General features: G+C 56.6%; 51 protein-coding genes and 1 pseudogene (2 of these 52 running past the window's edge). 24 read left to right on the plus strand and 28 right to left on the minus strand.

Annotation, left to right across the window (positions count from 1 at the left end):
• Window positions 1-481, plus strand: the 3' portion of a protein-coding gene (gene crr, locus C3451_RS03480; protein WP_022648946.1) for a PTS glucose transporter subunit IIA. It extends 23 nt beyond the left edge of the window; 481 of the gene's 504 nt are visible here — the last part of the coding sequence; its start codon lies beyond the left edge, outside the window; the stop codon is at window positions 479-481.
• Between the two features lie 44 nt (window positions 482-525).
• Here crr and pdxK read toward each other — a convergent pair whose 3' ends face one another.
• From pdxK to C3451_RS03530, 10 genes are all read right to left on the minus strand, one after another.
• Window positions 526-1,362 carry a pyridoxine/pyridoxal/pyridoxamine kinase gene (gene pdxK, locus C3451_RS03485; protein WP_045621171.1) on the minus strand — a complete coding sequence of 279 codons (837 nt, stop codon included), beginning with the start codon at window positions 1,360-1,362 and terminating at the stop codon, window positions 526-528.
• A gap of 5 nt (window positions 1,363-1,367) precedes the next feature.
• Window positions 1,368-2,279, minus strand: a complete 912-nt coding sequence (gene cysM / locus C3451_RS03490; RefSeq protein WP_022648948.1) for a cysteine synthase CysM — start codon at window positions 2,277-2,279, stop codon at window positions 1,368-1,370.
• Window positions 2,280-2,346: 67 nt separating this feature from the next.
• Window positions 2,347-3,441 (minus strand): sulfate/thiosulfate ABC transporter ATP-binding protein CysA, encoded by a 1,095-nt coding sequence (gene cysA / locus C3451_RS03495; protein ID WP_022648949.1) that lies wholly within the window; start codon window positions 3,439-3,441, stop codon window positions 2,347-2,349.
• Window positions 3,431-4,306, minus strand: a complete 876-nt coding sequence (gene cysW / locus C3451_RS03500) for a sulfate/thiosulfate ABC transporter permease CysW (RefSeq protein WP_003861305.1) — start codon at window positions 4,304-4,306, stop codon at window positions 3,431-3,433. The genes cysA and cysW overlap by 11 nt, the downstream gene beginning before the upstream one ends.
• The gene (gene cysT, locus C3451_RS03505) at window positions 4,306-5,139 is read right to left on the minus strand and encodes a sulfate/thiosulfate ABC transporter permease CysT (RefSeq protein WP_045621172.1); all 834 of its coding nucleotides are present in this window, start codon (window positions 5,137-5,139) and stop codon (window positions 4,306-4,308) included. The genes cysW and cysT overlap by 1 nt, the downstream gene beginning before the upstream one ends.
• The gene (locus tag C3451_RS03510; RefSeq protein ID WP_045621174.1) at window positions 5,139-6,152 is read right to left on the minus strand and encodes a sulfate ABC transporter substrate-binding protein; all 1,014 of its coding nucleotides are present in this window, start codon (window positions 6,150-6,152) and stop codon (window positions 5,139-5,141) included. Before C3451_RS03510 ends, cysT begins: the two co-directional genes overlap by 1 nt.
• A 176-nt stretch (window positions 6,153-6,328) precedes the next feature.
• Entirely contained in the window at window positions 6,329-7,228 is a 900-nt protein-coding gene (locus tag C3451_RS03515) for a Dyp-type peroxidase (RefSeq protein WP_022648953.1), read from the minus strand.
• Between the two features lie 92 nt (window positions 7,229-7,320).
• On the minus strand, window positions 7,321-7,896 hold the full coding sequence (locus C3451_RS03520) for an RpoE-regulated lipoprotein (RefSeq protein ID WP_022648954.1): 576 nt from the start codon (window positions 7,894-7,896) through the stop codon (window positions 7,321-7,323).
• Between the two features lie 63 nt (window positions 7,897-7,959).
• The gene (locus C3451_RS03525; RefSeq protein ID WP_023306669.1) at window positions 7,960-8,409 is read right to left on the minus strand and encodes a DUF2919 domain-containing protein; all 450 of its coding nucleotides are present in this window, start codon (window positions 8,407-8,409) and stop codon (window positions 7,960-7,962) included.
• Window positions 8,396-8,821: a GNAT family acetyltransferase gene (locus C3451_RS03530; RefSeq protein WP_003861292.1), complete on the minus strand. Its 426-nt coding sequence runs from the start codon at window positions 8,819-8,821 to the stop codon at window positions 8,396-8,398. The genes C3451_RS03525 and C3451_RS03530 overlap by 14 nt, the downstream gene beginning before the upstream one ends.
• A gap of 212 nt (window positions 8,822-9,033) precedes the next feature.
• Here C3451_RS03530 and amiA point away from each other — a divergent pair, with 212 nt between their 5' ends.
• The gene (gene amiA / locus C3451_RS03540) at window positions 9,034-9,909 is read left to right on the plus strand and encodes an N-acetylmuramoyl-L-alanine amidase AmiA (protein WP_023306670.1); all 876 of its coding nucleotides are present in this window, start codon (window positions 9,034-9,036) and stop codon (window positions 9,907-9,909) included.
• Complete coding sequence (gene hemF / locus C3451_RS03545) at window positions 9,909-10,808, plus strand: oxygen-dependent coproporphyrinogen oxidase (RefSeq protein WP_023306671.1); 900 nt, start codon at window positions 9,909-9,911, stop codon at window positions 10,806-10,808. Before amiA ends, hemF begins: the two co-directional genes overlap by 1 nt.
• Before the next feature lie 114 nt (window positions 10,809-10,922).
• Here hemF and maeB read toward each other — a convergent pair whose 3' ends face one another.
• Window positions 10,923-13,202, minus strand: a complete 2,280-nt coding sequence (maeB, locus tag C3451_RS03550; RefSeq protein ID WP_124304234.1) for an NADP-dependent oxaloacetate-decarboxylating malate dehydrogenase — start codon at window positions 13,200-13,202, stop codon at window positions 10,923-10,925.
• Window positions 13,203-13,488: 286 nt separating this feature from the next.
• Here maeB and tal point away from each other — a divergent pair, with 286 nt between their 5' ends.
• On the plus strand, window positions 13,489-14,439 hold the full coding sequence (gene tal / locus C3451_RS03555) for a transaldolase (protein ID WP_045621177.1): 951 nt from the start codon (window positions 13,489-13,491) through the stop codon (window positions 14,437-14,439).
• A gap of 19 nt (window positions 14,440-14,458) precedes the next feature.
• The gene (gene tkt / locus C3451_RS03560) at window positions 14,459-16,447 is read left to right on the plus strand and encodes a transketolase (protein ID WP_045621179.1); all 1,989 of its coding nucleotides are present in this window, start codon (window positions 14,459-14,461) and stop codon (window positions 16,445-16,447) included.
• A gap of 81 nt (window positions 16,448-16,528) precedes the next feature.
• Here tkt and C3451_RS03565 read toward each other — a convergent pair whose 3' ends face one another.
• The 3 genes from C3451_RS03565 to aegA all read right to left on the minus strand — a co-directional run bounded on the left by C3451_RS03565 (window position 16,529) and on the right by aegA (window position 20,316).
• Entirely contained in the window at window positions 16,529-17,572 is a 1,044-nt protein-coding gene (locus C3451_RS03565; RefSeq protein WP_045309154.1) for a DUF1176 domain-containing protein, read from the minus strand.
• 109 nt (window positions 17,573-17,681) lie between these two features.
• Window positions 17,682-18,272 (minus strand): GDP-mannose pyrophosphatase NudK, encoded by a 591-nt coding sequence (gene nudK / locus C3451_RS03570; RefSeq protein WP_045309153.1) that lies wholly within the window; start codon window positions 18,270-18,272, stop codon window positions 17,682-17,684.
• 67 nt (window positions 18,273-18,339) lie between these two features.
• A complete protein-coding gene (gene aegA, locus C3451_RS03575) occupies window positions 18,340-20,316 on the minus strand; it encodes a formate-dependent uric acid utilization protein AegA (protein ID WP_072050123.1) in 1,977 nt (658 codons plus the stop codon).
• Between the two features lie 152 nt (window positions 20,317-20,468).
• On the opposite strand from aegA, the gene narQ reads away from it, so the two are divergent.
• Both narQ and acrD read left to right on the plus strand, forming a co-directional pair.
• Complete coding sequence (gene narQ, locus C3451_RS03585) at window positions 20,469-22,163, plus strand: nitrate/nitrite two-component system sensor histidine kinase NarQ (protein ID WP_045621183.1); 1,695 nt, start codon at window positions 20,469-20,471, stop codon at window positions 22,161-22,163.
• Between the two features lie 141 nt (window positions 22,164-22,304).
• On the plus strand, window positions 22,305-25,418 hold the full coding sequence (gene acrD / locus C3451_RS03590) for a multidrug efflux RND transporter permease AcrD (RefSeq protein ID WP_045621185.1): 3,114 nt from the start codon (window positions 22,305-22,307) through the stop codon (window positions 25,416-25,418).
• Window positions 25,419-25,528: 110 nt separating this feature from the next.
• Here the strand turns inward: acrD and ypfM are convergent, their stop codons facing one another.
• Complete coding sequence (gene ypfM, locus C3451_RS03595; RefSeq protein WP_100181659.1) at window positions 25,529-25,588, minus strand: protein YpfM; 60 nt, start codon at window positions 25,586-25,588, stop codon at window positions 25,529-25,531.
• 387 nt (window positions 25,589-25,975) lie between these two features.
• Between ypfM and C3451_RS03600 the strand changes: the two genes are divergently transcribed.
• The 3 genes from C3451_RS03600 to C3451_RS03610 are packed head-to-tail and all read left to right on the plus strand — an operon-like array spanning window position 25,976 to window position 27,685.
• On the plus strand, window positions 25,976-26,332 hold the full coding sequence (locus tag C3451_RS03600; RefSeq protein ID WP_045309148.1) for an ArsC family reductase: 357 nt from the start codon (window positions 25,976-25,978) through the stop codon (window positions 26,330-26,332).
• 3 nt (window positions 26,333-26,335) lie between these two features.
• Complete coding sequence (gene dapE / locus C3451_RS03605; RefSeq protein WP_017383496.1) at window positions 26,336-27,463, plus strand: succinyl-diaminopimelate desuccinylase; 1,128 nt, start codon at window positions 26,336-26,338, stop codon at window positions 27,461-27,463.
• Window positions 27,464-27,487: 24 nt separating this feature from the next.
• Complete coding sequence (locus C3451_RS03610) at window positions 27,488-27,685, plus strand: YpfN family protein (RefSeq protein ID WP_000383991.1); 198 nt, start codon at window positions 27,488-27,490, stop codon at window positions 27,683-27,685.
• Window positions 27,686-27,723: 38 nt separating this feature from the next.
• Here C3451_RS03610 and ypfH read toward each other — a convergent pair whose 3' ends face one another.
• The 6 genes from ypfH to dapA form a co-directional block, all read right to left on the minus strand.
• A complete protein-coding gene (gene ypfH / locus C3451_RS03615) occupies window positions 27,724-28,419 on the minus strand; it encodes an esterase (protein WP_045309147.1) in 696 nt (231 codons plus the stop codon).
• Window positions 28,420-28,492: 73 nt separating this feature from the next.
• Window positions 28,493-30,439 carry a GNAT family N-acetyltransferase gene (locus C3451_RS03620; RefSeq protein WP_045621187.1) on the minus strand — a complete coding sequence of 649 codons (1,947 nt, stop codon included), beginning with the start codon at window positions 30,437-30,439 and terminating at the stop codon, window positions 28,493-28,495.
• Window positions 30,439-31,308: a neutral zinc metallopeptidase gene (locus C3451_RS03625; protein WP_045621188.1), complete on the minus strand. Its 870-nt coding sequence runs from the start codon at window positions 31,306-31,308 to the stop codon at window positions 30,439-30,441. Before C3451_RS03625 ends, C3451_RS03620 begins: the two co-directional genes overlap by 1 nt.
• 120 nt (window positions 31,309-31,428) lie before the next feature.
• Window positions 31,429-32,142 (minus strand): phosphoribosylaminoimidazolesuccinocarboxamide synthase, encoded by a 714-nt coding sequence (purC, locus tag C3451_RS03630; RefSeq protein ID WP_001171626.1) that lies wholly within the window; start codon window positions 32,140-32,142, stop codon window positions 31,429-31,431.
• 109 nt (window positions 32,143-32,251) lie between these two features.
• Window positions 32,252-33,286, minus strand: a complete 1,035-nt coding sequence (gene bamC / locus C3451_RS03635) for an outer membrane protein assembly factor BamC (protein ID WP_045621189.1) — start codon at window positions 33,284-33,286, stop codon at window positions 32,252-32,254.
• A 16-nt stretch (window positions 33,287-33,302) separates the two neighbouring features.
• Window positions 33,303-34,181, minus strand: a complete 879-nt coding sequence (dapA, locus tag C3451_RS03640) for a 4-hydroxy-tetrahydrodipicolinate synthase (protein WP_003860542.1) — start codon at window positions 34,179-34,181, stop codon at window positions 33,303-33,305.
• Window positions 34,182-34,326: 145 nt separating this feature from the next.
• Here dapA and C3451_RS03645 point away from each other — a divergent pair, with 145 nt between their 5' ends.
• Both C3451_RS03645 and bcp read left to right on the plus strand, forming a co-directional pair.
• On the plus strand, window positions 34,327-34,896 hold the full coding sequence (locus C3451_RS03645) for a glycine cleavage system transcriptional repressor (RefSeq protein ID WP_063139227.1): 570 nt from the start codon (window positions 34,327-34,329) through the stop codon (window positions 34,894-34,896).
• Window positions 34,896-35,366 carry a thioredoxin-dependent thiol peroxidase gene (gene bcp / locus C3451_RS03650; protein ID WP_022648972.1) on the plus strand — a complete coding sequence of 157 codons (471 nt, stop codon included), beginning with the start codon at window positions 34,896-34,898 and terminating at the stop codon, window positions 35,364-35,366. Before C3451_RS03645 ends, bcp begins: the two co-directional genes overlap by 1 nt.
• Before the next feature lie 532 nt (window positions 35,367-35,898).
• Here bcp and C3451_RS03655 read toward each other — a convergent pair.
• On the minus strand, window positions 35,899-36,963 hold the full coding sequence (locus C3451_RS03655) for an AI-2E family transporter (protein WP_003860546.1): 1,065 nt from the start codon (window positions 36,961-36,963) through the stop codon (window positions 35,899-35,901).
• 220 nt (window positions 36,964-37,183) lie between these two features.
• On the opposite strand from C3451_RS03655, the gene bepA reads away from it, so the two are divergent.
• Window positions 37,184-38,647: a beta-barrel assembly-enhancing protease gene (bepA, locus tag C3451_RS03660; protein ID WP_003860547.1), complete on the plus strand. Its 1,464-nt coding sequence runs from the start codon at window positions 37,184-37,186 to the stop codon at window positions 38,645-38,647.
• Between the two features lie 13 nt (window positions 38,648-38,660).
• Entirely contained in the window at window positions 38,661-39,017 is a 357-nt protein-coding gene (gene arsC / locus C3451_RS03665; protein WP_022648973.1) for an arsenate reductase (glutaredoxin), read from the plus strand.
• On the opposite strand, the gene C3451_RS03670 is transcribed toward arsC, so the two are convergent.
• Window positions 39,014-39,838: a homeodomain-like domain protein gene (locus tag C3451_RS03670; RefSeq protein WP_045621467.1), complete on the minus strand. Its 825-nt coding sequence runs from the start codon at window positions 39,836-39,838 to the stop codon at window positions 39,014-39,016. The genes arsC and C3451_RS03670 overlap by 4 nt on opposite strands.
• 147 nt (window positions 39,839-39,985) lie before the next feature.
• Here C3451_RS03670 and celB point away from each other — a divergent pair, with 147 nt between their 5' ends.
• Genes celB through C3451_RS03685 form a run of 3 tightly spaced genes read left to right on the plus strand, consistent with a single transcriptional unit; the run spans window position 39,986 to window position 43,683 of the window.
• A complete protein-coding gene (gene celB / locus C3451_RS03675; protein WP_045621469.1) occupies window positions 39,986-41,305 on the plus strand; it encodes a PTS cellobiose transporter subunit IIC in 1,320 nt (439 codons plus the stop codon).
• 3 nt (window positions 41,306-41,308) lie between these two features.
• Window positions 41,309-42,265, plus strand: coding sequence for a N(4)-(beta-N-acetylglucosaminyl)-L-asparaginase (locus C3451_RS03680; RefSeq protein ID WP_022648976.1), 957 nt, complete (start codon window positions 41,309-41,311; stop codon window positions 42,263-42,265).
• On the plus strand, window positions 42,265-43,683 hold the full coding sequence (locus C3451_RS03685; protein WP_045621471.1) for a leucyl aminopeptidase family protein: 1,419 nt from the start codon (window positions 42,265-42,267) through the stop codon (window positions 43,681-43,683). Before C3451_RS03680 ends, C3451_RS03685 begins: the two co-directional genes overlap by 1 nt.
• A gap of 76 nt (window positions 43,684-43,759) precedes the next feature.
• Here C3451_RS03685 and C3451_RS03690 read toward each other — a convergent pair whose 3' ends face one another.
• From C3451_RS03690 to C3451_RS03705, 4 genes are all read right to left on the minus strand, one after another.
• Window positions 43,760-44,461, minus strand: coding sequence for a DnaA inactivator Hda (locus C3451_RS03690; protein ID WP_211482948.1), 702 nt, complete (start codon window positions 44,459-44,461; stop codon window positions 43,760-43,762).
• A 97-nt stretch (window positions 44,462-44,558) separates the two neighbouring features.
• Window positions 44,559-45,848 carry a uracil permease gene (gene uraA, locus C3451_RS03695; RefSeq protein WP_022648978.1) on the minus strand — a complete coding sequence of 430 codons (1,290 nt, stop codon included), beginning with the start codon at window positions 45,846-45,848 and terminating at the stop codon, window positions 44,559-44,561.
• A gap of 82 nt (window positions 45,849-45,930) precedes the next feature.
• Window positions 45,931-46,557, minus strand: coding sequence for a uracil phosphoribosyltransferase (gene upp, locus C3451_RS03700; protein WP_022648979.1), 627 nt, complete (start codon window positions 46,555-46,557; stop codon window positions 45,931-45,933).
• Between the two features lie 217 nt (window positions 46,558-46,774).
• Window positions 46,775-48,205, minus strand: coding sequence for a 6-phospho-beta-glucosidase (locus C3451_RS03705; protein ID WP_045621473.1), 1,431 nt, complete (start codon window positions 48,203-48,205; stop codon window positions 46,775-46,777).
• 266 nt (window positions 48,206-48,471) lie between these two features.
• On the opposite strand from C3451_RS03705, the gene purM reads away from it, so the two are divergent.
• The 4 genes from purM to ppx all read left to right on the plus strand — a co-directional run bounded on the left by purM (window position 48,472) and on the right by ppx (window position 53,954).
• Window positions 48,472-49,509, plus strand: a complete 1,038-nt coding sequence (gene purM / locus C3451_RS03710; protein ID WP_032623797.1) for a phosphoribosylformylglycinamidine cyclo-ligase — start codon at window positions 48,472-48,474, stop codon at window positions 49,507-49,509.
• Window positions 49,506-50,147, plus strand: coding sequence for a phosphoribosylglycinamide formyltransferase (gene purN, locus C3451_RS03715; RefSeq protein WP_023300681.1), 642 nt, complete (start codon window positions 49,506-49,508; stop codon window positions 50,145-50,147). Before purM ends, purN begins: the two co-directional genes overlap by 4 nt.
• A 204-nt stretch (window positions 50,148-50,351) precedes the next feature.
• Entirely contained in the window at window positions 50,352-52,412 is a 2,061-nt protein-coding gene (gene ppk1, locus C3451_RS03720) for a polyphosphate kinase 1 (RefSeq protein ID WP_006811494.1), read from the plus strand.
• 3 nt (window positions 52,413-52,415) lie between these two features.
• Window positions 52,416-53,954: an exopolyphosphatase gene (gene ppx / locus C3451_RS03725; protein ID WP_003860570.1), complete on the plus strand. Its 1,539-nt coding sequence runs from the start codon at window positions 52,416-52,418 to the stop codon at window positions 53,952-53,954.
• On the opposite strand, the gene C3451_RS03730 is transcribed toward ppx, so the two are convergent.
• A complete protein-coding gene (locus C3451_RS03730) occupies window positions 53,902-56,199 on the minus strand; it encodes an EAL domain-containing protein (protein WP_045621475.1) in 2,298 nt (765 codons plus the stop codon). The two genes, ppx and C3451_RS03730, sit on opposite strands and share 53 nt — an antisense overlap.
• 368 nt (window positions 56,200-56,567) lie before the next feature.
• Between C3451_RS03730 and C3451_RS03735 the strand changes: the two genes are divergently transcribed.
• From C3451_RS03735 to C3451_RS03745, 3 genes and pseudogenes are all read left to right on the plus strand, one after another.
• A complete protein-coding gene (locus C3451_RS03735; RefSeq protein ID WP_017383512.1) occupies window positions 56,568-56,738 on the plus strand; it encodes a YfgG family protein in 171 nt (56 codons plus the stop codon).
• Window positions 56,739-56,894: 156 nt separating this feature from the next.
• Entirely contained in the window at window positions 56,895-57,362 is a 468-nt protein-coding gene (locus C3451_RS03740; RefSeq protein ID WP_003860582.1) for a DUF6130 family protein, read from the plus strand.
• 10 nt (window positions 57,363-57,372) lie between these two features.
• Window positions 57,373-57,671, plus strand: a pseudogene (locus C3451_RS03745) (alpha/beta hydrolase) (it continues 447 nt past the right edge of the window).

Genomic DNA, 57,671 nt, shown 5'->3' on the forward strand with positions numbered 1-57,671 from the left:
CGGTGACAAAAGCAATAGCGACTCCGGAACTATTGAGATTGTTGCTCCGCTCTCCGGCGAGATCGTCAATATCGAAGACGTGCCGGATGTAGTGTTTGCTGAGAAAATCGTTGGTGATGGCATTGCTATCAAACCAACTGGCAACAAAATGGTTGCTCCAGTTGACGGTACCATTGGTAAGATTTTTGAAACCAACCATGCGTTCTCTATCGAATCCGATAGCGGTATCGAACTGTTCGTTCACTTCGGTATCGACACCGTTGAACTGAAAGGCGAAGGCTTCAAACGTATCGCGGAAGAAGGCCAGCGTGTTAAAGTTGGCGACCCTGTAATTGAATTCGATCTGCCACTGCTGGAAGAAAAAGCGAAGTCTACCCTGACTCCGGTTGTTATCTCCAACATGGACGAAATCAAAGAGCTGATCAAACTGTCTGGCAGCGTTACCGTGGGTGAAACCCCGGTTATCCGCATCAAGAAGTAATTCTTGCCGCACGGTAAAATGGCGCCTTCGGGCGCCATTTTTGTTTATGCAGGCAGAATAAGCTCGTCGTAGCCTTTCGACTGCGTATAGATCATCACGTCAGTCACCCTGTCGCCCGCCATGCGAATGGCGTCGGCCACGGTTTTACCGCCGACGATACCGCTCACCAGCTCCGAACAGAACAGATCCCCCGTCCCTTTCAGGTCCGTCTCAACGCGCGGGTGTGCGCTTACGGTAACGCCCTCCCCGCTCACCAGCACGACGTGGATATTTTGCGGATCGTCAGCCACTGGCGCGCTGGTGATCGCCACCCATTTAAGCGTGTCAGACAGCAGCCCCTGCGCGGCGGCAATGGCGCTCTCCGGCGTACGGCACGGTTTGCCGCTCAGCACTTCCAGCTCAAACACGTTGGGCGTAATGCCCTGGGCCAGCGGGAGCAGGTGCTCACGGTAGGCTTCAGGAATATCCGGCTTCACGTACATCCCGCTGTCGATGTCTCCGATTACCGGGTCGACCAGCACCAGCAGATCGGGATGTTGAACTTTGATCGCCTTCAGCCACTGCGCCAGCAGCACGATCTGGCTGGCGTTGCCCATATAGCCGGTAGTGACTGCTTTAAGCTCGCGCAGGATCTCGCGCTCTTCCAGCGCCTTCAGGTAGCTGCTGAACCACTCGTCCGGGATCACCCCGCCGTAGAAGGTGTCGTAGTGAGGCGTATTGCTGAACAGCACCGTCGGCACGGCGGTAACGTTCAGTCGATGGGTGCGAATATTTGGCACCGCGATGCTGTTTCCCACACTGCCGTACACCACCTGCGACTGAACGGCGACAATATCGGTTTGCTGCGCCCGGGTGTTATCCCGGAATAAAATCATCTCCATGACGCTTAAATCCCCGCCCCCTGCGAATAACTCTCTTCACCAAAGACGCCGGTCGACAGGTAGCGATCGCCGCGATCGCAAATAATCGCTACCACTACTGCACCCGGGTTTGCCTTAGCCACCCGAATCGCCCCCGCTACCGCGCCACCCGAACTGACGCCGCAGAAGATGCCTTCACGCACGGCCAGCTCACGCATGGTATTTTCCGCCTCGCGCTGATGAATATCCAGCACCTGGTCCACAAGCTGAGCATTAAAGATGCCCGGCATATACTCCGCGGGCCAGCGGCGAATGCCCGGAATACTGCTTCCCTCTTCCGGCTGGAGGCCGACAATCGTCACCGGCTGCTCCTGCTCGCGCAGAAAACGTGACACACCGGTGATCGTGCCCGTGGTCCCCATGCTGGAGACAAAGTGGGTGATGCGCCCGCCGGTTTGCTGCCAGATTTCCGGGCCGGTGGTGGTGTAGTGCGCGTACGGGTTGTCCGGGTTATTAAACTGGTCGAGCAGCTTGCCTTCCCCGCGCTCCGCCATCGCTAACGCTAAATCTCGCGCCCCTTCCATACCCTGCTCTTTGCTCACCAGAATCAGCTCGGCCCCGTAGGCACGCATGGCGGCACGGCGCTCCTGGCTCATGTTATCCGGCATCAGCAGCTTCATACGATAGCCTTTCAGGGCGGCAATCATCGCCAGTGCGATACCGGTGTTACCGCTGGTGGCTTCGATCAGCACATCGCCGGGCTTTATCTCGCCGCGCTTTTCGGCCTGAACAATCATCGACAGCGCCGCCCGGTCTTTCACCGACCCCGCCGGGTTATTGCCTTCAAGTTTGACCCAGATTTCGCTGCCGTTGTCACACCCCATGCGCTGAAGTTTGACCAGAGGGGTGTTGCCGATGGTGTGTTCGAGTGTATTCACGATTTTTACTCAATAAAAAGCCCGGTAAGCATCACGCCACCGGGCGAAAAACATACTCAATAACCTATCAGGCTGACTCCGCCAGAGCAATATCCTCGCGCGTCTCGATGCGCTCGTTGCCGTGATAAATGCGCGCGTGTTGCAGCCCCACAAACAGGCGTTCCCCCCGGTGCGGCGGCTCGTCGTCACGCATAACCACGGTCAGCGGCTCGGTGTACCAGCCCAGGGGCTGTACCACTAATTGGGTGTAGTGACCTTTAGGGCTAGCTTCCAGCACCTGCACCGGAAGCGGTGAGTCCAGGCTGGTACGGCGGCTGACGTCCACTTCCCACGGGCGCAGGAACAGATCCACCGGTCCCTGGTGCGCGGAGGTATACCCCAGCGGCCAGCGGTGCGCGCCAACGTGGAACTGACCGCCGCGAATAGTACCCTGAAGGCGGTTTACTTCCCCCATAAACTCCAGCACAAAGCGGGTCGCCGGTTCACGCCAGAGTTGCTCTGGCTCGTCAACCTGCTCAATGTTGCCCTGACTCATCACCACCACGCGGTCGGCTACTTCCATCGCCTCTTCCTGATCGTGGGTCACGAAAACGCTGGTGAACTGGAGTTCCTCATGAAGCTGACGCAGCCAGCGGCGGAGCTCTTTACGCACCTGCGCATCCAGCGCGCCAAACGGTTCGTCCAGCAGCAGGATTTGCGGTTCCACGGCTAACGCACGCGCCAGCGCCACGCGCTGTTTCTGCCCGCCAGAAAGCTGTGCCGGGAAGCGGTCCGCCAGATGAGCCAGCTGCACCATCTCCAGCAGTTTGGTCACTTTCGCTTTGATGGCGGCCGCATTCGGACGCTCACGACGCGGCAGTACGGTCAGACCAAACGCGATGTTGTCGAATACCGTCATGTGGCGGAACAGGGCGTAGTGCTGGAATACAAAACCCACTTTACGGTCGCGGGCATGCAAACGGCTTACGTCCGTACCGTGGAAGCGGATATGTCCGCTGGTCTGGTGCTCAAGCCCGGCGATAATACGCAGCAGCGTGGTTTTACCGGAGCCAGACGGCCCCAGCAGCGCCACCATTTGTCCGGAAGGGATATCCAGCGAGATATCATTCAGCACCTGGGTGCGACCAAAAGACTTCTTAATATTGGCAATCTCAATGCTCATGATTTCCCTCCTGATGCTGACGTTTTTCCTGATTCTCTAAACGCCACTGCACCACACTCTTCAAAAACAGGGTCAAAATCGCCATCAGCGTCAGCAACGCTGCGGCAGTAAAGGAACCGACGGTGTTGTAGTCCTGTTCCAGTAATTCAATCTGTAACGGCAGCGACAGGGTTTCGCCGCGAATCGAGCCGGATACCACCGACACCGCGCCAAACTCACCGATCGCACGGGCGTTGGTCAGTACCACGCCGTAAAGCAGTGCCCAGCGGATATTCGGCAGCGTGACGCGGCGGAACATCTGCCAGCCGGAAGCGCCGAGCAGCACCGCGGCTTCATCTTCATGGCTGCCCTGGCTGAGCATCACCGGCACCAGCTCGCGTACCACGAACGGACAGGTGACAAAGACGGTCACCAGCACCATCCCGGGCCAGGCGAACATGATCTGCAGGTCGTGTTCATCCAGCCAGCCGCCCAGCGGGCCATTGGAACCGTAGAAGAGCAGATAAACCAGACCCGCCACCACCGGTGACACCGCAAACGGGATATCCAGCAGGGTCAGCAGCAGCTGACGCCCCGGGAAGTTAAAGCGCGTTACCAGCCAGGCCAGCAATACGCCAAACACCAGATTCACCGGGACGGTGATCAGGGCAATCATGACCGTCAGCCAGATGGCGTGGAGCATGTCCGGATCGGCCAGGTTTTGCAGCGCGGGCATAATCCCTTTGCTGAAGGCCTGAACGAAGATGTACACCATCGGCACGACGAGAATGAATGCGGAGACCAGCACGCCGGTACCAATCAGAAACCATTTGCCCCAGTTGATGCGGGGCGCGTCATAGCGCTTCAATTGCGTAACTTCCGCCATCAGTGACCTACCACACGTCGACCAAAGCGACTTTGCAGAGTGTTAATCGAGAACAGCAGTAGCAGCGACGCGGCAAGGATCACCGAGGCAATCGCACTCGCGGCCGGATAATCAAACTCCTGCAAACGGACAAAAATCATCAGCGAGGTTACTTCGGTTTTCCACGCGATGTTCCCGGCGATAAAAATGACCGCGCCAAATTCACCGAGGCTGCGGGTAAAGGAGAGCGCGATACCCGCCAGCAACGCCGGAGAGAGTTCCGGCAGCACGACCTTGCGAAAACTCTGCCAGCGCGTGGCGCCGAGCGTTTCTGCGGCCTCTTCGTATTCGGGTCCTAACTCTTCCAGCACCGGCTGCACGGTACGTACCACAAACGGGATGCTGGTAAAGGCCATGGCCACCGCGATACCGAGCCAGGTATAGGTCACTTTGATATCAAACTTCGCCAGCCACTCACCGTAAAAGCCGTTCACGGAAAACAGCGACGCCAGCGTCAAACCGGCAACCGCCGTCGGCAGGGCAAACGGCAGATCCATCAGCGCGTCGAGCAGGGTGCGGCCCGGGAAGCGATAGCGAGTTAAGATCCACGCCATCAGCAGGCCAAACACGCCGTTAAAAATCGAGGCCACGAACGCAGACAGCAGGGTGACCTGGTAGGCCGCCACCACCTGCGGGTTAGTAATCACTTCCCAGTACTGGGACCAGCTCATCTCAGCGAGCTGCATCACCAGCGCGCTGAGCGGTAATAACAAAATCAGACAGACGAACAGCAGGCTGGTCCCGAGGCTTAAGGTAAAGCCCGGCAGCACACGTCTGGAGGACACTGCAAACATTACTTACGCCCCGCTGCCAGCAGTTTGTCCAACTCACCGCCGCTGACAAAATGCGTTTTCATGACCTCAGGCCAGGCGCCAAAATGATCTTCCACGCGGAACAGCTCGGTCTGCGGGAATTTGTCTTTCAGCTTGCTCATCACGTCCGGGTTGTTGACACGGTAGTAGTAGTCGGTGATAACGGTCTGCGCCTGCGGGCTGTACAGATAGTTCAGGTAGGCTTTCGCCGCCTTTTCTGTGCCGTTAGCCTTAACGTTTTTATCCACCCACGCCACCGGGAACTCGGCCAGAATGTTCGTTTTCGGGATAACCACTTCGAAGCCCTGCGCTTCGTACTGTTTACGAATATTGTTCACTTCGGATTCAAAGCTGATCAGTACGTCGCCCAGCCCGCGCTCGGCGAAGGTGGTGGTTGCGCCACGACCTCCGGTATCAAACACCTCGACGTTTTTCAGGAACTGGGTCATAAACTGTTCGGTTTTCGCTTTATCGTTACCGTCAGCTTTGTCCGCCGCGCCCCACGCCGCCAGATAGGTGTAACGTGCGTTGCCGGAGGTTTTCGGATTCGGGAAGATCAGCTTTACGTCTGAACGCACCAGGTCGTTCCAGTCGTGGATGTTCTTCGGGTTGCCCTTGCGTACCAGGAAGCCCATGGTGGAGTAAAATGGCGAACTGTTGTTCGGCAGGCGGCTTTGCCAGTTCGCCGGGATCAGTTTGCCTTTGTCGTGCAGGATCTGCACGTCCGTGACCTGGTTGTAGGTCACCACGTCCGCTTTCAGCCCCTGCAAAATGGCCAGCGCCTGCTTAGATGAGCCAGCGTGCGACTGCTTGATGGTCAGCTTGTCGCCGCTGTTCTCTTTCGCCCACTGCTGTTCAAATGCGGGATTAAGGGCGGCAAACAGCTCGCGCGAAACATCATAAGAACTGTTCAGCAACTCGGTTGCCTGCGCCTGCGCCACCAGCAGTAAACCTGCCAGTGCCAGCGATCCTTTTTTCAGTACAGTAACGGCCATTGCGCACCCTTATAAATGTGATGACTATCTTATAGTCATAATATTTATAACGGAGTCTAAAGGAGTAACGGTTTTATATACCGTTTGGTGATTTAGAAGCAGAAAAGGGAATAAGAGGTGCGGGAGAAATTGCCGGGTGGCGCTCACGCTTACCCGGCCTACGAATGGAGAGCGATTTACAACGCCAGCAGGCGCTCAACGGACGGCGCAAAGTAGTAGCCGCCGGTCACCGGGCGGGTGAAGCGCAGCATGGCGTCACGCTTACCGTCGGTATCGCCAAACATGCTCAGCAGCTGCTGTTCGATGTTGTAGAGGCGTGCGCAGTAAGCGCAGAAGTACAGGCCGTGCGTACCGCTCGCGGTGCCGTACGGCAGGCTCTGGCGAACAATCTTCAGCCCCTTACCGTCTTCTTTAAGGTCAACGCGGGACAGGTGGGAAGTGACCGGACGCGCATCGCCGTCAATCTCTTCATTGGCATCTTTGGTACGGCCAATCATCATCTCCTGGTCATGCACGCTCATGCGGTTAAGCTGCCTGAGGTTATGCTCCCAGCGCTGGACGAACACATAGCTGCCGCCCGCGTCCACGCCATCCTTGATTACAGCCACCTCGCGACGCGTCTCTTCCCCGGCCGGGTTTTCGGTGCCGTCGACGAAGCCGCTCAAATCGCGCTCTTCCACCCAGCGGAAACCGTGGATCTCTTCCTGCACGTCGATACTGTCACCAAAGGCCTCAATCGCAGCCTGAGCGACAGAAAAGTTCACGTCGTGACGCAGGGAGAGGATATGGATCAGAACGTCATACTGGGTGGCGGGCGCAAGACCTTTGCCATAAGGAATAAAGTCTTTCAGCTCTTCTGCGCCTTCGCCGCCGCTCAGATGACGCCAGACGGTGCTGCCAAAGGCGACCACCGCGCCCAGATGGGCTTCGGGGAATTTGGCCTGGAAGGTGGCCAGTTTATCAACGAATACTTTGCTGGCCGCGCGCAGGGCATCCACGTCCCCTTTGACGTTGGCTTCAATCCAAATCGCCGCCCGGCAATGTTCTGGCAAAATGCCACTCTGAACCTGAGACATCGCTCCTCCTGAAATAAAGATGCCACGACAGCGTGGCATTGATGGCGGCTATTATACCCGGATTTCAGCGAGGCGGCTTGCTCAGGCGCAAATTACTGCTGCCAGATAATTTTGCTCACTTTCCACTTTTTCAGGGTGTCGTCAGACGGCATTAACCCTTCCGGACCGTTCCAGGTGCCGCTGAACACATAGCTAATATGCTGGCTGCCGTCGGCCTTACACTCGACCGCCACGCTCTCCTCCGATGGCACACTGGCGCAGTGGCCAAACGCTTTCTGATAGAGTTCGCCAAACGGCGTTCCCACCTTCACGCCACCTGAGGTCGGGATCTCTTCATCCATCACCGCAATGCGGTTGACCGTACCTTTATCGCCGTTGATGACCATTGCCACCTTGTCATCTTTCAACGCTTCGAAATAGCGCACGATGTTGCCGTTCTCGGTTTTCATGCCGCTGCGCAGGCGATAATCACTGCCGATGGCATCCTGAATGGCATCCTGATCCAGCGCCGTCGAGGCGGTGATTTTGCCCACGCCCTGCTCGGTCACTTCCATTGAGGAGCCAAACCAGTTCCACGGATAGGCCGCAGACCAGTTGATGGATGAGAGCGTGGAACAGCCGGTTAACGCCAGCGGGAGAGCGCATAAAAGTAAACGCAGCGATTTCATTGAGACGTCCTTACGTAGTAAATCAACGCTTGTTGGAGTGCAGTATCGGCAAAAAGTGCCGTTTTAATCTGGCTCTTGCGTAAAACAGGCGCGTAAACGGGGATTCGTGACCAGCCACAGCAGCGCGACAATATCCGCCACCACCAGTGCAATCCCGATACCCGAAAGCGGCTCGCCGTACAGCCAGAGCAAGGGTTGCCAGACCAGAAGCACAAACTGCGCCAGGATCAACAGCCAGCGAAGCGCGCGCCAGAAGCGCGGAATGGCTTGCCGCCGTCCGCTGCACAGAAACGCCAGGACCGCCGGTACGCCCGGCAGTAACCCCAGCCAGAACGCATCGTGATCGGGATAAAAGAGATTCAGTAACGTATCGCCCTGCCCGCGCGACGCGCCAGCCATCACGAACAGCACCCAGGTGCGGGCCTGCAACAGCAGAACGCACCAGAACAAAAAAGGCAGACGAAGACGACCGTGAACGTCGTAGTCGCCAGGGTGGAACTCAGTACTCTTCATCTTCGATCAGGCGCTTACCCAGCGTCAGTACATCCGCGTGCTCGTAGCCCAGACGTTCATACATGCCCAGCACCACGTCGTTATCTTCCCGGACCATAATCTGGATTTTCGGGCAGCCACGGGCGATCAGTTTCTTTTCCAGACGGTTAAGCAGCGCGTTGGCGATGCCGCGCGCGCGGTATTCCGGGTGCACGCCCAGATAGTAGGCCGAGCCGCGGTGGCCGTCGTACCCGCCCATCACCGTCCCGACCACTTCGCCGTTGACCTCAGCGACCAGAAACAGACTGACGTCGTGATTCACCTTCCGTTCGATGTCCATTTCCGGATCGTTCCACGGACGCAGCAGATCGCAGCGCTCCCAAAGGGTGATCACCTCTTCGAAATCTTCCTGGCGAAAAACGCGTATCTCCATGGTATTAACCGCCTTTTCGGGTTTAAAAACAGTGATTATGGCGTGAACAGGGCGTTTAGCCAATAACCGGGGAAAAACTCGCCAAAATTTGGCATAATGTCACTTTGTCACGTATTGAAATGAAAAGTAAAACAATTCTCAATAAGGACTGTCGTAACGGGAAACACGATACGATATAACACCAGGACCCCAATTTTTACAATTCAGGCCGCATGAGCACATTCAAACCATTAAAAGCACTCACATCGCGTCGTCAGGTTCTCAAAGCGGGGCTGGCGGCCTTAACGTTATCGGGTATCGCAAAGCAGGCTCAGGCAAAAGAAGAGAGCACGCTTAAAACCAGTAACGGACACAGCAAGCCGAAAACCAAAAAAGCTGGCGCAAAGCGTCTGGTCATGCTCGATCCGGGCCACGGCGGGATCGACACCGGCGCCATTGGCCGAAACGGGTCGAAAGAAAAACACGTCGTGCTGGCAATTGCAAAAAATGTACGCGCAATTTTACGCAGCAACGGTATTGACGCCCGCCTGACGCGCACGGGCGACACGTTTATCCCGCTGTACGATCGCGTGGAGATTGCCCACAAGCACGGCGCAGACCTGTTTATGTCCATTCATGCGGATGGCTTCACAAACCCTTCCGCCGCAGGCGCCTCGGTATTTGCGCTCTCCAACCGTGGCGCCAGTAGCGCCATGGCGAAATACCTCTCCGATCGCGAAAACCGGGCGGATGAAGTGGCCGGGAAAAAAGCCACCGACAAAGACCATCTGTTGCAGCAGGTTCTGTTCGATCTCGTGCAGACCGATACCATCAAAAACAGCCTGACGCTCGGCTCGCATATCCTCAAACGGATTAAGCCCGTGCACCGTCTGCACAGTAAAAGCACCGAGCAGGCCGCGTTTGTGGTGCTGAAGTCACCGTCTATTCCGTCCGTGCTGGTGGAAACCTCGTTCATTACCAACCCGGAAGAAGAGCGTTTACTCGGCACTAAGGCGTTTCGTCAGAAGATCGCGAACGCCATCGCCTCCGGGGTCATCAGTTATTTCAACTGGTTCGATAATCAAAAAGCGCACTCCAGGAAACGTTGATGAAACCGAATGCACAGCTGGTCAAAACTTTCCTGATGCAGCTCCAGGACGCGATTTGCCAGAAACTGACCGCCGCAGACGGCGGTGAATTCCAGGAAGACACCTGGCAGCGCGAAGCGGGCGGCGGCGGGCGCAGCCGCGTGCTGCGTAACGGCGGTATTTTTGAACAGGCCGGGGTCAACTTCTCCCACGTCCACGGTGATGCAATGCCAGCGTCCGCCACGGCGCATCGGCCTGAACTGGCGGGCCGCAGCTTCGAGGCGATGGGCGTATCGCTGGTGGTGCATCCGCATAACCCGTTTGTGCCAACCAGCCACGCCAACGTGCGCTTTTTCATCGCGGAAAAACCGGGAGCCGATCCGGTCTGGTGGTTTGGCGGCGGTTTCGACTTAACTCCTTACTATGGCTTCGAAGAGGATGCCGTGCACTGGCACACCACCGCGCGCGACCTCTGCCTGCCGTTTGGCGAAGACGTTTACCCTAAATATAAAAAGTGGTGCGATGACTATTTCTATCTGAAGCATCGCGACGAGCAGCGCGGCATCGGCGGGCTGTTCTTTGACGATCTCAACACGCCGGATTTTGATACCGCGTTCAGCTTTATGCGCGCGGTGGGTGAAGGCTTTACCGACGCCTATCTTCCGATTGTCGAACGCCGCAAAGACACCGACTACGGCGTGCGCGAGCGTGAGTTCCAGCTCTACCGTCGCGGGCGCTACGTGGAGTTTAATCTGGTGTGGGATCGCGGGACGCTGTTTGGCCTGCAAACCGGCGGGCGCACGGAGTCCATTCTGATGTCGATGCCGCCGCTGGTGCGCTGGGAATACAGCTACGCGCCAAAAGAAGGCAGCCCGGAGGCTGCCTTGAGTGAGTTTATTAAGGTTCGGGACTGGGTTTAACCCTTACCCCTCACCCCGGCCCTCTCCCCAAAGGGGCGAGGGTGAAAAGACGGCTCAGAGCAGTCCCCTCTCCCCTATGGGGAGAGGGTTAGGGTGAGGGGCGAGGGCAATAAATTACAGCGGCTGCGTCTGCGCCTCAACCACCGCCAGCGCCACCATGTTGACGATACGACGCACGGAGGCAATCGGCGTTAACACATGTACCGGTTTTGACACCCCCATCAGCACTGGCCCTACGGTCACCCCTTCAGAACTCGACACGCGCAGCAGGTTATAGCTAATACGCGCCGCTTCCACGTTCGGCATAATCAGCACGTTCGCCGAGCCTTTCAGCGGGCTGTCCGGCATACGTTCATTACGAATACTCTCCACCAGCGCGGCGTCGCCGTGCATCTCGCCGTCGATCATCAGCTCCGGCGCACGCTCGCGCACCAGGTCCAGCGTCTGGCGCATTTTGCACGCCGCCGCGGATTTGGATGACCCGAAGTTTGAGTGCGACAGCAGCGCCACTTTCGGCTCGATACCAAAGCGGCGCACGGTTTCCGCCGCCATCACGGTGATTTCCGCCAGTTCGTCCGGGGAGGGATCGTCGTTGACGTAGGTATCGGCGATAAAGGTGTTACCGCTTGGCAGCAGCAGCGCGTTCATTGCGCCGGCAGTATGGACGCCCTCGCGATAGCCGAAGATCTCCTGTACCACGCTGAAATGCTCATGGTACTCGCCGATGGTGCCGCAGATCAGCGCATCCGCCTCACCGCGATGAACCATGATCGCGCCGATCACCGTGGTGTTGCTGATCACCGCCCGCTGCGCCTGCTCCTGGGTGATCCCGCGACGCTTCATGATCGAATAGTATTCGTTCCAGTACTCTTTGAAGCGCGGATCGGATTCGTTGTTAACGATCTCAAAGTCCACGCCCGGCTTAATTTGCAGGCCGAGCTTCTGAATACGCATCTCGATCACGCTCGGACGACCAATCAGGATCGGTTTCGCCAGCCCTAAGGTGATCAGCTCCTGCGTGGCATGCAGCACGCGCGCCTCTTCCCCTTCCGCCAGCACCACGCGCTTCGCGTCGGCGCGCGCCTGGGAGAAGATCGGCTTCATAAACAGGTTGGTTTTGTAAACGAACTCGGTGAGTTTATCGACGTAGGCATCGAAATCTTCAATCGGCCGCGTCGCCACGCCGGAGTCCATCGCCGCTTTGGCCACCGCTGGCGCGATCTTCACGATCAGACGCGGGTCAAATGGTTTAGGGATGATGTAGTCGGGGCCGAAGCTCAGATCCTGATCGCCGTAGGCGGAGGCCACCACTTCGCTCTGCTCGGCGTGCGCCAGCTCTGCGATAGCATGAACGGCAGCCAGCTTCATCTCTTCGTTGATCGCCGTGGCGCCGACGTCCAGCGCCCCGCGGAAGATGAACGGGAAGCAGAGCACGTTGTTCACCTGGTTCGGGTAGTCCGAACGTCCGGTGCAGATGATAGCGTCTTCACGCACCGCCTTCGCCAGCGGCGGCAGAATTTCCGGCTCCGGGTTCGCCAGAGCCAGGATCATTGGCGCGCGCGCCATCTTCTGCACCATCTCCTGGGTCAGCACTTTCGGGCCTGAACAGCCGAGGAAAATGTCAGCACCGTCAATCACGTCTTCAAGCGTGCGCTTGCCGTCGTCTTCCACCGCATAGGCCGCCTTGGTTTCCGCCATGTTTGGCTCGCGGTCTTTGCAGATCACGCCCTTGGAGTCGCAGACCACAATATTGTGCTTCTGCATGCCCAGCGCCACCAGCAGGTTCATACAGGCGATGGCCGCGGCGCCTGCGCCGGAGACCACCATGCGCACGTCGGAGAGATTTTTCTCCACCACGCGCAGGCCGTTCAGAATGGCGGCGGTACTGATAATCGCCGTGCCGTGCTGGTCGTCATGGAACACGGGAATGTTCATACGCTCGCGCAGCTTCTGCTCGATATAGAAACATTCCGGCGCTTTGATGTCTTCCAGGTTGATGCCGCCGAAGGTCGGCTCCAGCGCCGCCACCACGTTGATGAATTTATCCGGATCCAGTTCGTCCACTTCGATATCGAAGACGTCGATACCGGCAAATTTCTTAAACAGAACGCCTTTCCCTTCCATCACCGGCTTACCAGCCAGCGCACCGATGTTCCCTAACCCCAGCACCGCCGTACCGTTAGAGATAACGGCCACCAGGTTACCGCGCGCAGTGTATTTGTACGCTGCCAGCGGATCTTTTTCGATTTCCAGACACGGAGCAGCCACGCCCGGCGAGTAGGCCAGCGCCAGATCGCGCTGAGTCGCCAGCGGTTTGGTCGGGGATACCTGGATTTTACCCGGAACAGGAAACTCGTGAAAATCGAGAGCGCTTTGTTTTAACTGATCATCCATCTTGTTATTCCTTTCACGTTTCGGTCAAAAAGGGTGATGTCGACGTTCCTATGCACACCCTGGTGTGCCGCATAGTATCGCCGCAGGCAGGCTCCTAAACTTTGAAGGCTGCCAAACTCTCACCATTGCAGAATAAAAATTGTTATCAATTTATAACAGCCATGTTACCCGTCTCAGAAAGCAATGCCTCCCCCGTCTGCTATGCTTTTTTGTTAAGTCCATCATGATTTTCTCAGAAGTGTGAACTAACGCACTCGACTAACTCTTTTATTTCCAAGGAGTAATTATGAACCAGCTAGACGGCATCAAACAATTTACCACCGTGGTTGCAGACAGCGGCGACATCGAGTCGATTCGTCACTACCAGCCGGAAGACGCGACCACCAATCCCTCTCTGCTGCTCAAGGCGGCCGGTCTTGCGCACTTTAGTCATCTGATTGATGACGCCCTTGCCTACGGCAAACAGCGCGGGAAAACGCAGGAACATCAGGTCGCCGAAGCCAGCGACAAGCTGGCGGTCAATATCGGTGCGGAAATTCTTAAAAGCATACCGGGACGCGTCTCTACCGAAGTGGACGCCCGCCTCTCGTTCGACCAGGAAAAGAGCATCAACAAGGCCCGCCGCATAGTGGAACTCTACCAGGAGCAGGGAATCGATAAGTCACGCATTCTGATCAAGCTTGCGTCTACCTGGGAAGGCATCCGCGCGGCGGAAGTGCTGGAGAAAGAGGGGATCCACTGCAACCTGACGCTACTGTTCTCCTTCGCCCAGGCGCGTGCCTGCGCCGAAGCGGGCGTGTTCCTGATTTCACCGTTTGTCGGGCGTATCTACGACTGGTATCAGGCGAAACAGCCAATGGATCCGTACGTGGTGGAAGAAGATCCTGGCGTAAAATCGGTGCGTAATATCTACGATTATTACAAGCAGCATCGCTACGAGACCATCGTGATGGGGGCCAGCTTCCGCCGCACCGAGCAGATCCTGGCGCTCGCGGGCTGTGACCGTCTGACCATCTCTCCTGACCTGCTGAAAAAGCTTCAGGAGAGTGAAGAGACGGTGATCCGCAAGCTGGTACCGACCTCTACCGTTCTGCCAAAACCGAAACCCATGACCGAAGCGGAATTCCGCTGGGAGCACAATCAGGATCCGATGGCCGTGGAAAAACTGGCAGATGGCATCCGCCAGTTCGCCGTCGACCAGCGCAAACTCGAAGATCTTCTCGCCGCCAAACTTTAACCTTGCCACGGAGTGAACTATGTCCCGTAAAGAGCTCGCCAACGCCATTCGCGCCCTCAGCATGGATGCCGTACAAAAAGCCAATTCCGGCCACCCTGGCGCCCCCATGGGTATGGCTGATATTGCCGAAGTGCTGTGGAACGACTTCCTGAAGCACAACCCGACCGATCCGACCTGGTACGATCGCGACCGTTTTATTCTCTCCAACGGTCATGCCTCGATGCTGCTCTACAGCCTGCTGCACCTCTCCGGCTACGACCTGCCGCTTGAGGAGTTAAAAAACTTCCGCCAGCTGCACTCCAAAACGCCGGGCCACCCGGAGATCGGCTATACGCCGGGTGTTGAAACCACTACCGGCCCGCTGGGCCAGGGGCTGGCGAATGCCGTCGGCCTGGCGATTGCAGAGCGTACGCTGGCCGCGCAGTTCAACCAGCCCGACCACGAGATTGTCGATCACTACACCTATGTCTTTATGGGTGATGGCTGCCTGATGGAGGGGATCTCCCACGAGGTCTGCTCGCTGGCGGGCACCCTGGGGCTGGGCAAGCTGATTGGCTTCTACGATCACAACGGTATCTCCATTGACGGGGAAACCGAGGGCTGGTTTACCGACGACACGGCAAAACGCTTTGAAGCCTATCACTGGCACGTAGTGCACGAAATCGACGGTCACGATCCTGAGGCGGTGAAAAAAGCGATTCAGGAAGCGCAGAGCGTAAAGGACAAACCGTCCCTGATCGTCTGCCGCACCACCATCGGCTTCGGCTCGCCGAACAAAGCGGGTAAAGAAGAGGCGCACGGCGCGGCGCTGGGTGAAGAGGAAGTGGCGCTGACCCGCCAGAAACTGGGCTGGAAACACCCGGCCTTTGAGATCCCAAAAGAGATCTACAGGGCCTGGGATGCTCGCGAAACAGGTGAAAAAGCGCAGCAGGCCTGGAACGAGAAGTTTGCTGCCTACAAAAAAGCGTATCCGGAGCTGGCGGCCGAATTTAACCGCCGCATGAGCGGTAGCCTGCCGGAAGACTGGGAAGAGAAAACTCAGGCGCTGATTGAAAACCTGCAATCTAACCCGGCGAAAATTGCCACCCGTAAGGCGTCACAAAACACCCTGAACGCGATTGGCCCTGTCCTGCCCGAACTGCTGGGCGGCTCGGCGGATCTGGCGCCAAGTAACCTCACCATCTGGTCTGGCTCTAAATCCCTGAAGGAAGACATTGCCGGAAACTATATCCACTACGGCGTGCGCGAGTTCGGGATGACCGCCATTGCCAACGGTATCGCCCACCATGGCGGCTTCGTGCCGTACACCGCCACCTTCCTGATGTTTGTCGAATATGCCCGTAACGCGGCGCGTATGGCGGCCCTGATGAAGGCGCGGCAAATCATGGTGTATACCCACGACTCCATCGGTCTGGGTGAAGATGGGCCGACGCACCAGGCGGTAGAGCAGCTGGCGAGCCTGCGCCTGACGCCAAACTTCAGTACCTGGCGTCCGTGCGATCAGGTTGAAGCGGCTGTGGGCTGGAAGCTGGCCGTAGAGCGCCATAACGGACCCACAGCGCTGATCCTGTCGCGCCAGAACCTGGCGCAGATCGAGCGCACGCCGGAGCAGGTGAAAAATATCGCCCGCGGCGGGTACATCCTGAAAGACAGCGGCGGTAAGCCGGACGTGATCCTGATTGCCACCGGTTCAGAGGTGGAAATCACGGTAAAAGCGGCCGAGAAACTGACCGCCGAGGGTCACGCGGTGCGCGTGGTTTCCCTGCCTTCAACGGATATCTTTGATGCCCAGGATGAGGCGTACCGCGAATCGGTGCTGCCTTCAAACGTCGCGGCGCGCGTGGCGGTTGAAGCTGGCATTGCCGACTACTGGTACAAATATGTGGGTCTGAAAGGGGCGATTGTCGGCATGAAGGGTTACGGTGAATCCGCCCCGGCCGATAAGCTGTTCCCGTACTTCGGCTTTACCGTTGAGAATGTGGTGGAGAAAGCGCTGAGCGTGCTGTAGTGCAGTCTTCGTGCCCGGTGGCGGCTAAGCCTTACCGGGCCTACAAATCGCTAAAACGTAGGCCCGGTAAGCGACAGAGCCCTACCTTGTGATCCACAGCGTGGGCCAGGCATCTGGCCCATTCCAGTTATCGCAGCTTGGCTCTTCCGCGTAGCGCACCAGGCGGAAGCGCTGGCCGTTAAAACGCCAGCGGGTCTGGATCCCACAGTCGCCAATCCCGCGTCCCAGTGCCAGCGTGGTCAGCTCGCGCGTTTTTTCATCGAAGCTGGCATTCATCAGCTCCATGTCGCTACTCTGGCTGGAAGGGGTAAACGGCAGGCGCAATCTCACGCTTCTGGCAGCAAACGGTTTTTTACGCGACACCAGCCACGCCAGATCGACGGTGTTGTACGCCCCCGCCTCACAGCTGATGATCATCAGCGCTTTGTCATCGGTCAACGCGGTCACGCGCACTTCACGCCGGTTCGGATCGAGGGAGCACTGGCTGTGGTTCATGCGCCAGGTACCGTAATCCAGCAGATCGTTAAGTTCGTTATGCGTCAGCGGCGTTGGCGTGGGGTTCACCACTGCCACCTTTTTTAATGCCGGCGCAGGCGGCACGCTCAGCGGTGGACTATCTCCTTTTTTAATCCATGCCGTTTCACTTCCGACGCGTTTTTGCTGGGCATCAATAAACAGCAGCGCCGCTTTCAGACCGGCCAGGGAGATTGTCTGCTTCCCCCCGCGCAGGGTCAGCGCCTGCCCCTCCTGAATGGTTTTCAGAAACGTGGTGATGGTGCCCGTATCGTCTGTTTTAAGATGCCAGGGGGTTAACTGCCAGTGTTGCGACGTGAGCTGAAACGGCACATTGTCGAGCAGCAGGCGCGGGGCAATGTCAGGCTCTTTCACCGGAGGCGTCGAAAGACCGCCGAGATCGATGCGCAGGCTGGCGTCTGTTTTTGCCCCCGCACTGCGGCTCAGCGTCATGACCAGACCGCGATGCTCGCCGGTGTTGCGCGCTACGCAGAAATTCTGGTTATTGCAGGTCACCTGCCAGTCTGAAAAAGACTGCTGCGCAGGCGCAGCCCACACCAAAGGCGCGGGAAGCACGCAAATGAAGAAGAGAAGAAAAACGCAGTAGCGCATGAACGGCACAGCCCCGGAAACGAATAGGTCAATCTGGGGCGTATCTTCGTGCCCTGGGCGGGCTGGCTCAATCGGATTTATCGGATAGATTTATCTGAAATACAACTTATCACGCTACCGCCGCAGCATTCATCAAACCGCTGGTTTGCAGATACTGCAACAGGATCACCGCTTTACCGTCGCGGATCTCGCCGCTTTTCACCATGTCGACAGCCTGAGCGAAAGACATTTCCAGCACTTCAATGTCTTCATCGTCCACGCCACCGCCCCGGTGCGTGCGCTGGGCATCGGTGTACTCCGCAATGAAGAAGTGAACCAGCTCGGTAACCCCGCCAGGGGACATAAACAGCTCAAAGACTTTCTGCACCGCCCCCACCTCAAAGCCCGTCTCTTCAATGGCTTCTTTGCGGATACACACTTCCGGCTCATCGTCGTCCAGCAGACCTGCACAGGTTTCAATCAGACGTCCGTCCGCGTTGCCATTGACCCATGTCGCGATGCGAAACTGGCGGATCAGCACCACGCTTTGCTTTTCACGGTTATACAGCAAAATGGTTGCACCATTGCCCCGGTCGTAGACTTCGCGTTTATGGCGAATGACGTCCCCGCTCTTACGGGTGAGATCGTAAGTGATGTTACGCAGGACAAAGTAATTTTCAGAAAGGATTTTGTCTTTAATAACGGTAATGTTCAGGGACATACGGGCTCCACGGCAAAATGAGTCTGTTTATACTACGCCGTGATGCCCGCTTTGTCGCCCGTCTGCGTTAATGCATGTTGCGCGGCGGCACGCCAAGCCAGTCCATGATCCCCTGCGCGGCATGGCGCCCTTCCGCCATCGCGGTGACCACCAGATCCGCACCACGTACCGCATCACCGCCAGCAAAAATCTGCGGATTCGAGGTCTGGTAGCGGTAACGGCTCTCCACGGAGGCCCTGATGCGCCCCCAGTCGTCGGTGTCGACGCCCTGCGCCTGAAGCCACGGCATGGCGTGCGGATTAAACCCAAACGCCATGATCACCGCATCCGCTGGCATGACAAACTCACTGCCCGCCACCGGGACAGGACGACGCCGCCCCTGCGCATCCGGCTCGCCCAGACGGGTGCGCAGCATCCGGATACCCTTGACCTTCCCGTCGGTATCCAGCGTGAGCTCAACCGGCTGGACATTAAATTCAAAGGCCGCGCCCTCTTCTTTCGCGTTTTTAACCTCTTTCTTTGAGCCCGGCATGTTGGCCTCGTCCCGCCGATAGGCGCAGGTTACTTTCGCCGCGCCATGTCGCAGCGCGGTGCGCACGCAGTCCATCGCCGTATCGCCCCCGCCCAGCACCACCACGTTTAACCCCTGCGTGTCAATAAACGGCTCGTCTGCGGCAGAATCAAGGCCCATCACGTTCCGCGTATTTGCCACTAAAAACGGCAGCGCGTCGTACACGCCCGGCGCGTCTTCATGAGGGATACCTGCTTTCATGGAACGATAGGTCCCTACGCCGATGAAAAGGGCATCGTAGTCGTTTTGCAGTTGGGCCATCGACACGTCTTTTCCCACCTCGCAGTTCAGCTCGAAGCGGATACCCATCGCGCTGAATATCTCTCTGCGCCGCGCTAACAGGGATTTATCCAGCTTGAAGGCCGGAATACCAAAGGTCAGCAATCCGCCGATTTCCGGATGGCGATCGTAGACCGTCACACCGATGCCGCTGCGCACCAGTACGTCGGCACAGGCCAGCCCTGCCGGACCGGCACCAATGATGGCGACGCGCTTACCGACCGGTGTAACGTGGCTGACGTCCGGCGTCCAGCCCATCGCCAGCGCCCGATCCGAGATATATCGTTCGATATTACCGATGGTTACCGCCCCTGACGCATCCCGCAGGGTGCAGGCGCCTTCACATAATCGATCCTGTGGACAGACGCGGCCGGTAATTTCCGGTAAACAGTTAGTCTGGTGAGAAAGCTCAGCCGCACCGATGATATCCCCCGCCCTGATCCGCTCAATCCACTGCGGAATATGGTTATGCAGCGGGCAGGTCCACTCGCAAATGCTGTGGTCGCCACATTTCAGGCACCGGGATGCTTCGCGCTGCGCCTGTTCCGGGCGAAACGGCAAGTAGATCTCGTTAAAATGGCCGGCGCGCGCGTCGGGGCTGAGCTTATCCGGCTCACCGCACGCCGGGGTGTTTTGCATCTGTTGCCGTTTGGTTTGCGGAGGGACTGACTGAACCGCCTCGCTGTGCCACGGCAGCGCGTCCAGCCTTGCGCTGCGCTGTCGGCGCTGTTTAACCAGCTTATCCAGCACGGCTGGGGTGGCGAGCGTAAGCACCTCTGCCGGGCAGTTTTCAACGCAGGCCGGGCCTTGCGGCCTTTCCAGGCAGAGGTCGCATTTGTGCGCCGAGGCCTTTACGCTGTCGTTTTCAAGCGGGGTGATCAGCATGTCCATCGTGCCAAACGGGCAGGCCACCACGCAGGCTTTACAGCCAATGCATTTTTGTTGATTGACCTGTACGCTGTCGCTGTGTTGCGTGATGGCTCCGTTCGGGCAGCTTTGCGCGCAGGGCGCATTTTCACAGTGGTGGCAGGTCACTGGGCTTTTTCGCAAGCCAGAGGTAAGGACCGTAATGCGGGGATGAAAATGGCGCTCGCTCAGCGCGTGCTGCTCCCCGTTGTGCGCCATCACACAGGCAACTTCGCAGGCGCGACAACCGATACACTGTTGAGCGTTGGCCATAATAAAACGATTCATAACAACACCTGTTTTTGGTTCAATAACCTTATTCTTTATATTGTTATCGTATTTACCCACAGTGGCATGGCGACGCAATGTTCAAATGCCCAGGAAGGCGAACTATTTCCAGTGAACCTGTGGCAGATCAATTTAATTCAGGAAGCTGATGAGTGACCGTTAAACGCCCCGTATCGGGAAGCCTGGCTCGGGCTTTCTTTTCGATGATTGTCTTGTCCGTTCTGATCAGCGCCATTGCGCTGGTTACACTCGCCAGCAGCCAGCGCGACGCCGAGGCGATTAACATCGCCGGATCGCTGCGCATGCAGAGCTACCGCCTGGGCTACGAAATGCAGCGCGCCAGCCCGTCACTGGCAGAGCACCGCGCGGTCTGGCAGAAAACGCTGAGCGCGCCTGCGTTGCAGAAGCTAAACCGCTGGTATGTGCCAGAGGACGTCAAACAGCGTTACCAGCAGTTGCAGCTTGGCTGGCAGGAGATGGACACGCGTATCGCCAGCGGCGATACCGGGTGGTATCAGAGCCACATAGAGGATTTCGTGGGCCGGATAGATGCCTTTGTGCTGGCGCTACAGCACTACACCGAACATAAGATACAGCTGGTGATTTTCATGTCGCTGACGGGCGGCCTGGGCATCCTGCTGCTGGCGGTGATGACCCTGCGGCGCATCCGCCGTCAGGTTGTGCTGCCGCTGAATAATCTGGTGGCAGCGAGCGAGCGTATCGAACAGGGGCAGTTCGATACCCCCGCGCCGGATATTATGCTTCCCAACGAGCTGGGCCAGCTTTCCCGCGCCTTCAACCATATGTCGGCGGAATTACACACCCTGTACCGTTCCCTGGAGCACTCCGTTGCCGAAAAAACCCGCCACCTGAATGAAGCGCATCAGCAGCTTGAAATGCTGTTCAAATGCTCACAGGCGTTGAATACCGGGCAGATAGACAGCCACTGCTTCCGGCATATTTTGCAAATTGTGCATGACTATACGCAGATGAATTACCTGCAATTGCGCACCAGTGACGACTGGCAGCTTTACGAAGGACAGGAGTCCCCGGGCGAGAAAATGCACAATTTACCGGTATTAATGCAGGACACCCTGTACGGCGAACTGCGCTGGCAAAGCGCGACCGGGGATGTTCCGCTGCCGCTTATGGAAAGCGTGGCGACGATGCTGGGCCGGGGGCTCTATTTCAATCAGGCGCAGAAACATTATCAGCAGTTGCTGCTGATGGAAGAGCGCGCCACCATCGCGCGTGAGCTACATGATTCTTTGGCGCAGGTGCTCTCCTATTTGCGTATTCAGCTTACGCTGCTGAAGCATGCCGTGCCGGGCGACAATGCCCCGGCGCAGACCATCATTACGGACTTCTCCCGCGAGCTGAATAACGCCTGGCATCAGCTACGCGAGCTGCTCACCACCTTCCGCCTGACGCTCAACCACGCCAATCTTCCTGCCGCGCTACAGGAGTCTCTCGACGGTTTGCAAAGCCAGACCAGCGCGAAGCTGGTGCTTGACTGCCGTCTCTCATCGCTTGCGCTGGACGCGCAAAAACAGGTGCACCTCTTACAGATTGTGCGTGAGGCAGTGCTGAATGCGATTAAACATGCCGACGCCAGCGAGATTGTGGTCAGCTGCGTCACCACCGCGGACGGTACTCACACGGTCACGATCTGTGACAACGGTATTGGTATCGGCGACGCCAGTGAACCGCCGGGGCATTACGGGCTGAATATCATGCGCGAACGCGCGGGACGGCTCGGCGGAACATTACACTTTTCTCAGCCCCCACAGGGCGGTACACAGGTCAGCGTGACGTTCCGGACACCTGCGGCGCAGGCTGAAAAATAGCGGGAAAGAAGGCGCGCTGAAAAAAGCGCATGATAATTTACATTATCTCCTTTATTTCTCCACGTTTGACCTAGGCCTTACCGCTAAAGTTAGGCGGGCAATAAACAATAATGACGTGCAGCAAAACGAGGTCACATTTTAATGGCGAATTTTTTCATCGATCGCCCCATTTTTGCCTGGGTGCTTGCAATCCTGTTGTGTCTGACGGGTGTCCTGGCGATTACTTCCCTTCCTGTTGAGCAATACCCCGACCTCGCCCCCCCTAACGTGCGTATCACGGCGAACTACCCTGGCGCCTCGGCACAGACGCTGGAAAATACCGTCACGCAGGTTATCGAGCAGAACATGACGGGTCTTGATAACCTGATGTACATGTCCTCGCAGAGCAGCGCCACGGGCCAGGCGACGGTAACCCTGAGCTTTACGGCGGGCACGGATCCGGACGAAGCGGTGCAGCAGGTGCAAAACCAGCTGCAATCGGCCCTGCGTAAACTGCCTCAGGCGGTGCAGAACCAGGGGGTGACCGTGCGTAAGACCGGTGACACCAATATTTTGACCATCGCGTTTGTTTCAACCGATGGCTCGATGGATAAGCAGGACATCGCGGACTACGTCGCCAGTAATATTCAGGACCCGCTCAGCCGTATCAACGGCGTGGGTGATATCGACGCCTACGGCTCGCAGTATTCCATGCGTATCTGGCTGGATCCCAACAAGCTGAACAGCGTGCAGATGACCGCCAAAGATGTCACCGACGCCATCGAATCGCAGAACGCTCAGATTGCCGTGGGGCAGCTCGGTGGTACGCCGTCCGTGGATAACCAGGCGCTTAACGCCACCATCAACTCCCAGTCGCTGCTCCAGACGCCTGAACAGTTCCGCAATATCACTCTGCGCGTGAATCAGGACGGTTCGGAAGTGCGTCTGGGGGATGTCGCCACCGTGGAAATGGGGGCGGAAAAATATGACTACCTGAGTCGCTTTAACGGCAATGCCGCGTCCGGCCTGGGGGTGAAACTGGCCTCCGGCGCTAACGAAATGGCGACCGCGCAGCGGGTGTTAGAGCGTCTGGATGAGCTGTCGCATTACTTCCCGCACGGACTGGAGTACAAAGTCGCCTACGAAACCACCTCATTCGTAAAAGCCTCCATCGAAGATGTGGTGAAAACCCTGCTCGAAGCTATCGCGCTGGTGTTCCTCGTGATGTACCTGTTCCTGCAAAACTTCCGCGCCACGCTGATCCCCACCATTGCGGTGCCGGTGGTGTTGCTGGGAACCTTTGCGGTGCTGTATGCCTTCGGTTACAGCATCAACACCCTGACCATGTTCGCCATGGTGCTGGCCATCGGCCTGCTGGTGGATGATGCCATCGTGGTGGTGGAAAACGTCGAGCGCATCATGAGCGAGGAAGGGCTTTCGCCCCGCGAGGCCACGCGTAAATCGATGGGGCAAATTCAGGGTGCGCTGGTCGGTATCGCCATGGTGCTGTCGGCGGTATTTATCCCGATGGCGTTTTTTGGCGGCACTACGGGCGCGATTTATCGCCAGTTCTCGATCACCATCGTCTCTGCGATGGTGCTCTCCGTACTGGTGGCGATGATCCTTACCCCTGCTCTGTGCTCGACGCTGCTCAAACCGCTGCATAAGGGCGAACACCACGGTCAAAAAGGCTTCTTCGGCTGGTTTAACCGCATGTTTAACCGAAATGCGGCGCGCTATGAAGCGGGCGTGGGTAAAGTACTGCACCGCAGCGTGCGCTGGATGGTGGTCTATGTCCTGCTGCTCGGCGGCATGGTCTTCTTATTCCTGCGGCTGCCAACCTCGTTCCTGCCGCTGGAAGATCGCGGCATGTTTATCACCTCCGTACAGTTACCGAGCGGCTCGACCCAGCAGCAGACCCTGAAAGTGGTGCAGAAGGTTGAGAACTACTTCCATACTCAGGAGAAGGATAACGTGGTCTCCGTCTTCTCCACCGTCGGCTCTGGCCCTGGCGGTAACGGGCAGAACGTGGCGCGTATGTTTGTGCGCCTGAAAGACTGGGACCAGCGCGACAGCGATAGCGGCTCCTCCTTTGCCATCATTGAACGTGCAACTAAAGCGTTCAACAAAATCAAGGAAGCGCGCGTTTTCGCCAGCAGCCCGCCCGCTATCAGTGGCCTGGGCAGCTCAGCCGGATTTGATATGGAGCTTCAGGATCACGCGGGTGCCGGGCATGACGCGTTGATGGCAGCTCGCGATAAACTGCTCGAGCTGGCCGGGAAAGAGCCGCAGCTTACCCGCGTTCGTCATAACGGTCTGGATGACAGCCCTCAGCTACAGGTGGATATCGACCAGCGTAAAGCGCAGGCGCTGGGCGTCTCCATCGACGACATTAACGACACCCTGCAAACGGCATGGGGCTCAAGCTACGTGAATGACTTTATGGATCGCGGTCGCGTGAAAAAGGTCTACGTTCAGTCTGCTGCCAAATACCGCATGCTGCCGGACGATATCAACCGCTGGTATGTGCGCAATAACACCGGCGGCATGGTGCCGTTCTCGGCGTTTGCGACGTCACGCTGGGAGACCGGTTCGCCGCGTCTGGAGCGTTACAACGGCTATTCGGCGCTGGAGATTGTCGGTGAAGCCGCGCCTGGCGTCAGTACCGGTACTGCAATGGACATTATGGAAAAACTGGTTCAGCAGTTACCGACCGGCTTTGGCCTGGAGTGGACGGCGATGTCCTACCAGGAACGGCTTTCCGGCGCGCAGGCGCCTGCCCTGTATGCCCTGTCGCTGCTGGTGGTGTTCCTCTGCCTGGCGGCGCTGTATGAAAGCTGGTCAGTGCCGTTCTCGGTAATGCTGGTGGTGCCTCTCGGGGTCATCGGCGCGCTGCTGGCAACCTGGATGCGTGGCCTGGAAAACGATGTCTATTTCCAGGTCGGACTCCTCACCGTAATCGGATTGTCGGCGAAAAACGCCATTCTGATCGTCGAATTTGCCAATGAGATGAATGCCAAAGGTCACGAACTGATGGCCGCCACGCTGCACGCCTGTCGTCAGCGCCTGCGCCCGATCCTGATGACTTCTCTGGCGTTTGTGTTTGGCGTCCTGCCGATGGCCACCAGCTCCGGCGCAGGCTCCAGCAGCCAGCACGCGGTGGGAACGGGCGTTATGGGGGGAATGATTTCCGCGACGATTCTGGCTATCTATTTCGTACCGCTGTTCTTTGTGCTGATACGCCGTCGTTTCCCGCTGAAGGATAAGCCGGAATAACCCGTTGAAATAAAAAAAGGCGGCTTTACAGGCCGCCTTTTTATTGTGTGATTCTTTCACACTATGGTTATTTTAGTTAATTAAGTGCTCTTGCATTTCTTACCGGAAATTCATTTACGAAGCATGCCTTCGATAAAATCTTTCCAGTTCCCCAGTTCATGTTCAATCATAACAACCTCTCTTATTATTATGTGCATTCTACGAAAACGTATCATCATTGTGAAGCCACTTTAACCGATTGCTGTGATTGAGCCCCGCTGTGCTGGTAGGTTTAGGATCACTATGAGCGTTGCCGGGTAAATTTTATGTGACCTACAGCAATATTTTGAAATAGTCAGAAAAATGACAGCATTTTTAATTTCCCCCTGAGTTTATTGGCAATTTATACAGAGTGGACAACTATGCTTAAAAGATGGAACACTATTCAGCGTACAGCTGTTCGTTGAATTATGGAGAATTGTAAATCACGAAAAATTCCGAATGTGTTATATTCCACTTAAGGATATATCTTCGAAAATATTGAACATTTAATCCACACAAGAACAAAAGGATTCACTATGGTTGTGATGTACGGCATTAAGAATTGCGATACGATTAAAAAAGCCCGCCGCTGGCTGGAAGCACACAACATCGACTATCGCTTCCATGATTACCGTGCCGACGGGCTTGACCCCGCGTTTCTCCATTCCGCCATCAACGAACTGGGCTGGGAAGCGCTGCTGAACACCCGCGGGACCACCTGGCGAAAACTGGATGAATCTCTCCGGGCCACGATCAACAACGCCGACAGCGCAGCCAAACTGATGCTTGAAATGCCGGCAATCATCAAACGCCCATTGCTCTGCAAGCCAGGTCAGCCTATGCTGCTGGGTTTCAGTGAAACCCTTTATTCAGATTTATTCGTTGAGGTGTAGTCTATGTCATGCCCGGTCATTGAGCTGACTCAGCAGCTTATTCGCCGTCCTTCCCTTAGCCCGGACGACGCAGGTTGTCAGGCATTAATGATTGAGCGCCTGCGTGCCATCGGTTTTACCGTCGAGCACATGGATTTTGGCGATACGCAGAACTTCTGGGCATGGCGCGGTCAGGGGGAGACGCTGGCGTTTGCCGGACATACCGACGTAGTTCCCGCAGGCGACGCAGACCGCTGGATCAACCCGCCTTTTGAGCCAACCATCCGCGACGGCATGCTTTTCGGACGCGGCGCTGCGGATATGAAAGGTTCCCTGGCTGCGATGGTCGTGGCGGCAGAGCGTTTCGTCGCCCAGCATCCGAACCATAAAAACCGTCTTGCGTTTTTGATTACCTCCGATGAAGAAGCCAGCGCCCACAACGGCACCGTGAAGGTCGTTGAGGCGCTGATGGCGCGCAATGAACGTCTGGACTACTGTCTGGTGGGCGAACCGTCCAGTACCGAAGTGGTGGGCGATGTGGTGAAAAATGGCCGCCGTGGATCCCTGACCTGCAATTTGACCATTCATGGCGTGCAGGGCCACGTTGCCTATCCGCACCTGGCGGATAACCCGGTACACCGCGCCGCGCCGATGCTGAACGAACTGGTGGGCATTGAATGGGATAAAGGCAACGAATTTTTCCCGCCAACCAGCATGCAGATAGCCAACATCAAGGCCGGCACTGGCAGCAACAACGTCATTCCCGGCGATCTCTTCGTCCAGTTTAACTTCCGCTTCAGCACCGAACTGACCGACGAGATGATAAAAGCGCGCGTGATTGCGCTGCTAGAGAAATACCAGCTGCGCTATACCCTCGACTGGTGGCTGTCTGGACAGCCGTTCCTGACGCAGCGCGGTAAACTGGTGGATGCGGTAGTGAACGCCATCGCGCACTATAATGAGATTAAGCCACAGCTGCTGACAACGGGCGGCACGTCTGACGGACGCTTTATCGCCCGCATGGGCGCACAGGTTGTCGAACTGGGTCCGGTTAACGCGACGATTCACAAAATCAATGAATGCGTGAACGCTGCCGATTTACAACTGCTGGCCCGCATGTATCAACGTATTATGGAGCAGCTCGTCGCCTGACGGGTGCTTAAAGAGGATTAGCGAATGGACTGGCTTTCAAAGTACTGGTGGATTCTGGTGTTGGTATTTCTGGTAGGCGTGCTGCTTAACGTGATTAAAGATCTCAAGCGCGTTGACCACAAAAAGTTCCTTGCCAACAAACCGGATCTTCCGCCGCACCGTGATTTTAACGACAAGTGGGACGATGAAGACGACTGGCCGAAGAAGGACCAGAAGAAGTAATCGCTCTGTTTCCCCTCTCCCTAAGGAGAGGGGAAACCTCACATAAACTCGACGATATCATCGTCATTCGGCTTACCGCCGCTGAGCGCTTCATCAAAGTAGTGCTTCGGTACGGTATAACGCAGATGATCGAGCGCGAACTGCATGCTGCGATCGTCAATGGCATGCCCCAGATCGTCCACGATATCCAGCGTCACATCCCCGCCTTCACGCATCAGCGCGTCCTGGGCCGCAACCGCATGCGAAAGCTCAATTACCCGGTCTTCACCCCCATGAATGAGATGGATCGTGGTCTGCGTGGTCGCGCTTTGCGGTAACGTCGCAAAACGCCCATTGAAGGCAATCACGCGGGACACCAGTCCGGGCTGCGCTTTTACGCTTTCCAGCGACATGATTGAGCCCTGAGAGAAGCCAATCAGCGCTGTTGCATTGGCACCTACGCCGCTCTGCTGCTGCCAGTAACGCACGATATCGATAAAGGCTGGCATAACGGCATCAATACGTGCCTGACGATTTTCCTCCGTCACGCCCTCGACGGAAAACCACTGCCGCCCGTCCGGACCGCAGGGCTCCACGCCGCCGATACTGACGATCAGCGCGTGTGGGAAAACGGGTGCAAACCAGCTGCCAATCTGTCCCATATTGACGGCATTGTCGCCCACGCCATGAAACAGAAGCAGTAGCTGTTTAGCAGGTGTATCCGGGCTTTGCACAACAAAATGGTCATGTTTCATGGCGATCTCCTTAATTGTTAAGCAGGATTTTACGCCTCTGCGGGGTAATGACCATGCCACTTTACTGAAGAAGTCATTGAAAAAATTGCCATTGCAAAATGTCGGCTTTCAGCCGCTGGCTACGGGAGTAATCAAGCCTTTCAAGCGCGTGAGCGATTTCCTCGCGTAGCTTCGCCAGCAACGCTTTGCGCCCGAAATCGTGCGTATTCCCTTCCATTTTCCCACGCAGCGCCGGGAGCGGCATATCCACGGCAAACAACAATCGCGTTAGCGCCGCAACCGAGGTTGAAAACGCCCGGTGCGCAAAGGCAAACCCCGCCAGCTCCAGCCAGTCGTCACTATTAAGGGTAGCTTCCCATGCATCCATCACCGGGATCTTTTCGCCATTCCAGGCCGACAGGACGCGCATATCACGACATAAACGCTGATGCGCCTCTTCGCAGAGCTGATGCCCCGCCTCGCTCAGCGGCAGCAACGCCATCGCCGTATAGCACCCGCTGCTGGCCTCCCGGTGGCTGCCCATTCGCACCAGCACAAACCCGCACTGCCGCCAGAAACGCCACAGCTCGTCGGTATAGCCAAAGCTGACCGAGAGATAATCTTCTCCGCTGGCACTGCGGATCAGCCCCTGGCCGATGCCTTCCCGCTGGCGATGAGGATGAACCGCAATACGGCTGACGCGTCGGCCTTTCAGCGTCGCCGCGAGAGGCGATCCGCCGTGGGCAGCCAGCGACTGTGCCACCAGATTTCCACGCGGCCGACGAAATCCCGCCCACACCGCGCGACTAAGCTCTGGGGATAAGCCGCCCTCCTCCACCAGCCAGAGAGCACCGGCGAGGGTTGAGTCGGTTTCAGCAACGGTAAAATGCTGTCCCGGCGCGTCCATCATCCGGCGTAAATCGAGGGGGGACGTCCGGTAGTGCGCGGCACACAGCAGTTCATACACGCCTGCCCCGCGCGCCGGATCGCTCTCCCACACCCCGGGCTCCAGCGACGTTAAACTTACCTCCCCTGCCGGTTTGCGATCGATAAGCGCATCGTCGAACAGCAGCGCGTTCGCCACGATTCGCTCAAGAGGACATCCGGCAGCCCAGCGTACAGGGGTTGATAAGGTATATCGCCGCAGACCGCTGAACCGGGCGCAGAACTTCAGCAGGAATCCCCTGCCCGTGCCTTCATAACCCTGCACCGTAGTGGTCAACAACACGCGGGAAAAGCGCATCGTCAGTTTCTCGAGCAGCGGGCCGGGGATGGCGGCCGCCTCATCGACAATCAGCCAGTCAGCTTCTGTTGTGGAGGCCAGCAGCGCATCCGGGGCCATAAAGTGAAAATGTTCCCCGGCGAAACGCGCGATGACATCCGTCGCCCCTTTTGCCGGTGCGGTCACTACAGCACTACCCTGAATGCCGTTGAGCAACATGCCCGCCAGGGCGGACTTTCCTCGTCCGCGCGGGGCCGTCACGGCAGCCACGCCAGCAGGCATGGTCAGAAGCGCGTCGAGGATCGCAGCCTGCTCGCGCTGCGGTTCACCGCTGGCGGGCTGCCAGGCGGGTAAATCTGGCGCAACGGGAAGGCACAGAGGACGATGTTGATGCCAGACGATAGCATCTGAATCGGCGGCCAGCGTCCGGCAAAAATGGTAAACAAAGTGCGGGGTGGCGATCGGCTCGGCGCTGTCGCTCCAGCGTAGAGAATCCGCGTCGGGCTTGTTAGCCCAGACGGAGAACGGCGGCACCAGCAGCACCAGAAGGCTTCCGGCGCGCAGGGTCCCGCTGAGGGCGGCGAAGGCCGAGACGTCAAACCCACGACGCGCGTCAAAAACGGCGTGCAGATATTCACGTCCCAGCAGGCCGCTGATGGCCTTAGAGGGGTTTTCCTCCAGCCACAGCCAGTCTCCTGGTAACGTATCGCGCAGGATGGTCGCCTGGCTCAACGTCCACGCTTCATCGCCGCTAAGCACCACCAGCCGGCGGTGCCCGGTACGCTGAAGCTGGTTAACCAGCTGTTCAACCCCCAACATCACATAGCTTTGCCGAAGGTATTACACTGCGACGGGTTGCCGCTGTCAAAGCCACGCTTAAACCAGCTGTAGCGCTGCTCTGAGGTGCCATGGGTAAAGCTGTCCGGCACAACGCGCCCCTGGCTTTGCTGCTGCAAGCGATCGTCACCAATCGCCTGTGCGGCATTCAGGGCCTCTTCCAGATCGCCTGTTTCCAGCACGCCCTGCTGCTGCATGCTGTGTCCCCAGACGCCAGCGAAGCAGTCGGCCTGAAGCTCCATGCGTACGGAGAGATGATTCACCTCCGCCTGAGGCGCATTCTGCTGCATCTGACGCACTTTAGGTTCAATGCCGAGGAGCTTCTGCACATGGTGGCCGACTTCATGCGCGATCACGTAGCCCTGGGCAAAATCGCCGTCGGCGCCCAGCTTGCTTTTCATGTCGTCATAGAAGGAGAGATCGATATAGACGGTGCTGTCCGCCGGGCAGTAGAACGGCCCCATAACGGACTGCCCGGTGCCGCAGCCGGTGCGGGTTGCTCCCCGGTACATCACCAGTTTTGGCGGCTGATAAGTCCGCCCCATTTTCTCGAACTGCTGACCCCAGGTATCTTCAGTCGTCGCGAGAATAACGGAAGTAAATTTCGCCGCTTCATCTTCATTCGGGCTGATGGAGCGCTGAGAATACTGCTGCTGTTGCCCGGTTTCACCGGTCATCAAACCGGTCAGGTCGACACCGTAGTAGCCCGCTACCAGCACGACGACCAGCAGAATAATACCGCCCTTGCCGCTGGGTAACCGGAAACCTGGCCCGCCCATAGACGGCCCACCGCCACCACTGCTGCGTCTGTCTTCTACGTTGTCACTTTCACGACGCCCTTGCCAGCGCATAAACACCTCGAACTATTCCATTTATAATAGCTATGATCGTAGGCGGTTAATGAAAGGATTACCATAGTAAACAAGGATAAGACGCCAAAGGATGCCAACATCCTTTGGCAAATGCGCAGTTTAGTCGAGCTTAACGCCTAAACGGTGAGCAACCGCTTCGTACGCTTCGACCACGCCACCCAGACTCTGGCGGAAACGGTCTTTGTCCATTTTATCCAGCGTCTCTTTGTCCCACAGGCGGCTGCCGTCAGGAGAGAACTCGTCGCCCAGCACCACTTCGCCTTTGTACAGACCGAACTCCAGCTTGAAGTCGACCAGGATCAGGCCCGCGTCATCAAACAGCTTTTTCAGCACGTCGTTGGCTTTGTAGGTCAGTTCCTGCATGCGCGCCAGGTTCTCTTTGCTGACCCAGCCGAAGGTTTCGCAGTAGGATTCGTTGACCATCGGGTCATGCATGGCGTCGTTTTTCAGGAACAGATCGAACAGCGGTGGATTCAGTTCGATACCCTCTTCAATGCCCAGACGCTTCACCAGGGAGCCTGCGGCACGGTTACGGATCACGCACTCAACCGGCACCATATCCAGTTTTTTTACCAGACATTCCGTATCGGACAACAACGCTTCCATCTGAGTCGGGATACCGGCTTCGGCCAGTTTGGTCATAATGAAGTGGTTGAACTTGTTGTTCACCATGCCCTTACGATCGAACTGCTCAATGCGTGCGCCGTCTCCTGCTGACGTATCATTGCGGAATTCGAGCACCAACAGATCCGGGTTTTCCGTGCTGTATACGGTTTTCGCTTTGCCACGATACAACTCAGCTTGCTTCTGCATCTTCATTACTCCTGGTGTGATGATTTGTATTCAAAACTGGCCATATTATGCCACGCACACGTTTGCGTGGCACGAAAATAAAAAGGGCTGGATTAACCAGCCCTCACTATTATTTGCTGAATGCGGCCTGGAAGGCAGCGACAAGCGCATCGTTCTGCGCCTGGGTCAGCGTGTGTCCTTTCGGATCGATAAACTGCAGGCTGCTGCGGTTATCGAGGTCGCCGACCTGGATTTTGTAGTCACCGGAAGGCAGCTGTGGATCGCTTGCCCCCAGCTCCTGCCAGGCACTTTCAGACAGCGGCTTATAGGTCGCTGTGATGCTGCCCGTTGAACGGGTGCTGTCGGTCACCTTCATGCCCACTTTTTCCAGCGTGGCTGGCAGACGCTGCCAGGTCTGGTTAAACGGCGCACGCACCACCAGCATTGGCAGGCCGGTATCGTCTGCACCGCTCTGCACGTCAAACGTTGAACCGTTACGGTTCTGCGCGGCGTTTGCGGCATCAGCAGCGTTCTTATCCAGACCCGCTGCAATCACGTTCAGCATTTCGGTACTGTAGCGCTGCATGGCGGACGGATCGGCAACCGGTTTACCTGCCTGCTCAAGATTCAACAGCTTAACGGTAACCGCCTGCTGATAACCCTGCGGCTTAACGGAGACTTGATAACGACCACGATACTGCTGGTCTTCATCGAGACGGTTCCACTCAATCCAGTCGGTGGTTAAGGTCTGGCTGGCGTCGTCGCGTTTATCAATCGTATAGTTTTTCGACTGAATGACGCTCACAACCTGCGGCCACAGCGTGGTACCGCGTGCGCTTTCCACCAGCAGAGAAGCTGTATCACCGGCGAACTGCGTGCGCGCGCCACTCACCAGCGCCAGAGGCTGAGCTGGTGGACGAATATCGAGCGCTTTACCCACCAGGCCGCTGCCGTTGGTAACCGGAATATTATAATCACCGTTCTGGATCGGCAGGATCATGCCGGCAGGCGCGTGAAGTTCAGCAAGCGGCGGCGCATCCAGATAGGATTCATCACCGCTCACCTGGCGCTTGTAGCGCGAGTCTGAACTACAGGCAGCGAGGAGCATAACAAGCGAAACACCCGCAACCTTGGCCAGGCGCGACTTCTGTACTGAATAAGCCATCAAATCTCCCTAAACTTTACAGCAAACCGGCATGCTTCAGCGCGCCAGCGACAATTTCACGACCATGGTCGGTAATCGGTGTCATTGGCAGACGCAGCGTGTCGGTTGCTACAAGCCCCAACTCCTTACATGCCCATTTCACTGGGATCGGATTGGGTTCGACAAATAATTTATTATGCAACGGCATCAGACGCTGATTAATCACGCGAGCTTCATCAAAGTGACCGGCTGCGGCCAGTTTGCACATGTCAGCCATATCACGCGCCGCCACGTTCGCCGTCACGGAAATAACGCCGTTACCACCGAGCTGCATAAAGTCCAGTGCGGTCGCATCATCACCGCTCAACAGGATAAAGTCGTCTGAAACCAGCTCTTTGATCTGATGAACGCGGCTTAAGTTCCCTGTCGCCTCTTTAATCCCGATAATATTTTTTACTTTCGAGAGACGGCCAACGGTTTCCGGCAGCATATCGCAACCGGTACGGGACGGCACATTATACAGAATTTGTGGCAAGTCAGTATGTTCAGCGATGGCTTTGAAATGCTGGAACAAACCTTCCTGAGTTGGGCGGTTGTAGTAAGGGGTCACCGTCAGACAGCCAACAATGCCGCTGTCGTTAAAACGCTGAGTCAGGCTAATGGCCTCTGCCGTTGCGTTTGCGCCCGTACCCGCGATGACCGGAATACGCCCGTCCGCCAGTTCCAGGGTCAGCATCACAACATCGCCGTGCTCTTCGTGGCTCAGCGTGGCGGATTCACCGGTAGTCCCTACCGAAACGATCGCCGAGGTTCCATTGGCGACATGGTAATCAATGAGCTTCTTCATGCTTGACCGGCAGACATTACCTTTTTCATCCATCGGTGTAACAAGCGCGACAATACTTCCCGTGAACATGAGCCATCCTCTGTGCGAACAAGAGCCTCAATGTTACGTTTGGAACTGTAATAAAAGCAAGCGACCTGAGGCTCTCAGGCGGTTGTATGCATGTTTTTTTTATGCTTTCCTTAGGAAGACTTAACCACGCAAAGGAAGAACAGGTTTGACAACCTCATCACAACATTACCTGGTTATCACTGCGCTGGGTGCTGACAGGCCGGGTATCGTGAATACCATCACTCGCCACGTGAGCAGCTGCGGCTGCAATATCGAAGACAGCCGGCTGGCTATGCTTGGCGAAGAGTTCACGTTCATCATGCTGCTTTCCGGAACATGGAATGCCATTACCCTCATCGAATCTACCCTGCCGCTGAAAGGCGCAGAGCTGGATTTACTGATTGTGATGAAGCGCACCACCGCGCGCCCGCGTCCGGCTCTGCCTGCCACAGTCTGGGTACAGGTTGAAGTGCCTGATTCACATCATCTGATTGAACGTTTTACGGCACTGTTTGACAGCCATCAGATGAACATTGCCGAACTGGTTTCCCGCACGCAGCCTGGCGATGAAAACGCCATCCCGACGCTATTTATTCAAATTACCGCCCACAGCCCTGCCTCGCAGGATGCGTCAAATATCGAGCAAGCGTTCAAAGCCCTCTGTACAGAATTACACGCGCAAGGCAGTATAAGCGTCGTCGATTATTCGCAGCACGAACAGGATGGAGTTGAGTAATGAACCCACTGAAAGCCGGTGATATCGCACCGAAATTTAGCTTACCGGATCAAGACGGCGAGCAAGTAAATTTGACCGACTTCCAGGGACAGCGTGTTCTGGTCTATTTCTACCCGAAAGCCATGACCCCGGGCTGTACCGTACAGGCCTGCGGTTTACGCGACAACATGGATGAGTTGAAAAAGGTCGGTGTGGAAGTGCTGGGCATCAGCACCGATAAACCAGAGAAGCTGTCACGTTTTGCGGAAAAAGAGCTGCTGAACTTCACGCTGCTTTCCGATGAAGACCACCAGGTTTGCGAGCAGTTTGGCGTCTGGGGTGAGAAGTCCTTTATGGGCAAAACGTACGACGGTATTCACCGCATCAGCTTCCTGATTGACGCTGACGGTAAAGTTGAGCACGTGTTTGATGATTTCAAAACCAGCAACCACCACGACGTGGTGTTGAACTGGCTGAAACAAAGCGCCTGATAAACAGCAAAACGGCAACCCAGGTTGCCGTTTTTGGTGTTTGCCCCCTCTCCCCGTGGGCTGAGGGTTCCCCACAAATTAATGCGAGCACTGAGCAATCCCCTCGCCCCTCCGGGGAGAGGGTTAGGGTGAGGGGAACATACGGCGGTGGTGGTCATTCCGTTCACTTTATGTTCCTTGCTACTCTGTAACGACATGACCGGTGAACGTGCCAGGGTGGCTCAGTCGCCACCACCCTGGCGACCCGGGCTCCCGGCGGTAAATCGCCGCTTCGCGGTGCCCTCGGCTTATTCCTTCCGGCTTATCGGGTACGGGCGGAGGCAACGTCCCTGTAAAGCCGCCCTCTCGGCGCATCCCTGCGCCTCGCCCCGGCCTGCAGGAAACGCCTCAGCGATTTACAGCCGGACCAGAGCATCGCTGACAGCCCTCAGCCATTTAGAAAGCAACTTTATTGCTTCTGCATAAAAAAATTACTGGGGATCCCTCAGCCCCGTGGGAGAGGGTTGGGTGAGGGCATCAGCCCGCACTAAATCTACTTCTCTTCCACCGCCGGCACATCCGGCCACGCGTGGACCACGGCTTTAATCAGCGTCGCCAGCGGAATGGCGAAGAACACGCCCCAGAATCCCCACAGCCCGCCGAAAATCACCACTGACAGGATAATCACCAGCGGATGCAGGTTAACTGCTTCTGAGAACAGCACCGGTACCAGCAGGTTCCCGTCCAGTCCCTGAATAATCAGGTATACGGCGAAACAGCTCCAGAACTCCGTACCCAGACCAAACTGGAACAGCGCCACACCGACTACCGGAATGGTCACCACAAACGCGCCGATATACGGGATCAGAACCGAGAATCCGACCAACACCGCCAGCAGCAGCGAGTAGTTCAGCCCGAAAATCACGAAGCCAATCCAGGTCGCCACGCCCACCACAATCATCTCAAGCACTTTGCCGCGAATGTAGTTGGTGATCTGCTGGTTCATCTCCTGCCAGACCTGTCCTGCGAGACCGCGATTGCGCGGCAGCACGCGGCGCACCGCATTCAGCATCTGCTCTTTATCTTTGACCAGGAAAAACACCATTAGCGGCACGAGAACAAGGTAAACCGCCAGCGTCAGCAACCCCACCAGCGAGGCCAGAGAGTATTTCACCACCGAGTCACCCATGGTCATGATGCGGGCGCGCATGTTTTCGGCCATCGCATCGATGATCCCGGCGTCCATCAGCGCAGGATAGCGGCGCGGCAGCGTGGCGGCAAAATCAGACAGTTTATTCAGCATGCCGGGCATGTCGCGGATCAGGTAGATCCCCTGTTGCCAGGCGATGGGCATCACCACGAAGGACATCAGCAGCAGAATGCCGACAAACAGCACCAGGACAATGCTGGTCGCCCAGCGTCGGGAACAGCCGATATGTTCCAGACGCGCGGTGGGCCACTCCAGCAGATACGCCAGCACAATCGCCACCAGAAGCGGTGCCAACAGGCCACTAAAGAAGAACAGGATACCGAATCCGGCAACCAGAATGACCAGCAAAGCAATGGCTTCCGGATCGCTAAACCGACGCCGATACCACTGCATTAACATTTCGAGCATACAACCCTTCCCTGAATCGAATGGCGGGAGTGAGACGGTGAATTGTATCTAACTGTCACAAAAAAGACTTTCCTTTTTGTTTCACTGTCAGGTTTCGCAAAACCCTGATGAATGGGATTTTCTTCATCTCTTAACACGGCTACACTCGCAGAGCAGCGGAGATGAACGTTATGCGGGTTCATCGGTCAAATTAGCACATCCAACATACAGGACAGTGGTTATGTTCAGGCAGTTGAGAAAAACACTGGTTGCGACACTGATTGCCGCCGTGACGGTGGGTCAGGTGTTGCCCGCTTTCGCTGACTCGTCCGATTCATTGCCGGACATGGGCACCACGGCAGGAAGCACGCTCTCCATCGGGCAGGAGATGCAGATGGGTGATTATTACGTACGCCAGCTGCGCGGCAGTGCTCCGCTGATTAACGACCCTTTGCTGGTGCAGTACATCAACGGTCTGGGGATGCGACTGGTGGCGCACGCAGACTCGGTAAAAACGCCCTTCCACTTCTATTTAATCAATAACGACGAAATCAACGCCTTCGCCTTCTTTGGCGGGAACGTGGTGCTGCATTCGGCGTTGTTCCGTTATTCCGATAACGAAAGCCAGCTGGCGTCCGTCATGGCGCACGAAATTTCGCACGTCACCCAGCGCCATCTGGCGCGTGCGATGGAAGATCAGAAGCGTAACGCCCCCCTGACCTGGGTGGGCGCGCTGGGCTCTATTCTGCTGGCGATGGCCAGCCCGCAGGCCGGGATGGCGGCGCTTACCGGGACACTGGCGGGAACGCGTCAGGGGATGATCAGCTTTACCCAGCAGAATGAGCAGGAAGCAGACCGCATCGGCATTCAGGTTTTACAGCGTTCCGGCTTTGACCCGCAGGCTATGCCGAGCTTCCTGGAAAAACTGCTCGACCAGGCACGCTACTCGTCGCGCCCGCCTGAAATTCTATTGACCCACCCGTTGCCGGAAAGCCGTCTCTCGGATGCGCGTAACCGTGCTAACCAGATGCGTCCGGTCGTCGTGCAGTCCTCGCAGGATTTCTACATGGCCAAAGTGAGAACGCTTGGCATGTACAACTCCGGACGTAATCAGCTCACCAGCGATCTGCTGGACGCGCTGGCGAAAGGCAACGTGCGCGAGAAGAACGCCGCGCAGTATGGTCAGGCACTCCAGGCGATGGAGGCCAGCAAGTACGATGAAGCGCGTAAAGCCCTACAGCCGCTGCTGGCGTCGGCGCCTGACAATCCGTGGTATCTCGACCTCGCAACCGATATCGATTTAGGACAGAAAAAAGCGACCGATGCGATCAACCGTCTGAAAGGGGCGAAAGACATTCGCAACAATCCGGTATTGCAGCTAAACCTGGCGAACGCCTACTTACAGGGCGGCCAGCCCGGCGAGGCGGTGACCATTCTGAACCGCTATACCTTTAACAATAAAGATGACCAGAACGGCTGGGAGCTGCTCGCCCAGGCCCAGGGGCAACTGGGTAATCGCGATCAGGAGCTGGCCGCGCGTGCGGAAGGTCTGGCGCTTGCGGGGCGCCTCGATCAGGCCATTTCCCTGCTAAGCAGCGCCAGCTCACAGGTGAAGCTCGGCAGCCTGCAACAGGCCCGCTACGATGCGCGAATCGACCAGCTGCGTGGCCTGCAACAACGCTTTAAGCCGTACGAGAAGATGTAATAAAGGAGAAGTCATGACAGACGCGGTAAAAATTTACCATAACCCTCGCTGCTCCAAGAGCCGCGAGACTCTGAATCTGCTGAAGTCTAACGACATCGATCCGGAAGTGGTGTTGTATCTGGAGACGCCCCCGGACGCGCAGACGATCCGCCAGTTGCTGAAGATGCTGAACATGGGCAGCGCACGCGAGCTGATGCGTCAGAAAGAAGATCTGTATAAATCGCTCAATCTGAACGATACCAGTCTCACTGAAGATCGGCTGATTCAGGCGATGGTCGACAATCCTAAGCTGATTGAGCGCCCGATTGTCGTGGCGAACGGCAAGGCGCGTATCGGCCGTCCGCCGGAAGACGTACTCGGGATCGTCTAATCGTTACGCCGCAGCGCTTCCAGAAACGCCTGCGGCGTACTCTCCCCCAGCTTTTTCTGCGCTTTTCCCCGGTTGAAAAATTCACACAGCTGGATCAACAGTTCTCCCGCCGGTTCACTATTCACGCGCGGAATGATCTCACGTAACGGCACGGCGACCTGAAGGGCAAGATAATACTGTGCATGCACTTTTACGATGACGTTATGCTCCGGCAAGTTCACTTCTAGCCCAAAAGTCTCAATAGATTGAATATCAGCCGGACAGGCAGCCAGCACCTCGTTCGTCCAGCGGGTCAGCAACTGCGGCGAGACACCGGCATAAAGCCGGGCGTAGCACCAGCCGCTGACGGGTTCACGCGCCCAGAGCAGGTGTTGCTCCCCACCGTCGTCCATATGCAGCGATAGCGGCTGATGATGCAGAAGTAGCTTCTGCGGCATGATACCGGCCTTCAGCGCCTTTTTGCCCTGCAACGACGCCCCCTTTTGTCTTACCGAAGCCGGTTTGAGGTAGCGGTTCAGGGTCGCGCGGGAAACGGCGATCCCGAGTCCGTCATTCACCAGCAGCAGCAGTTCATCCAGCGGTGCCCCAGTGATATCCCGCAGGGCATTTATCAGTGCCGCCTGCTCTTGTCTCAATGCTTTGTGTATCACTTTTGGCGTTGTGTGGTTATCCGAAACCTGGTCGCGGTTGCGCCAGCGCCTGACGGTGGTGACCGAGATCCCCAGTTCAACAGCTAGCTCTCTGTCGCTTTTATCTGACTGCTGAAGATAGCGACGGATACGCGGTGTGGTGGTGGCGTTAGCATGCAGTTTGATTTCCATCGCGTCTCTCTCCGCAACTAATCTTATGAGATTTATAGTAGAACAGCGAATGCTTTGTGACCGATTTCACCTTTCGCTCGCCGCGCTTCACTGATAATCCACAGACATAACATAAACAACACCTCTCAATCTTGTACGGAGTTCACAATGAACAATGTTCTGGGATTTCTTGAAGCAAAACTGATGCCGCTGGCGGCGAAAACGGCCCAGCAGCGTCATCTTGGGGCCATTCGTGGGGCCTACGTTTCATTCATGCCGTTTATCATCGTCGGCTCCATCCTGCTGGTGATCTCCTCCTTCCCGAATCAGGCCTATCAGCAGTTTATGTCTCAGGTCTTTGGTGAGAGCTGGAGTGCGATTATAGAGATTCCATTCAACGCGGTATTCTCAACCATGTCGCTGTTTATCAGCTTCCTGGTGGCCTACCGCCTGGCTGAGCACTATGGCGAGGACCGCATCTCCTGCGGCATCCTGGCGCTGGTCGCCTTCCTGATCCTGACGCCCTTTATCAAAGTGGCGGAAAACGGCGGCATTACCGTGATGCCGGTGGAGTGGATTGGCAGCAAAGGGTTGTTTGTGGCGATGATCGGTTCCCTGCTGTGGACGGAACTGTTCTGCTGGCTGAAGCGCAAAAAGCTGGTCATCAAAATGCCGGACGGGGTACCTCCGGCGGTGCAGGAGTCGTTCGCGGCGCTGATCCCGGCCCTGCTGGTGATGATTCTGGTGCTTATTATCCGCATCATATTTGAAAACACCCACTACCACACCATCCACCAGTTTATTTATGAAGTGGTTGCCACCCCGGTGCGCCACTACGGCACCTCTTATTTCGGTGCGCTGATGACCGTATTCAGTATCACCATTCTGTGGTCAGTGGGCATTAACTCCGGTTCGATGATCAACGGCATTATTCGCCCGCTGTGGATGGAAAACCAGACCGACAACATCGCCGCGATCCAGGCGGGAACGACGCCGCCGCACATCATCACCGAACAGTTTTTTGACATGATCTGGATGGGCGGCGCGGGCGCCACGCTGTCGCTGGTGATAGCGATGCTGATTTTCGCCCGCAGCAAAAACATGCGAGAGGTGGCGCGCCTCGGCGCAGGAGCCTCAGTGTTTAACATCAACGAACCGATCCTGTTTGGCCTGCCGGTGATCATGAACCCGATCATGCTCATCCCGTTTAATCTGGTGCCGCTGGTGCTGGTCACCGTGCAGTATGCGGCGATGAAAATTGGCGCGGTCGCCGTCACCACCGGGGTGTTTATTCCCTGGACCCTGCCGCCGGTTATCAGCGGCTTTATCGTCACCGGGCACCTGAGCGGCAGCGTGATGCAGCTGATCAACCTGCTGATTGGCGCCATGCTGTACCTGCCTTTCATGCGTATCGTGGATAAACAGTACCGCGCCGCGGAGCTGACTATTGCTACGCAACCCGACACCACCCTTGCAAAACAGGAGTAAAGCATGTGGGGAATTATCGCAACCTGGCGAATGGCACTTGAAGGGGTAACGGAATCCGCGTCTGCCCTGGCGGCGGGAAAACCGGTCGCTTCGGCGGTGGTCGATGCCGTCGCTGCCGTGGAAGACTTTCCGCTGTATAAATCCGTCGGCTACGGTGGCCTGCCGACCGAAAACGGCGAGGTGGAGCTGGACGCGGCCTATATGGACGGCGACACGCTGGCGTTCGGCGCCGTGGGGAATCTGGTGGATATCGCCAACCCGGTGCGCGTGGCGCACGCGCTCAGCCGTCAACGCTATAACAGCCTGCTGGTCGGCCAGGGCGCGCGCGAATGGGCGCTGAGCCAGGGCTTTGCCGACAAAACTATGCTCACGGATCGCGCCATGCAGCACTACCGCAAGCGCTGCCGCGAAACGCTGGATAAGGGGTTAAGCCCCTACGACGGACATGACACCGTCGGCATCATTGGCCTTGATAAACAGGGTTCGATGAGCGTCGCCACCTCCACCAGTGGCCTGTTTATGAAAAAACGTGGTCGCCTCGGTGACTCACCCATCATCGGCTCCGGCTTTTACTGCGACAGCGAAACCGGCGCGGCCACCGCCACAGGCGTCGGTGAAGACCTGATGAAGGGCTGTACCAGCTACGAAATCGTTCGCCGGATGGCGCAAGGGATGACGCCGCAGCAGGCGGCGGATTCAGTCGTATTCGAACTGGAAGACAAGCTGATGTCGCGCTTCGGTCGAGCGGGCGATCTCTCCGTGGTGTGCATGAACAACCAGGGCGAATTTGGCGCCGCGACTAACATAAAAACCTTCTCGTTCGTGGTGGCGACGGCTCGCCAGCCCCTCACCGTTTTTCGTACTGAACGCCTGCGGGAGAAAACGCACTATCACGCGGTAGATGAGGAGTGGATGCAGGCCTATGCCGCACGGATCCGCGCGCCGATTGAGGAATCATGATGATCACTTACCAGTTTATCAACGCGCTTTCAGACGCGAAGCCGAACAGCCATTTGATTGCGCGCGCTGACAGTTCCCTGTTACCGGAAAGCGCTCTTGTCGCTGAAATGCGCCAGCAGAGCACCGTCGCGGACGCGCGCTTTGGCTGCGCGCCGTTTGCGCGCATTACTCTGTTGCCGGACACGATCTGGCATGACGCCCTGACCGAAGGGTTGCTCACCGCCCTGCGACCGTTGCTTACCGCCCCCGCCAGCGCCGAACTCGTGCTGGACGTGACGGATATCGACGATGTGGTGCTGGCGCAGGTGCTGCGTTTTCTCTTTAATCAGGCGCACAGGCTCAGTGACCTGAAGCTGAAGAAGACGGACGAAGCGGTGCGTCTTACCTGCATCACTGCCCTCTGCCTGCCGGAACAGCAGGCGAAGCTGGAGACGACCTTCCGCCAGCAGCAGGCCATTGCGCTCGGCATGATCGCGGCGCGACGTCTGGCGGATATGCCATCCGACCGCTGCACGCCGCAGTTTGTGGTGGAAGAGGCGCAAAAACTGTGTGCCGCCAGCCCTGCCCTGCGCTGCGAGGTGCTGAACGAAAAAGATATTGCTGAGCAGGGTCTTGGACTGCTGCACGCCGTTGGCAAAGGGGCGACCTGCCCGCCGCGTCTGCTGGCTATTCATTATGATGGTGCCAACGACGGCCCGATGCGCTGCTACGTGGGAAAAGGCATTACCTTTGACACCGGCGGCCTGTGGCTGAAGGAAGGCGCGGGCATGTACACCATGAAATATGACATGTGCGGCGCGGCCAACGTACTGGGGCTGATGCTGACCGTTGCGGAGCTGAAATTACCCGTGCGCATCATGGGCGTGCTGGCGCTGGCGGAAAACGCCATCGGCCCCGACGCCATGCAGCCCGGCACGGTGGCAACAGCCTGTAACGGAACCACCGTTGAAATCAATAATACCGATGCCGAGGGCCGGCTGGTGCTGGCTGACGCCATTGCCTGGGCCAGCCAGCGGTACCCGCAGGCCCGCTACATCATTGATATGGCGACTTTGACGGGCGCAGTGGTGAAAGCGCTGGGGTATGAGCTGAGCGGGCTGATGACCCAGGATGAACCGCTGCGCGCCGCGTTGACGCAGGCAGGAAAACGGAGCGGTGACGAGGTGTGGTCTCTGCCGCTGGACGCACGGCTGAAAAAGCAGACCGACAGCGCGATTGCCGATCTGTGCAACACACCGACTAACAATGCGGCGATAAGCGCCTCGGCGGCGTGGCTGCTGCATCACTTCTGTCCGCCGGCGATCCCATGGGCACATCTGGATATCAGCGGGACGGCGCTGTGGCGTGAGAACGGCAGAAGCATGGCGTCGGGAAGACCGATTCCGCTGCTGGTTGAGCACCTGATGGGGGATCTTTAGCCCGGTGGCGCTGCGCTTACCGGGCCTACGGGTGCCATATGTAGGCCGGGTAAGGCGCAGCCGCCACCCGGCATAACTACAGCTTAAGAATATCTTTCACAAACGGAATGGTCAGCTTGCGCTGGGCGGTGATGGAGGCGCGATCGAGCTGATCGAGCGTATCAAAGAGCGTGCGCATCTCCCGATCCAGACGCTTGAGCAGGAAGCGGCCTACGTCTTCCGGCAGTTCAAATCCGCGCAGTCTGGCGCGCAACTGAAGTGCCTGGAGTTTGTCTTCATCCGACAGCGGTTGCAGCTTGTAGATTTGCCCCCAGTCCAGACGAGACGCCAGATCCGGCAGCCCCAGATTGAGCTGACGCGGCGGACGATCGCCGGTGATCAGCAGCCGGGTTTTGCCCGACTCCAGAATGCGGTTGTAGAGGTTAAAGATCGCCATTTCCCACGGCTCGTCTCCCGCCACGCATTCAATATTATCGATGCAGACCAGGGAGAGATGTTCCATGCCCTCCAGCACTTCAGGCACAAACCAGGTGCGTTTATCCAGCGGCACATAGCCTACCGCGTCACCGCGCGCCGAAAGTTCCGCACAGGCGGCATGCAGCAGGTGGCTGCGTCCCGCGCCTTCGCGTGACCAGATATAGATATATCCGCTGTGTTCCTGGCGCAGCACGTTTTGCAGTGCAGCCAGTAAAGAGGGGTTATCACCCGGCCAGAAACTCGCGAAAGTTTCGTCGTCAGGGAGATAAAGTGGCAGAGAGAGCTGTGCCGGTCCGTTCAGAAATACCTCAACCAGAGATCTTACATAAAATCGGAATGGAGTTTAACACGGAACCAGCAAGGAGAGAACCGGGCGGATCGTCCGCCCGGTTAAAGGATCAATGTGGTGCTTTTTCGCTATCGTCAGCGTCCAGGATTTCTTCTTCCGGACGAATGACCGAGATCAGCTTGAAAATCAGGCTCAGGCCCACGCCGACGATGGTCGCCAGCGCCATACCCTTCAGCTCTGCCGCGCCGATGTGCACCTTCGCGCCGCTTACGCCGATGATCAGGATAACGGAGGTCAGGATCAGGTTCTGCGCCTTGCTGTAATCCACTTTGGATTCAATCAGCACGCGAATACCGGACGCACCGATCACCCCGTAAAGCAGCAGGGAAACGCCGCCCATCACCGGAACCGGGATAATCTGGATCGCCGCCGCCAGTTTGCCGACGCAGGAGAGCAGAATAGCGATGATCGCCGCGCCGCCGATAACCCAGGTGCTGTAGACGCGGGTGATCGCCATTACGCCGATGTTCTCCCCGTAAGTGGTGTTAGGCGTGGAGCCGAAGAAACCGGAGATGATGGTGGAGAAACCGTTGGCAAACATGGAGCGATGCAGGCCCGGGTCGCGGATCAGGTCACGCTTCACGATGTTCGCCGTCACCACCAGGTGGCCAACGTGCTCAGCAATCACCACCAGTGCAGCAGGCAGAATGGTGAAGATAGCAAACCATTCGAAGCGTGGGGTGTAGAAGGTCGGCAGCGCGAACCAGTGTGCCTCGGCAATCGGTGTGGTATCCACAACGCCCATCACGAAGGAGAGCGCGTAACCCGCCAGCACGCCGATCAGGATCGGGATAATCGCCATAAAGCCGCGGAACAGGACGGAACCGAAAACCGTCACGCCCAGCGTCACCAGCGAAATAATAATGGTTTTAGAATCCGGTGACTGACCGTCCGCAGGCAGCAGGCCAGCCATGTTAGCCGCCACACCCGCCAGTTCCAGGCCGATGACAGCAACGATTGCCCCCATTGCCGCAGGCGGGAACATCACGTCCAGCCAGCCGGTACCCGCTTTCTTCACGATGAAGGAGACCAGGCAGAACAGCACGCCGCACATGATAAAGCCGCCCAGCGCGACCTCGTAACCCAGCGGCAGCAACAGCAGTACCGGGGAGATAAACGCGAAGCTCGACCCGAGATAGGCCGGGATTTTGCCTTTACAGATGAAGAGGTAAAGCAGCGTACCGATGCCGTTAAACAGCAGCACGGTAGCCGGGTTAATGTGAAACAGGATTGGCACCAGCACGGTTGCGCCAAACATGGCGAACAGGTGCTGCAAACTAAGCGGGATTGTCTGTAAAAGCGGCGGTCTTTCACTCACCCCGATAGCACGGCGCGTCATAGTGTTTTCCTCTGAGTGTCATTGTTGGTTTTTATTCAAAAAAAAGCCGACTATCAAAGTCGGCTTCTTTATCGTTATTCGATTATTTAGTCCCAAAAATCTTATCGCCGGCATCGCCGAGCCCCGGGATGATGTACCCGTGCTCGTTCAGTCCCTGGTCGACAGACGCGGTATAGAGTTCAACGTCCGGGTGCGCTTTTTCCAGCGCCGCGATACCTTCCGGCGCCGCGACCAGCACCAGCACTTTGATGCTGCTGCAGCCTGCTTGTTTCAGCAGGTCAATGGTGGCGATCATCGAACCACCGGTCGCCAGCATCGGGTCAACTACCAGCGCCATACGCTCATCAATGTTAGAGACCAGCTTCTGGAAGTATGGGACCGGCTCAAGCGTCTCTTCGTTACGGTAGATACCCACCACGCTGATACGCGCGCTTGGGACGTGCTCCAGCACGCCTTCCATCATGCCCAGACCCGCACGCAGGATTGGCACAACGGTAATTTTTTTACCTTTGATCTGTTCAACCTGCACCGGGCCGTTCCAGCCTTCGATGGTCACTTTTTCCGTTTCCAGATCAGAGGTCGCTTCGTAGGTCAGCAGGCTACCCACTTCAGAAGCCAGTTCGCGAAAACGCTTCGTGCTGATGTCATGCTCACGCATCAGGCCCAACTTGTGTTTAACGAGTGGGTGTTTCACTTCCACAATCTTCATTCTCTTTCTCCTCTGAGGTGGCATCCGCAAAAAAATCGCGGGATTATACCGCTTTTTTCGGATTGCGCCATACCCATGTTGCTTGATGTACATCAATCAAAAACAAAAAAGCCGGAGGCTGGGCTCCGGTTTGGGTGCGGGGTCTTGCCCGGTGGCGCTGCGCTTACGCGGGCCTACGTGTAGTGTAGGTCGGGTAAGCGTTAGCGCCACCCGACAATTACAAGTTATCGCCGTTGCTCGCAATCACCTGCTTATACCAGTCGAACGATTTCTTCTTGCTGCGGTTCAGCGTGCCGTTACCTTCGTTATCTTTATCGACAAAGATAAAACCGTAGCGTTTCTTCATCTCGCCAGTGCCGGCAGAGACCAGGTCGATACAGCCCCACGGGGTATAGCCCATCAGATCCACGCCGTCTTCCACCACCGCTTTTTTCATCTCGCGGATGTGGGCGGAAAGGTAGTCGATGCGGTACTGGTCGTTCACCGTGCCGTCGCTCTCCAGCACGTCGATCGCGCCAAAGCCGTTTTCCACAATAAACAGCGGCAGCTGATAGTGATCCCAAAACCAATTCAGAGAGTAGCGCAGCCCGACAGGATCGATCTGCCAGCCCCAGTCCGATTTCTGCACGTACGGGTTAGAAACCAGGCTCTTGCTCTCGTCATAATCCAGCGTCGGATTATCCGCCGTCGCTTTGGTGGCGAACGACATATAGTAGCTGAACCCGATGTAATCCACGCAGCCCTGCGTCAGCGCCACTTTATCTTCTTCGGTGATATCCAGCGCGAAGCCGCGACGTTCAAAGTAGTTGAGCAGATGCTGCGGATACTTGCCGCGCACGTGAACGTCGGTGAACCAGTAGCGGCGATGCATGGCGTTCATCGCCATCATCATGTCGTCCGGGGCACAGGTCAGCGGATAGATGGGGCACATGGCAATCATGCAGCCGATGTGCAGTGATGGGTTGATCTTGCGCCCCGCTTTCACCGCCAGGGCGCTGGCCACCAGCTCATAGTGCGCCGCCTGGAACATCACCGGCTCGCGATTTTCTCCCGGCGCATATTTCAGCCCGGAGTTGGTAAACGGCGCAAAGTCTTCATGAAAGTTGGCCTGGTTATTGATCTCGTTAAAGGTCATCCAGTACTTCACTTTATGCTGATAGCGCTCAAAAACGACCTTCGCGAAGCGGACAAAGAAGTCGATCAGCTTACGGTTACGCCAGCCGCCGTATTCCGTTACGAGGTGGAAAGGCATCTCGAAGTGGGAAAGCGTGATCACCGGCTCGATGCCGTGCTTCAGGCACTCGTCGAAAAGATCGTCATAGAATTTGAGTCCCGCTTCGTTCGGCTCCAGCTCGTCGCCTTTCGGGAAGATACGCGTCCAGGCAATGGAGGTGCGGAAGCATTTGAACCCCATCTCGGCAAAGAGTTTGATGTCTTCTTTATAGCGGTGGTAAAAGTCGATGGCTTCGTGGTTTGGGTAATTTTTCCCCTCCAGCACGCCGTTGGTGATTTCACGCGGTACCCCGTGGGCGCCTGCCGTCATGACATCGGCAACGCTCACGCCCTTGCCGCCCTCTTTCCAGCCGCCTTCAAGCTGGTGCGCCGCAACGGCCCCACCCCACAGAAAACCTGCTTTAAATCCTGACATTCGCTTTCCCTCATTCTGCGTTATTGTCTGCAAAAACAGTTACAGAAACCGGTTTCATTTTGATGATGTGCAAAGGGGATAGCCGTTGCAAGCAGATCGCCGAAACCGGTTTCATTTTCGTGAACGGAGTCAAGTTTGTTGCCCTGGACAGTCCGCACAGAAAAAAAGATCCCCGCGCCGAGAATAGGCTCGCAAACGTTTGCCTGGACTGTTAGAATTGCGCCGATTTTTCTTACTAGCTATGCAATCGCGTGGGGATTTAAGCCGTGACCAACAAAACTTCTCTCAGCTACAAAGATGCCGGTGTTGATATTGACGCAGGTAATGCGCTGGTTGACCGAATCAAAGGTGTGGTGAAAAAAACCCGCCGCCCGGAAGTGATGGGTGGCCTGGGTGGATTCGGCGCACTGTGCGCGCTGCCGCAAAAATATCGTGAACCTGTGCTGGTCTCGGGTACGGATGGTGTCGGTACAAAACTGCGCCTGGCGATGGATCTTAAGCGTCACGATACGATTGGTATTGATCTGGTGGCGATGTGCGTCAACGACCTGGTGGTACAGGGCGCTGAGCCGCTGTTCTTCCTGGATTACTACGCGACCGGCAAGCTGGATGTGGATACCGCAGCCAGCGTCATTAACGGTATCGCCGAAGGCTGTCTGCAATCCGGCTGTGCGCTGGTCGGCGGTGAAACCGCTGAAATGCCAGGCATGTATCACGGTGAAGATTATGACGTCGCAGGCTTCTGCGTCGGTGTGGTAGAAAAATCAGAAATTATCGACGGCAGCAAAGTGGCTGACGGCGATGTGCTGGTTGCGCTGGCCTCCAGCGGTCCGCACTCCAACGGCTACTCTCTGGTGCGTAAGATCCTCGAAGTGAGCGGTTGCGACCCGCTGACCACCGAGCTGGACGGCAAACCGCTGGCCGATCACCTGCTGGCCCCGACCCGTATCTACGTCAAAAACGTGCTGGAGCTGATTGAGAACGTTGACGTGCACGCCATCGCTCACCTTACCGGCGGCGGCTTCTGGGAAAACATTCCGCGCGTGCTGCCGGACAATACCCAGGCGGTGATCGACGCCTCCTCATGGCAGTGGCCGCCCGTCTTCAACTGGCTGCAATCCGCAGGCAACGTGAGCGAGCATGAAATGTACCGCACCTTTAACTGCGGCGTGGGCATGGTTATCGCCCTGCCCGCCAGCGAAGCGGATAAAGCGGTTAAGCTGCTGACAGAAAAAGGTGAAAACGCGTGGAAAATCGGTACGATTAAAGCTTCCGATTCCGAACAGCGTGTGGTCATTGAATGAAAAACATCGTGGTGCTCATTTCCGGCAACGGAAGCAATTTGCAGGCAATTATAGACGCCTGCAAACAGAAGAAAATCAATGGCACCATTCGGGCAGTATTCAGCAACAAGGCCGATGCGTTCGGCCTTGAGCGCGCGCGGGAAGCGAACATTCCTGCGCACGCGCTGGAAGCCAGCCAGTTCGCCGGGCGTGAAGCCTTTGACCGTGAGCTGGTGCAGGAGATTGACGCCTACGCGCCTGACGTGGTGGTGCTGGCGGGCTACATGCGTATCCTGAGCCCGGCCTTCGTCGCGCATTACAACGGACGTTTGCTGAATATCCACCCTTCTCTTCTGCCGAAATATCCTGGCCTGCATACCCATCGTCAGGTGCTGGAGAACGGCGATGAGGAGCATGGTACCTCCGTGCATTTCGTTACCGACGAGCTGGACGGCGGTCCGGTCATTTTGCAGGCAAAAGTACCGGTCTTTGACGGTGACAACGAAGACGACGTGACGGAACGTGTACAGGCTCAGGAACACGCCATTTATCCGCTGGTGGTAAGCTGGTTTGTTGACGGCCGTCTTGAGATGCGCGACGGTGCCGCCTGGCTGGACGGCGTGAAGTTGCCCCCGCAGGGTCATGCGGCTGAAGAGTAGTTTGTTCTGTCGGGTGGCGCTGCGCTTACCCGACCTACATATTGCATTACCCGATATTCCCTTCTCCAACCCCCTAAAATCCCCAACAAAAAAAATAACTGTCATACTTTTCTGGCACTGTTGGACATATCGTGGAAATGCTCGCCATAATAAGGACGAGACGGATTTACCACGTCCTGTGATTGAACTGGAGTGTGAGCTGTAATGGGTCAGGAAAAGTTATATATCGAGAAAGAGCTAAGCTGGTTAGCATTCAACGAACGTGTACTTCAGGAAGCGGCCGATAAAAGTAACCCGCTGATTGAGCGTATGCGTTTTTTAGGCATCTATTCCAACAATCTGGATGAGTTCTACAAGGTTCGCTTCGCCGAACTGAAACGCCGAATCATCATCAGCGAAGAACAGGGCTTAAACTCCCACTCGCGGCATCTGCTTGGAAAAATCCAGTCTCGCGTCATGAAAGCCGATCAGGAATTTGATGGCCTCTATAACGAGCTGCTGCTGGAAATGGCACGCAACCAAATCTTCCTGATCAACGAACGCCAGCTCTCCGCGAATCAGCAAAACTGGCTGCGCCACTATTTCAAACACTATCTGCGCCAGCATATCACCCCGATTCTGATCAACCGTGAAACCGATCTGGTGCAGTTCCTGAAAGATGATTACACCTATCTGGCGGTAGAAATCATTCGTGGTGAGACCATTAACTACGCGCTGCTGGAAATACCGTCTGATAAAGTCCCGCGCTTTGTAAATCTGCCGCCGGAAACCCCGCGCCGACGTAAGCCGATGATCCTGCTGGATAACATTCTGCGCTACTGTCTGGACGATATCTTCAAAGGTTTCTTCGATTACGACGCGCTCAACGCCTACTCGATGAAGATGACCCGTGACGCCGAGTACGATCTGGTGCATGAGATGGAGGCCAGCCTGATGGAGCTGATGTCTTCCAGCCTCAAGCAGCGCCTGACGGCAGAGCCGGTGCGTTTTGTCTATCAGCGCGATATGCCGGACGCGATGGTGGAGATGCTGCGCGATAAACTGACCATCTCCCGCTACGACTCCATAATCCCAGGTGGGCGTTACCACAACTTTAAAGATTTCATTGGCTTCCCGAACGTCGGCAAAGCCAATCTGGTAAACAAACCGCTGCCGCGCCTGCGCCATATCTGGTTCGATAAATTCCGCAACGGGTTCGATGCCATCCGCGAGCGGGATGTGCTGCTCTACTATCCGTATCACACCTTTGAACACGTGCTGGAATTGCTGCGTCAGGCCTCGTTCGATCCGAACGTGCTGGCGATTAAAATCAACATTTATCGCGTGGCGAAAGATTCCCGCATCATCGATGCGATGATCCACGCAGCGCACAACGGCAAGAAAGTGACCGTGGTGGTTGAGCTCCAGGCTCGCTTCGACGAAGAGGCCAACATCCACTGGGCGCGCCGACTGACGGAAGCGGGCGTGCACGTCATCTTCTCCGCGCCGGGGCTGAAAATTCACGCCAAGTTGTTCCTGATCTCCCGTAAAGAGGGCGACGATGTGGTGCGCTACGCCCATATCGGTACCGGGAACTTTAACGAGAAAACCGCGCGTATTTACACCGACTATTCGCTGCTGACTGCCGATGCCCGCATCACCAACGAAGTGCGTCGGGTGTTCAACTTCATTGAGAACCCGTACCGCCCGGTGAGCTTCGATTATCTGCTGGTGTCACCGCAGAACTCACGGCGCCTGCTGTACGATATGATCGACAAAGAGATTGCCAATGCGCAGAACGGCTTGTCGTCCGGCATCACGCTGAAGCTCAACAATCTGGTGGACAAAGGCCTGGTGGATCGCCTGTATGCGGCCTCCAGCTCCGGCGTTCCGGTAAATCTGCTCATTCGCGGCATGTGCTCGCTCATTCCGGAACTGGAAGGCATCAGCGACAACATCCGCGTGATCAGCATTGTGGATCGCTATCTTGAACACGATCGCGTCTATATTTTCGATAACGCCGGTGATAAGCGCGTATACCTCTCGTCCGCCGACTGGATGACGCGTAACATTGATTACCGTATTGAAGTGGCGGCACCGCTGCTGGATCCTCGCCTGAAGCAGCGTATCCTGGACATTATCGAGATCCTGTTCAGCGATACGGTGAAAGCACGTTATATCGACAAAGAACTCAGTAATCGCTATGTACCGCGCGGCAATCGCCGTAAAGTGCGGTCGCAGCTGGCGATTTACGATTACATCAAATCACTTGAGCAACCCGATTAACCTATGCCAATAAACGATAATACCCCACGCCCGCAGGAGTTCGCTGCGGTCGATCTTGGCTCAAACAGTTTCCATATGGTCATCGCCCGCGAGGTGGATGGCGCGATGCAGATCATCGGTCGTCTGAAGCAGCGCGTGCATCTGGCCGATGGGCTCGACGCGCGTAACATGCTGAGCGAAGAGGCAATGGAGCGCGGGCTTAACTGCCTGTCGCTGTTCGCAGAACGTCTGCAAGGCTTTTCGCCGTCCAGCGTCTGCATCGTCGGGACGCATACGCTACGCCAGGCGCTGAACGCGCCGGAATTTCTTAAGCGCGCGGAAAAGGTTATCCCCTACCCGATTGAGATCATCTCTGGTAACGAAGAAGCGCGCCTGATTTTTATGGGCGTGGAGCATACGCAGCCGGAAAAAGGCCGCAAGCTGGTGATTGATATCGGCGGAGGCTCAACCGAACTGGTGATTGGCGAAGATTTCGAGCCGCGTCTGGTTGAAAGCCGCCGTATGGGCTGCGTCAGCTTCGCGCAAATGTATTTTCCGGGCGGCGTCATAACCCGCGAAAACTTCCAGCGCGCGCGCATGGCCGCCGTGCAAAAACTGGAAAATCTGGCCTGGCAGTATCGTATTCAGGGCTGGAACGTGGCGCTGGGCGCATCGGGGTCGATTAAAGCGGCCCATGAAGTGCTGCTGGCGATGGGTGAAAAGGACGGGTTTATTACGCCTGAGCGCCTGGTGAAACTCACCGAAGAGGTGCTTAAGCACAAGAGCTTCGACGCCCTGAGTCTGCCGGGCTTGTCCGACGAGCGTAAAGCGGTGTTCGTACCGGGGCTGGCGATCCTCTGCGGCGTGTTTGACGCGCTGGCGATCAAAGAGCTGCGCCTCTCTGACGGCGCCCTGCGCGAAGGTGTGCTGTATGAGATGGAAGGCCGTTTCCGTCATCAGGATATTCGCAGCCGCACCGCGCAGAGCCTTGCCAACCAGTACAACATCGACCGCGAACAGGCGAAACGGGTGCTGGAAACCACGGTTCAGATGTACGAGCAGTGGGAGGAGCAGAATCCAAAGCTGGCGCATCCGCAGCTGGCCGCGCTGTTAAAATGGGCCGCGATGCTGCATGAGGTGGGGCTGAACATTAACCACAGCGGAATGCATCGCCATTCAGCCTATATTCTGCAAAATAGCGATCTGCCTGGCTTCAACCAGGAGCAGCAAACCATGATGGCGACGCTGGTGCGCTATCACCGCAAAGCCATCAAGCTCGACGATCTGCCGCGCTTTACGCTATTTAAGAAAAAGCAGTTCCTGCCACTCATTCAGCTTCTGCGCCTGGGCGTGCTGCTCAATAATCAGCGACAGGCGACCACCACGCCGCCGACGTTGAAGCTTAAAACGGATGACTATCACTGGACGCTGAGCTTCCCGCACGACTGGTTTAGCCAGAACGCGCTGGTGCTGCTGGATCTGGAAAAAGAGCAGCAGTACTGGGAAGCGGTCACCGGCTGGCTGTTGAAGATTGAAGAAGAGAGTTCTGAGGCGGCAGCGTAACGGCTAAGGCGCTCTCCTGAGAAGGCTGTGTTTCGAGCAACGTATCAAGCTCAACTGGCAATCCAATCAAGTAGCCCTGCACATAATCGATACCTAGCGCGTGCACCGCGCTACGTATCTCTTCTGTTTCCACACATTCTGCCACCACCAGCATTTTCTTCATCCGGGCCAGATGGCAAATGGATGCCACGATCTGGTAATCCAGGCTGTTGCTGACAATATTGCGAATAAAGCCGCCGTCGATTTTGAGAATGTCGGCGTCCACGCTTTTTAACCGCGCATAGCTGGCGTAGCCGGTGCCAAAATCATCAATGGCGATCCGTATTCCCATTTTTTGCAATTGCCTGAGGGTGGATGCCGCCAGATCCGCATGACCAAAGGCGCTACTTTCGGTCACTTCAAAGATCAGCTGCCATGCTTCAACGGCATATCTGGCTAACAGGCGGCTCACTTCAAGGGGGAACTGCGCCCGGTAGACGGTAGAAGGTGCGAGGTTGATGGCAAAGCGCTGGCCCGGCAAACGCTGGCGGTGTTGTGCCAGGAAACTCAACGTACGCTCCAGTACCCATAAATCGACACGCGACGATAAACCAAACTCCTGTGCTATGGGCAGGAACTGCTCGGGAAAGATCAGCGCCCCGTTATCATCACGCATTCGCAGCAGCACTTCGTGGTAATGATCGCCGCGCAGGCCGCGAACGGGCTGAACTAACAGGCTAAAAGCGTTCTGCTCCAGCGCTGTCTGCAAACGGCTCATCATCGCCACCTTATCTTTCAGGCTACGCTGCAAGTGAACAGCCCCGCGCTGCTGAAGATTTTCCGGGTGATTCGTTGAGAGGGAGAGGTCAGCCACGATGCCCAGTTCCCCCAGCACCAGATAGAGGTGATTGACGGGTGAGCGTACATAGCAGTAGCTCACGCCAACCTGAGGCTGCACCGGCATACCATCCCAGATAAAAACAAATTGCTTAATATGCTCGTCCAGCGTCTCAATGCGCTGTTGATGCGACTCCGCCTCCAGACGCACCGCCATGTCATATCCGGTGAGGTGATAGACTTGCTCTTTTGGCTGAAGGGTGCCATTTATCCATTGCGCCAGCTGCTGTTTATACTGGATCCGTAGCAGTACGCCGTAATTGCGTCCCAGTACCTCCAGCTCGGGCACGCGCAGTAAACAGAGCGCTGACCACGGATGACTGGCCAGCTCGCGCGACAGCGCCCGCAGGTTGGGCATATGCACCACCGGATCGAGAAAAGCCTGACTGCGGGAGCGAATATTGATGGTCCGCTGGCGTGTCGCCAGCATCGACATGTACGTCACAACGAAGGAAAAGACCAGATAGCTGGATGAGGTGATCGCCAGCTGAATGCCATAACCCCCCTGCACCGGAATGTAGTGATAAAAAAAGTGAATCGACACCAGCAGGACCGGCGTCCAGATGATTGACATCAGCTTGTAGCCAAAGCGCATCGCCCCCCAGAGCATCACGGGCATCAGCAGTGACAAAGTGTAGTTGGTGCTGAAAATGGAACTGTTTTCATTCATGGGCAGCAGCAGCATAGCCAGCAACCCTCCCAGAGCTAAAAACCACACCACAAACTCAACGGCCGTCACCTTTTTGTCTATTTGCGTGCGGAGCTGGGACATCAGTCCCTTGAAATAGCGCGGATGACGTATCAGGCGGATCAGCAGGTAGCTTAGCGGCACACCCGTCAGCCCGCTCACCAGCAGCCCCTGATAGTTAATAAGGGTCCGAATATTGAGGGGATTCAATCCTGCAAGGCTCTGGCGGCTCTCATAGACCCCGAGATAAACCGCAAACTGAAATAGCACCAGAAAAAGCGTTGCCGGGCAAAACACCTGCCAGAAGATACGTTGCCCCATCAGGCGTATGTCACCGTAAGCGGTCATATTGCGTCGGGGCGCAAACACGCGGTAACCGCCCCAGCTGAGCACCAGGGGAACGATAAAATGCAGAATGCCGGTCACGGTTTCAAACAGCCCAACGGACGGGTAATAACGTAAAAACAGCGACACCACCACTCCGGGAAGGGCTTCCAGGCCAAAGAACAACATCAGCGTCAGCAGAAAGGAGAGCGGGAGATAATAGAGCGCAACGATACCGTCGCCCAGCTGCGTAAAGGTATTAGCCACACTAAGCACCGGGAGTAACACGACGGGTAATATAAGAGGAAGTGCCCACCAGCGGTCTTTATTTTGCTTCAGGATGTGGTGAATATTCATAGATGCTCGTTTACAACCCTTGCGCTCCAGAGGGTAAATGAAGACAGGCATCCAACCTGACGTACACGATGCCCGGAAAATTCCTGGCAAGCACAGTGGAAGTGGGATTTTAAATATCAACGACGAGATGCCGTTGACCTAAATCAAATTAATTTATCTGAATAAACATTTCTTACGTTTTATTTGAGTATTTTTCCTGTAATTATCAATGCGATAAATAAAAGCGTTGTTTTTAATAACATAAATTAATGTAAGCATTGACGGTATTTTACATTTCGCTGAATTGACCCCGACTTGCGGCTGTGCCTTAATAGCCGTATCGCCCAAAAGGGTATACTCAGGAAAAGAAAGTGAGTCAGGCTACGCGTATGCGAAAACGACATCGATTTAACACCCGGATGACCCGCATCATACTGCTCATCAGTTTCCTGTTTTTCTTTGGCCGCTTTGTTTATTCCTCCATTGGCGCCTGGTATCACCATCAGGACAAAATTCAGTCGCAGCAATCAGGTCTTGTAGTGGATTCGCCCGAGCGCTAAAGCGTGTTCGCTCCAGGCAGACAAACTGTATCGCACTGTATCCCGAGCGCTACGCTGACAAACCGGTACAAAACGCCCGCAAAAGCAAACATCCCCGATACATAAAAATGGTCTTCTGTGTCCCTCGCCATAATAAACTGATGAGGAGAGCCACAGATGATTCGTCGATATTTCCTGCTTCCTGTATTTGCGCTGACGTCCTTTGCTGGCGCACTGGCCGCACCGTTGGATGGCCTGAGCGCCGCTGATGTTAATGGCCCGGCCGCCGTAGCGCCGCAGGAAAAACCCCAGCCGCCAGCAAAACTGATCGTCGACCCACCGCTGGCGGGACCGCTGAGTAAAGGTGCGGTCTTTATTCAGTACCGCGTCGAAAACCTGCGCATTGAACCTGTATTTGGACCCGACGCGCTGAAAGTCACTCCGCGTATCGGCCATATTCACGTAGTGGTGGATGACGCGCCCTGGCACTGGGCTGATACCAGCGGCGAGCCGGTGATCCTGGTCGGGCTGCCCGCCGGGAAACACAAGGTAACCATCATCGTTGCCGACCCGACGCATAAGCCCATCGACCATAAAACCGTTGAATTCACCGTACCGCCCCACGCGGCGGTTCATCACTTTTAAGGAGCCTGTTATGAAAGCATTGTCTGTATTAACAGCGGCGCTGCTGGCAGTTTCCACCAGCGCGCTGGCAGAGACGAAAGCCAGCGTGGTGCTGGTGCACGGGGCGTTTGCCGACGGGAGCAGCTGGAATAAGGTGATCACCCGGCTGCAAAAACACCATACCGAGGTCATTGCGGTACAACTTCCGCTCACGTCTCTGAAAGATGATGTCGCCGCCACGCAGCGTGCTATTGCCCGGGCTCATGGGGATGTGGTGCTGGTCGGTCACTCCTGGGGCGGGACGGTAATCAGCGAGGCGGGAAACAATGC

It is taken from the genome of Enterobacter sp. 301B (assembly GCF_003850715.1).
GTDB lineage: Bacteria > Pseudomonadota > Gammaproteobacteria > Enterobacterales > Enterobacteriaceae > Enterobacter > Enterobacter intestinihominis.

Bases quoted from the DNA above. Each gene is read 5' to 3' on its own strand.
- pdxK (WP_045621171.1), bottom strand. From the start codon at position 1,362: ATGGAGATGATTTTATTCCGGGATAACACCCGGGCGCAGCAAACCGAT.
- cysA (WP_022648949.1), bottom strand. From the start codon at position 3,441: ATGAGCATTGAGATTGCCAATATTAAGAAGTCTTTTGGTCGCACCCAG.
- cysW (WP_003861305.1), bottom strand. From the start codon at position 4,306: ATGGCGGAAGTTACGCAATTGAAGCGCTATGACGCGCCCCGCATCAAC.
- cysT (WP_045621172.1), bottom strand. From the start codon at position 5,139: ATGTTTGCAGTGTCCTCCAGACGTGTGCTGCCGGGCTTTACCTTAAGC.
- C3451_RS03510 (WP_045621174.1), bottom strand. From the start codon at position 6,152: ATGGCCGTTACTGTACTGAAAAAAGGATCGCTGGCACTGGCAGGTTTA.
- C3451_RS03515 (WP_022648953.1), bottom strand. From the start codon at position 7,228: ATGTCTCAGGTTCAGAGTGGCATTTTGCCAGAACATTGCCGGGCGGCG.
- C3451_RS03520 (WP_022648954.1), bottom strand. From the start codon at position 7,896: ATGAAATCGCTGCGTTTACTTTTATGCGCTCTCCCGCTGGCGTTAACC.
- C3451_RS03525 (WP_023306669.1), bottom strand. From the start codon at position 8,409: ATGAAGAGTACTGAGTTCCACCCTGGCGACTACGACGTTCACGGTCGT.
- C3451_RS03530 (WP_003861292.1), bottom strand. From the start codon at position 8,821: ATGGAGATACGCGTTTTTCGCCAGGAAGATTTCGAAGAGGTGATCACC.
- amiA (WP_023306670.1), top strand. From the start codon at position 9,034: ATGAGCACATTCAAACCATTAAAAGCACTCACATCGCGTCGTCAGGTT.
- hemF (WP_023306671.1), top strand. From the start codon at position 9,909: ATGAAACCGAATGCACAGCTGGTCAAAACTTTCCTGATGCAGCTCCAG.
- maeB (WP_124304234.1), bottom strand. From the start codon at position 13,202: ATGGATGATCAGTTAAAACAAAGCGCTCTCGATTTTCACGAGTTTCCT.
- tal (WP_045621177.1), top strand. From the start codon at position 13,489: ATGAACCAGCTAGACGGCATCAAACAATTTACCACCGTGGTTGCAGAC.
- tkt (WP_045621179.1), top strand. From the start codon at position 14,459: ATGTCCCGTAAAGAGCTCGCCAACGCCATTCGCGCCCTCAGCATGGAT.
- C3451_RS03565 (WP_045309154.1), bottom strand. From the start codon at position 17,572: ATGCGCTACTGCGTTTTTCTTCTCTTCTTCATTTGCGTGCTTCCCGCG.
- nudK (WP_045309153.1), bottom strand. From the start codon at position 18,272: ATGTCCCTGAACATTACCGTTATTAAAGACAAAATCCTTTCTGAAAAT.
- aegA (WP_072050123.1), bottom strand. From the start codon at position 20,316: ATGAATCGTTTTATTATGGCCAACGCTCAACAGTGTATCGGTTGTCGC.
- acrD (WP_045621185.1), top strand. From the start codon at position 22,305: ATGGCGAATTTTTTCATCGATCGCCCCATTTTTGCCTGGGTGCTTGCA.
- C3451_RS03600 (WP_045309148.1), top strand. From the start codon at position 25,976: ATGGTTGTGATGTACGGCATTAAGAATTGCGATACGATTAAAAAAGCC.
- dapE (WP_017383496.1), top strand. From the start codon at position 26,336: ATGTCATGCCCGGTCATTGAGCTGACTCAGCAGCTTATTCGCCGTCCT.
- C3451_RS03610 (WP_000383991.1), top strand. From the start codon at position 27,488: ATGGACTGGCTTTCAAAGTACTGGTGGATTCTGGTGTTGGTATTTCTG.
- ypfH (WP_045309147.1), bottom strand. From the start codon at position 28,419: ATGAAACATGACCATTTTGTTGTGCAAAGCCCGGATACACCTGCTAAA.
- C3451_RS03620 (WP_045621187.1), bottom strand. From the start codon at position 30,439: ATGTTGGGGGTTGAACAGCTGGTTAACCAGCTTCAGCGTACCGGGCAC.
- C3451_RS03625 (WP_045621188.1), bottom strand. From the start codon at position 31,308: ATGCGCTGGCAAGGGCGTCGTGAAAGTGACAACGTAGAAGACAGACGC.
- purC (WP_001171626.1), bottom strand. From the start codon at position 32,142: ATGCAGAAGCAAGCTGAGTTGTATCGTGGCAAAGCGAAAACCGTATAC.
- bamC (WP_045621189.1), bottom strand. From the start codon at position 33,286: ATGGCTTATTCAGTACAGAAGTCGCGCCTGGCCAAGGTTGCGGGTGTT.
- dapA (WP_003860542.1), bottom strand. From the start codon at position 34,181: ATGTTCACGGGAAGTATTGTCGCGCTTGTTACACCGATGGATGAAAAA.
- bcp (WP_022648972.1), top strand. From the start codon at position 34,896: ATGAACCCACTGAAAGCCGGTGATATCGCACCGAAATTTAGCTTACCG.
- C3451_RS03655 (WP_003860546.1), bottom strand. From the start codon at position 36,963: ATGCTCGAAATGTTAATGCAGTGGTATCGGCGTCGGTTTAGCGATCCG.
- bepA (WP_003860547.1), top strand. From the start codon at position 37,184: ATGTTCAGGCAGTTGAGAAAAACACTGGTTGCGACACTGATTGCCGCC.
- arsC (WP_022648973.1), top strand. From the start codon at position 38,661: ATGACAGACGCGGTAAAAATTTACCATAACCCTCGCTGCTCCAAGAGC.
- C3451_RS03670 (WP_045621467.1), bottom strand. From the start codon at position 39,838: ATGGAAATCAAACTGCATGCTAACGCCACCACCACACCGCGTATCCGT.
- celB (WP_045621469.1), top strand. From the start codon at position 39,986: ATGAACAATGTTCTGGGATTTCTTGAAGCAAAACTGATGCCGCTGGCG.
- C3451_RS03680 (WP_022648976.1), top strand. From the start codon at position 41,309: ATGTGGGGAATTATCGCAACCTGGCGAATGGCACTTGAAGGGGTAACG.
- C3451_RS03685 (WP_045621471.1), top strand. From the start codon at position 42,265: ATGATCACTTACCAGTTTATCAACGCGCTTTCAGACGCGAAGCCGAAC.
- uraA (WP_022648978.1), bottom strand. From the start codon at position 45,848: ATGACGCGCCGTGCTATCGGGGTGAGTGAAAGACCGCCGCTTTTACAG.
- upp (WP_022648979.1), bottom strand. From the start codon at position 46,557: ATGAAGATTGTGGAAGTGAAACACCCACTCGTTAAACACAAGTTGGGC.
- C3451_RS03705 (WP_045621473.1), bottom strand. From the start codon at position 48,205: ATGTCAGGATTTAAAGCAGGTTTTCTGTGGGGTGGGGCCGTTGCGGCG.
- purN (WP_023300681.1), top strand. From the start codon at position 49,506: ATGAAAAACATCGTGGTGCTCATTTCCGGCAACGGAAGCAATTTGCAG.
- ppk1 (WP_006811494.1), top strand. From the start codon at position 50,352: ATGGGTCAGGAAAAGTTATATATCGAGAAAGAGCTAAGCTGGTTAGCA.
- ppx (WP_003860570.1), top strand. From the start codon at position 52,416: ATGCCAATAAACGATAATACCCCACGCCCGCAGGAGTTCGCTGCGGTC.
- C3451_RS03730 (WP_045621475.1), bottom strand. From the start codon at position 56,199: ATGAATATTCACCACATCCTGAAGCAAAATAAAGACCGCTGGTGGGCA.
- C3451_RS03735 (WP_017383512.1), top strand. From the start codon at position 56,568: ATGCGAAAACGACATCGATTTAACACCCGGATGACCCGCATCATACTG.
- C3451_RS03740 (WP_003860582.1), top strand. From the start codon at position 56,895: ATGATTCGTCGATATTTCCTGCTTCCTGTATTTGCGCTGACGTCCTTT.